This is a genomic window from Mucilaginibacter sp., assembly GCF_041088075.1.
Classification (GTDB): domain Bacteria; phylum Bacteroidota; class Bacteroidia; order Sphingobacteriales; family Sphingobacteriaceae; genus Mucilaginibacter_A.
The window spans coordinates 1-57671 of sequence record NZ_JBGCVY010000033.1 but is presented as its reverse complement, the minus strand read 5'-3'; the positions used below and the strand labels follow the sequence as shown (position 1 = coordinate 57671).

The 57671-nt window shown below is 42.6% G+C and carries 53 protein-coding genes (1 of these 53 running past the window's edge); 26 read left to right on the top strand and 27 right to left on the bottom strand.

Annotation, left to right across the window (positions count from 1 at the left end; all coding sequences use genetic code 11):
- Together V5804_RS07545 and V5804_RS07540 are read right to left on the bottom strand one after the other, a co-directional pair.
- Window positions 1-73 carry the 5' portion of a TonB-dependent receptor gene (locus V5804_RS07545; protein WP_369590771.1) on the bottom strand. The gene continues 2459 nt to the left of window position 1, outside the view, so 73 of the gene's 2532 nt are visible here — the first part of the coding sequence; its start codon is at window positions 71-73; its stop codon lies off the left edge, out of view.
- 155 nt (window positions 74-228) lie between these two features.
- The gene (locus tag V5804_RS07540) at window positions 229-3213 is read right to left on the bottom strand and encodes a leucine--tRNA ligase (RefSeq protein WP_369590770.1); all 2985 of its coding nucleotides are present in this window, start codon (window positions 3211-3213) and stop codon (window positions 229-231) included.
- A 206-nt stretch (window positions 3214-3419) separates the two neighbouring features.
- Here V5804_RS07540 and V5804_RS07535 point away from each other — a divergent pair, with 206 nt between their 5' ends.
- The 4 genes from V5804_RS07535 (at window position 3420) to V5804_RS07520 (ending at window position 8894) form a co-directional block, all read left to right on the top strand.
- Window positions 3420-4115 (top strand): hypothetical protein, encoded by a 696-nt coding sequence (locus V5804_RS07535; protein WP_369590769.1) that lies wholly within the window; start codon window positions 3420-3422, stop codon window positions 4113-4115.
- A gap of 58 nt (window positions 4116-4173) precedes the next feature.
- Window positions 4174-4401, top strand: a complete 228-nt coding sequence (locus tag V5804_RS07530) for a DUF2283 domain-containing protein (RefSeq protein ID WP_369590768.1) — start codon at window positions 4174-4176, stop codon at window positions 4399-4401.
- Window positions 4402-4780: 379 nt separating this feature from the next.
- Window positions 4781-8554, top strand: a complete 3774-nt coding sequence (locus V5804_RS07525) for an SNF2-related protein (RefSeq protein WP_369590767.1) — start codon at window positions 4781-4783, stop codon at window positions 8552-8554.
- A 211-nt stretch (window positions 8555-8765) separates the two neighbouring features.
- Entirely contained in the window at window positions 8766-8894 is a 129-nt protein-coding gene (locus V5804_RS07520) for a hypothetical protein (RefSeq protein ID WP_369590766.1), read from the top strand.
- A 205-nt stretch (window positions 8895-9099) separates the two neighbouring features.
- Here V5804_RS07520 and V5804_RS07515 read toward each other — a convergent pair whose 3' ends face one another.
- Together V5804_RS07515 and V5804_RS07510 are read right to left on the bottom strand one after the other, a co-directional pair.
- The gene (locus V5804_RS07515; protein WP_369590765.1) at window positions 9100-9333 is read right to left on the bottom strand and encodes a hypothetical protein; all 234 of its coding nucleotides are present in this window, start codon (window positions 9331-9333) and stop codon (window positions 9100-9102) included.
- A 131-nt stretch (window positions 9334-9464) separates the two neighbouring features.
- Window positions 9465-9674 carry a hypothetical protein gene (locus V5804_RS07510; RefSeq protein ID WP_369590764.1) on the bottom strand — a complete coding sequence of 70 codons (210 nt, stop codon included), beginning with the start codon at window positions 9672-9674 and terminating at the stop codon, window positions 9465-9467.
- Window positions 9675-9858: 184 nt separating this feature from the next.
- Between V5804_RS07510 and V5804_RS07505 the strand changes: the two genes are divergently transcribed.
- From V5804_RS07505 to V5804_RS07480, 6 genes are all read left to right on the top strand, one after another.
- Window positions 9859-10737, top strand: a complete 879-nt coding sequence (locus tag V5804_RS07505) for a cell division protein FtsX (RefSeq protein ID WP_369590850.1) — start codon at window positions 9859-9861, stop codon at window positions 10735-10737.
- Window positions 10738-10739: 2 nt separating this feature from the next.
- Window positions 10740-10973 carry a DUF3098 domain-containing protein gene (locus V5804_RS07500; RefSeq protein ID WP_369590763.1) on the top strand — a complete coding sequence of 78 codons (234 nt, stop codon included), beginning with the start codon at window positions 10740-10742 and terminating at the stop codon, window positions 10971-10973.
- Window positions 10970-11761: an undecaprenyl-diphosphate phosphatase gene (locus V5804_RS07495; protein WP_369590762.1), complete on the top strand. Its 792-nt coding sequence runs from the start codon at window positions 10970-10972 to the stop codon at window positions 11759-11761. The genes V5804_RS07500 and V5804_RS07495 overlap by 4 nt, the downstream gene beginning before the upstream one ends.
- Before the next feature lie 210 nt (window positions 11762-11971).
- Window positions 11972-12697: a tRNA pseudouridine(55) synthase TruB gene (truB, locus tag V5804_RS07490; protein WP_369590761.1), complete on the top strand. Its 726-nt coding sequence runs from the start codon at window positions 11972-11974 to the stop codon at window positions 12695-12697.
- A gap of 41 nt (window positions 12698-12738) precedes the next feature.
- Entirely contained in the window at window positions 12739-13755 is a 1017-nt protein-coding gene (locus V5804_RS07485) for a bifunctional riboflavin kinase/FAD synthetase (protein WP_369590760.1), read from the top strand.
- Between the two features lie 32 nt (window positions 13756-13787).
- On the top strand, window positions 13788-14843 hold the full coding sequence (locus V5804_RS07480; protein WP_369590759.1) for a DUF2157 domain-containing protein: 1056 nt from the start codon (window positions 13788-13790) through the stop codon (window positions 14841-14843).
- Between the two features lie 475 nt (window positions 14844-15318).
- Here V5804_RS07480 and V5804_RS07475 read toward each other — a convergent pair whose 3' ends face one another.
- Both V5804_RS07475 and V5804_RS07470 read right to left on the bottom strand, forming a co-directional pair.
- The gene (locus V5804_RS07475) at window positions 15319-16023 is read right to left on the bottom strand and encodes a hypothetical protein (RefSeq protein ID WP_369590758.1); all 705 of its coding nucleotides are present in this window, start codon (window positions 16021-16023) and stop codon (window positions 15319-15321) included.
- Window positions 16020-20105 (bottom strand): MBG domain-containing protein, encoded by a 4086-nt coding sequence (locus tag V5804_RS07470; RefSeq protein ID WP_369590757.1) that lies wholly within the window; start codon window positions 20103-20105, stop codon window positions 16020-16022. The genes V5804_RS07475 and V5804_RS07470 overlap by 4 nt, the downstream gene beginning before the upstream one ends.
- A 349-nt stretch (window positions 20106-20454) precedes the next feature.
- Between V5804_RS07470 and V5804_RS07465 the strand changes: the two genes are divergently transcribed.
- Entirely contained in the window at window positions 20455-21318 is an 864-nt protein-coding gene (locus V5804_RS07465; RefSeq protein ID WP_369590756.1) for a family 16 glycosylhydrolase, read from the top strand.
- Window positions 21319-21558: 240 nt separating this feature from the next.
- Here V5804_RS07465 and V5804_RS07460 read toward each other — a convergent pair whose 3' ends face one another.
- The 12 genes from V5804_RS07460 to V5804_RS07405 form a co-directional block, all read right to left on the bottom strand.
- Window positions 21559-23700, bottom strand: a complete 2142-nt coding sequence (locus V5804_RS07460; RefSeq protein WP_369590755.1) for a PAS domain-containing protein — start codon at window positions 23698-23700, stop codon at window positions 21559-21561.
- Between the two features lie 198 nt (window positions 23701-23898).
- Window positions 23899-25410: a malate:quinone oxidoreductase gene (locus tag V5804_RS07455; RefSeq protein ID WP_369590754.1), complete on the bottom strand. Its 1512-nt coding sequence runs from the start codon at window positions 25408-25410 to the stop codon at window positions 23899-23901.
- Between the two features lie 407 nt (window positions 25411-25817).
- Window positions 25818-26474 carry a DedA family protein gene (locus tag V5804_RS07450; protein ID WP_369590753.1) on the bottom strand — a complete coding sequence of 219 codons (657 nt, stop codon included), beginning with the start codon at window positions 26472-26474 and terminating at the stop codon, window positions 25818-25820.
- Between the two features lie 63 nt (window positions 26475-26537).
- A complete protein-coding gene (locus V5804_RS07445; protein ID WP_369590752.1) occupies window positions 26538-27248 on the bottom strand; it encodes a DUF4397 domain-containing protein in 711 nt (236 codons plus the stop codon).
- A gap of 61 nt (window positions 27249-27309) precedes the next feature.
- Window positions 27310-28008: a DUF4397 domain-containing protein gene (locus V5804_RS07440; protein WP_369590751.1), complete on the bottom strand. Its 699-nt coding sequence runs from the start codon at window positions 28006-28008 to the stop codon at window positions 27310-27312.
- Between the two features lie 66 nt (window positions 28009-28074).
- Window positions 28075-29199: a DNA polymerase III subunit beta gene (gene dnaN, locus V5804_RS07435; protein ID WP_369590750.1), complete on the bottom strand. Its 1125-nt coding sequence runs from the start codon at window positions 29197-29199 to the stop codon at window positions 28075-28077.
- Between the two features lie 33 nt (window positions 29200-29232).
- The gene (gene gldG / locus V5804_RS07430) at window positions 29233-30924 is read right to left on the bottom strand and encodes a gliding motility-associated ABC transporter substrate-binding protein GldG (RefSeq protein WP_369590749.1); all 1692 of its coding nucleotides are present in this window, start codon (window positions 30922-30924) and stop codon (window positions 29233-29235) included.
- Window positions 30918-31640 (bottom strand): gliding motility-associated ABC transporter permease subunit GldF, encoded by a 723-nt coding sequence (gldF, locus tag V5804_RS07425; protein WP_369590748.1) that lies wholly within the window; start codon window positions 31638-31640, stop codon window positions 30918-30920. Before gldF ends, gldG begins: the two co-directional genes overlap by 7 nt.
- Before the next feature lie 97 nt (window positions 31641-31737).
- The gene (locus tag V5804_RS07420; protein ID WP_369590747.1) at window positions 31738-32289 is read right to left on the bottom strand and encodes an outer membrane beta-barrel protein; all 552 of its coding nucleotides are present in this window, start codon (window positions 32287-32289) and stop codon (window positions 31738-31740) included.
- A 169-nt stretch (window positions 32290-32458) separates the two neighbouring features.
- Entirely contained in the window at window positions 32459-33166 is a 708-nt protein-coding gene (locus V5804_RS07415; RefSeq protein ID WP_369590746.1) for an ATP-binding cassette domain-containing protein, read from the bottom strand.
- 334 nt (window positions 33167-33500) lie between these two features.
- Complete coding sequence (locus tag V5804_RS07410; protein ID WP_369590745.1) at window positions 33501-33737, bottom strand: DUF433 domain-containing protein; 237 nt, start codon at window positions 33735-33737, stop codon at window positions 33501-33503.
- A 79-nt stretch (window positions 33738-33816) separates the two neighbouring features.
- On the bottom strand, window positions 33817-34539 hold the full coding sequence (locus tag V5804_RS07405; RefSeq protein ID WP_369590744.1) for a hypothetical protein: 723 nt from the start codon (window positions 34537-34539) through the stop codon (window positions 33817-33819).
- A 232-nt stretch (window positions 34540-34771) separates the two neighbouring features.
- On the opposite strand from V5804_RS07405, the gene V5804_RS07400 reads away from it, so the two are divergent.
- Window positions 34772-36244: a glycine--tRNA ligase gene (locus tag V5804_RS07400; RefSeq protein ID WP_369590743.1), complete on the top strand. Its 1473-nt coding sequence runs from the start codon at window positions 34772-34774 to the stop codon at window positions 36242-36244.
- Between the two features lie 72 nt (window positions 36245-36316).
- The gene (locus V5804_RS07395) at window positions 36317-36622 is read left to right on the top strand and encodes a Dabb family protein (RefSeq protein ID WP_369590742.1); all 306 of its coding nucleotides are present in this window, start codon (window positions 36317-36319) and stop codon (window positions 36620-36622) included.
- A gap of 75 nt (window positions 36623-36697) precedes the next feature.
- Here V5804_RS07395 and V5804_RS07390 read toward each other — a convergent pair whose 3' ends face one another.
- Both V5804_RS07390 and V5804_RS07385 read right to left on the bottom strand, forming a co-directional pair.
- Entirely contained in the window at window positions 36698-38026 is a 1329-nt protein-coding gene (locus V5804_RS07390; protein WP_369590741.1) for a M16 family metallopeptidase, read from the bottom strand.
- Window positions 38027-38046: 20 nt separating this feature from the next.
- Window positions 38047-39429 (bottom strand): M16 family metallopeptidase, encoded by a 1383-nt coding sequence (locus V5804_RS07385; protein WP_369590740.1) that lies wholly within the window; start codon window positions 39427-39429, stop codon window positions 38047-38049.
- Between the two features lie 251 nt (window positions 39430-39680).
- Between V5804_RS07385 and V5804_RS07380 the strand changes: the two genes are divergently transcribed.
- From V5804_RS07380 to V5804_RS07355, 6 genes are all read left to right on the top strand, one after another.
- Window positions 39681-39989, top strand: a complete 309-nt coding sequence (locus V5804_RS07380; RefSeq protein WP_369590739.1) for a hypothetical protein — start codon at window positions 39681-39683, stop codon at window positions 39987-39989.
- A gap of 260 nt (window positions 39990-40249) precedes the next feature.
- Window positions 40250-40954, top strand: a complete 705-nt coding sequence (locus V5804_RS07375; RefSeq protein WP_369590738.1) for an exonuclease domain-containing protein — start codon at window positions 40250-40252, stop codon at window positions 40952-40954.
- Window positions 40941-42842 (top strand): DUF294 nucleotidyltransferase-like domain-containing protein, encoded by a 1902-nt coding sequence (locus tag V5804_RS07370; protein ID WP_369590737.1) that lies wholly within the window; start codon window positions 40941-40943, stop codon window positions 42840-42842. Before V5804_RS07375 ends, V5804_RS07370 begins: the two co-directional genes overlap by 14 nt.
- 125 nt (window positions 42843-42967) lie before the next feature.
- A complete protein-coding gene (locus tag V5804_RS07365) occupies window positions 42968-44176 on the top strand; it encodes an MFS transporter (RefSeq protein ID WP_369590736.1) in 1209 nt (402 codons plus the stop codon).
- A 190-nt stretch (window positions 44177-44366) separates the two neighbouring features.
- Window positions 44367-44561: a hypothetical protein gene (locus tag V5804_RS07360; RefSeq protein ID WP_369590735.1), complete on the top strand. Its 195-nt coding sequence runs from the start codon at window positions 44367-44369 to the stop codon at window positions 44559-44561.
- A gap of 20 nt (window positions 44562-44581) precedes the next feature.
- Complete coding sequence (locus tag V5804_RS07355) at window positions 44582-44752, top strand: hypothetical protein (protein WP_369590734.1); 171 nt, start codon at window positions 44582-44584, stop codon at window positions 44750-44752.
- A 242-nt stretch (window positions 44753-44994) separates the two neighbouring features.
- On the opposite strand, the gene V5804_RS07350 is transcribed toward V5804_RS07355, so the two are convergent.
- The 5 genes from V5804_RS07350 to surE all read right to left on the bottom strand — a co-directional run bounded on the left by V5804_RS07350 (window position 44995) and on the right by surE (window position 49834).
- Window positions 44995-46101: a cellulase family glycosylhydrolase gene (locus V5804_RS07350; protein ID WP_369590733.1), complete on the bottom strand. Its 1107-nt coding sequence runs from the start codon at window positions 46099-46101 to the stop codon at window positions 44995-44997.
- 160 nt (window positions 46102-46261) lie between these two features.
- On the bottom strand, window positions 46262-47314 hold the full coding sequence (locus V5804_RS07345; RefSeq protein ID WP_369590732.1) for a family 43 glycosylhydrolase: 1053 nt from the start codon (window positions 47312-47314) through the stop codon (window positions 46262-46264).
- A gap of 310 nt (window positions 47315-47624) precedes the next feature.
- Window positions 47625-48740, bottom strand: a complete 1116-nt coding sequence (gene lpxB, locus V5804_RS07340; protein ID WP_369590731.1) for a lipid-A-disaccharide synthase — start codon at window positions 48738-48740, stop codon at window positions 47625-47627.
- Window positions 48741-48742: 2 nt separating this feature from the next.
- Window positions 48743-49006, bottom strand: a complete 264-nt coding sequence (locus V5804_RS07335; RefSeq protein ID WP_369590730.1) for a hypothetical protein — start codon at window positions 49004-49006, stop codon at window positions 48743-48745.
- Window positions 49007-49057: 51 nt separating this feature from the next.
- Window positions 49058-49834 (bottom strand): 5'/3'-nucleotidase SurE, encoded by a 777-nt coding sequence (gene surE / locus V5804_RS07330; RefSeq protein ID WP_369590729.1) that lies wholly within the window; start codon window positions 49832-49834, stop codon window positions 49058-49060.
- 38 nt (window positions 49835-49872) lie between these two features.
- Here surE and V5804_RS07325 point away from each other — a divergent pair, with 38 nt between their 5' ends.
- Window positions 49873-50430, top strand: a complete 558-nt coding sequence (locus tag V5804_RS07325) for a Uma2 family endonuclease (RefSeq protein ID WP_369590728.1) — start codon at window positions 49873-49875, stop codon at window positions 50428-50430.
- 52 nt (window positions 50431-50482) lie between these two features.
- Here the strand turns inward: V5804_RS07325 and V5804_RS07320 are convergent, their stop codons facing one another.
- Window positions 50483-50665, bottom strand: a complete 183-nt coding sequence (locus V5804_RS07320) for a CsbD family protein (protein WP_369590727.1) — start codon at window positions 50663-50665, stop codon at window positions 50483-50485.
- Window positions 50666-50875: 210 nt separating this feature from the next.
- Between V5804_RS07320 and V5804_RS07315 the strand changes: the two genes are divergently transcribed.
- The 3 genes from V5804_RS07315 (at window position 50876) to V5804_RS07305 (ending at window position 51718) form a co-directional block, all read left to right on the top strand.
- Window positions 50876-51067, top strand: a complete 192-nt coding sequence (locus tag V5804_RS07315) for a hypothetical protein (protein WP_369590726.1) — start codon at window positions 50876-50878, stop codon at window positions 51065-51067.
- Window positions 51068-51430 carry a hypothetical protein gene (locus V5804_RS07310; protein ID WP_369590725.1) on the top strand — a complete coding sequence of 121 codons (363 nt, stop codon included), beginning with the start codon at window positions 51068-51070 and terminating at the stop codon, window positions 51428-51430.
- Between the two features lie 99 nt (window positions 51431-51529).
- Complete coding sequence (locus V5804_RS07305; protein ID WP_369590724.1) at window positions 51530-51718, top strand: hypothetical protein; 189 nt, start codon at window positions 51530-51532, stop codon at window positions 51716-51718.
- 35 nt (window positions 51719-51753) lie between these two features.
- Here the strand turns inward: V5804_RS07305 and recO are convergent, their stop codons facing one another.
- Window positions 51754-52479, bottom strand: coding sequence for a DNA repair protein RecO (gene recO / locus V5804_RS07300; RefSeq protein WP_369590723.1), 726 nt, complete (start codon window positions 52477-52479; stop codon window positions 51754-51756).
- Window positions 52480-52683: 204 nt separating this feature from the next.
- Between recO and ileS the strand changes: the two genes are divergently transcribed.
- The 3 genes from ileS to V5804_RS07285 are packed head-to-tail and all read left to right on the top strand — an operon-like array spanning window position 52684 to window position 57030.
- Window positions 52684-56031 carry an isoleucine--tRNA ligase gene (gene ileS, locus V5804_RS07295; protein WP_369590722.1) on the top strand — a complete coding sequence of 1116 codons (3348 nt, stop codon included), beginning with the start codon at window positions 52684-52686 and terminating at the stop codon, window positions 56029-56031.
- Window positions 56032-56424: a TraR/DksA family transcriptional regulator gene (locus tag V5804_RS07290; RefSeq protein WP_369590721.1), complete on the top strand. Its 393-nt coding sequence runs from the start codon at window positions 56032-56034 to the stop codon at window positions 56422-56424.
- A complete protein-coding gene (locus V5804_RS07285; RefSeq protein ID WP_369590720.1) occupies window positions 56425-57030 on the top strand; it encodes a lipoprotein signal peptidase in 606 nt (201 codons plus the stop codon).
- Window positions 57031-57671: the final 641 nt, after the last annotated feature.

Sequence of the window (57671 nt, the reverse complement as noted above, 5' to 3'; positions counted from 1 at the left end):
CGCCGCCAGGAAACTGCGCCTGCACGGTAAAGCTGAGTATAAAAAAAGCAAAAAGTAGAAGTAAAGATTTCATTCGGATAAGATTTTGGGTTTGGAGGTGCAAAAGTGGGAATTGTTACAGCGTTAATGAAAAAACATATGTAAAAGAAGCATTACTTGGGAAGGTTGTAAGGTAAAAGGTAGGAAGGCGAAAGGCTGAACCTGGCCAACCTTTTACCTTTCACCCCACTAAACCACCATATTTACAATGCGGCCTTTTACGACGATCACTTTTTTAGGTTGTTGTCCGGCCAGGTATTTTTGTACGCTTTCATCGGCCAAAACCATTGCTTCAACTTCTTTTTGGTCTAAATCAAGCGGAATATTCAAGTTGGTTTTTGTTTTTCCGTTGATGGAAATCGGGTACGAAAAAGCATCTTCCACTAAAAACTCCGGGTTAAATTTTGGAAATTCAGCATAAGATAAAATTCCGGCCTCGTTGCCCAGCAGTTTCCACAATTCTTCGCAGATGTGCGGCGCGTAAGGCGACAAGATCACGACCATATCTTGCAGGATGCTTCTTTTAGCACACTTAATTTCGGTTAGCTCATTTACCGCAATCATAAAGCTGGAAACCGAAGTGTTGAACGAAAAACGTTCCACATCATCCTCCACTTTTTTAATGATTTTGTGGAGCGATTTGAGTTCGGCTTTGGTTGGTGCTTCGTTTATCACCCTAAAATTAAAGGCATCATCATGAAACAGTTTCCAAAATTTCCGCAGAAACTTGAAAACGCCTTCAATACCGTTGGTGTTCCAGGGTTTGGATTGTTCCAAGGGACCTAAAAACATTTCGTACATCCGCAAGGTATCCGCCCCGTAACGCTCAATCATTTCATCCGGATTGACTACGTTCCATTTGGATTTAGACATTTTCTCAACCTCGGATTTAGTGTAAAAATCCCTTTGTTGTTGATTAGAACTTGGTTTATATGGTACTAATTCGCTTTCACTACTTTGATCATACCATTGCCCCTTGAAAAGACAAGCATCTTTGGTTATGAAGATTGTATCATTGTAATCCAAATCAAATTGTTCAATGTATTTACTAATATCTAATATAGATTTATTGCATAAACTGATAGGAACATTTGATAATTGCGTTGAATCGCTTTGGAATGTTGCGTCTTCAGAATAGTAAACATTATATGCATTTCCATCTGGCGTTGGTATGTACGAGTATCGATTATTATGTTCATTATGATACCAAATCATTTTTGTTTTACCAATGCTTCTAAATACTTTCTCAGACACTCCCTGAATCATCCCCTGGTTAATCAGCTTTTTAAAAGGCTCCTCCTCCACGACCAAATCCAAATCTTTTAAAAACTTGTTCCAGAAACGGCTGTACAGTAAATGCCCGGTTGCATGTTCGCTGCCGCCGATGTACAAATCCACATCTTTCCAGTAATCTATAGCTTCTCTTGGCGCGAAAACGTTCTCCGCTCTTTCCTCTTTGGTCGCCATATAACGATACCAGTACCAGCTTGAGCCTGCCCAGCCCGGCATGGTGCTTAATTCGTATTCAAATTCGTTTTGGTATTTCCAGTTTTCGGCACGCGCTAATGGTGGTTCGCCGCTTTCTGTTGGTAAATATTTGTCCACTTCGGGCAAAACCAAAGGCAGTTCGCTTTCATCAATCAACTGCGGCAAACCCTCTTTAAAATAAACCGGAACAGGTTCGCCCCAGTAACGCTGTCGGCCAAAAATCGCATCACGCATACGAAAGTTAACTTTGGCTTTTCCGGCACCCATTTCTTCCAACTTGGCAATAACTGTAGCCGTTGCTTCTTTATAATTCATTCCGTTGATAAAACCGGAATTGATGTAATGGCCTTCTTTGGTGGCATCTGCTTCTTTTACCACCTCTTTTTGAGTATCTAAAATGGCCACAATCGGCAAGTTAAAATGTGTGGCAAAACGATGATCGCGCGCATCTCCAGAGGGAACGCCCATTACCGCGCCGGTTCCGTATCCGGCCAAAACATAATCGGCAATCCAAACCGGGATTTTATCATTATTTAAAGGATTGACAACATAACTGCCCGTAAAAGCGCCCGAAACAGTTTTGGTATCGGCCATGCGATCCAGTTCCGATTTTTTTTTTGCCTGATCAATGTAAGCTTCAATAGCTTCGCGCTGATCCGGTGTGGTTAAATCTTTCACCAGTTCGTGTTCCGGTGCCAAAACCACGAAAGTAACGCCGAAAATGGTATCCACGCGCGTGGTAAAAACGGCGATTTTGGCCGGTTCTAACGGGCTATCCTGCGATAATTTAAAATTACCCACAACCGGTTCAACTTCAAATTCAACCATCGCGCCAACACTTTTGCCGATCCAGTTGCGCTGCATTTCTTTCAGCGGTTCCGGCCAGTCAATCATATCCAAACCTTGCAGCAAACGTTCGGCATACGCGGTAATGCGCATGCTCCACTGCATCATTTTTTTCTGCTCCACCGGATAACCACCACGTTCAGAAAATCCGTCTTTTACTTCATCATTGGCCAAAACGGTTCCTAAAGCAGCACACCAGTTAACGGTGCTTTCGCGGAGGTAAGTTAAGCGGTATTTTAGCAGTTGTTCCTGCTTTTCGATGTTGGAAAAAGCAATCCATTCTTCCGCAGAAAAACTCAATACATCTTCATCAGATGCTGCTTTTATCGCATGATTTCCTTCGGCCTCAAACTTTTGGATTAAGGTGGAGATGGGTTCTGCTTTGTCTGTTTCCAAATTGTACCAGGAATTGAACAGTTGCATAAAAATCCATTGCGTCCACTTGTAATAATCCGGCGAACTGGTGCGCACTTCGCGGCTCCAATCAAAAGAAAAACCAATTTGATCCAACTGACGGCGATAAGTGGCAATATTTTGTTCGGTGGTGATAGCCGGATGTTGCCCGGTTTGTATGGCATATTGTTCGGCCGGCAACCCGAAAGAATCGTAGCCCATTGGGTGCAGCACGTTAAAACCTTTTAATCGTTTGTAGCGCGCAAAAATATCCGAAGCAATGTAACCCAGCGGATGGCCGACGTGCAAACCTGCGCCCGAAGGGTACGGAAACATGTCCAACACATAATATTTAGGTTTGGAAGAATGGTTCTCGGCTTTAAAAGTCTGGTTTTCGGCCCAAAACTGTTGCCATTCGCTTTCTATTTTTTTAAACTGATAATCCATTTTCGCTTGTCCGGGAGAATTGAACTGCGAAAATAAAAAAATTGGGTGGTTAAAAATTGATTATTGTTGCGTACCGAAATTATGATGGTAAAAGAAGTATGGAAAATGTATCTTAAACAAGTTTTCTTACTGCTTAAGAAAGGAATAAGGAATCATTTAAAAATGTACAGATGAGTCAGAATTATAGATTAATAAAATAGTTATTGATGAGAGTTAAACATAAAAACCAAATATTCGCAACTATACAAAAAAGCGGATTAGATGTTAAAAATTTTAATTACACTTCAGAACAAACAGCAAGTATTGAAGACGTATATATAGAATATGCAGAAAATGATAAACCTACAGGTTTAAAGTTTAATATTAGAATTTCAGATGATTCTTTTGATCTATTCAATTATCGCACTATTATCTACTCGCCCTCTATGCAATATAGTATATGGTTCCCTCGCATGAACTATGCTTCTATAGATGACATTTGTGATCAATTTAACAACTGGATTAATAGATCTTTAAAAGAATATATTGCTGATAAATTAGAAGTAGACTTATGGGAGGAATATCAAAAAGGAAATACATTACTAAACGTTAATGAGTCAGAAAGCGGAGATAATTCTTTCTTCTCATTAAATGAAAAGCAACAAATTAAGCTATCATTGAACGATTTAAAGCAATTAATACCTAAGCAATTTGATATCAATCCTTTACAATTAGAAAGTATTAATCAAAGATTAGATTACTTAGCAGAAGGTTTAGATCGGTTGAACAAGTTTGATTGGAAATCCGTGTTAGTTAATCAATTTTTAAATATAGGAACAACATTAGCTTTAAATCCTGATCAATTTGTTCATTTACGTGATCTGTTTATTAAACTATTGCATATTATTCCTTTATTGAATTAAAGGTTTTAACAGCTTATTTTACATCCAAAACCAACAAACTTTTAAAACGAAAGATTTTATGGCAGAAGTAATTATTAACGATATTATGCAGGCACTCAAAGCAGTAAGCCACAGCAATGCTGATAATTCGCACATCCGTTTTGATAAAGAAGCCGATGTAATGTACGTCAACTTCGGCCCGCCGGTTCCTGCGGATGATAGTGAACTGGGCGAAGACGATATTTTATACCGATACAAAAACGGAGAAATTATTGGCCTTACCGTAACCCATTTTAGTGAACGGTAATTGTAGCATATAAAATTTATAACACCAATTTTATACCGATAAAAGAAGCATCGAGGAATTCGGAAAAGACCGAAAGTTAGAAAAGCAGGAAGCCCCTTTTAAAATTTGCGCTTAATTTTGGCTAAAGCCTTGGTCTCCTTCTGCCCATTTAACCGTTGGCTAAAGCCAAACGGCAATGAATGGTTTTACGGGCTAAGCCAGTTTAGGGAAGTTAAGGTATTCATTACCGTCCCATTCATGGGACGGTAGCAAAGGGAACAAAAATGGCTTTAGCCAAACCTACAAGATCCAAATTTTTAGGGCATAAAAGAAGCATGACAAACAGGCCGGACAAAATTTAAACAGACGCTAAGTTTTTCACTTCTTTTTATCTTTGCAAATGCAATTTATTGATAAAATCAACCAATATCTCGATAAACAATCCAAAGCACAGTTAGATAAAGGTAGCCGCATCTTTTTGGGCAAACCTATAAAAGTTGAGGAAAGCATTGATAAAGAAAGCTACACGCTCCATGTCCCAAGCGAAAGCAGCCGGTATAGTTATACGGTTGATGTTTATGAAGACAGTAGTTATGCTGATTTGGGCATCGTATGCGAATGTGAGGCTTTTTTTGACTTTGATGATTGCAAACATTGCGTTGCCGCGGCACTTGTAATCCAAAAAAGGTTGTTTGATAAAGGCGAACAAAGCGCAACAACAATCCCGGCAACAAAACAAATCAAGCTCGATGCAGAAGGTTATTTCCATTTTAAAATGGAGTATATCACCAGCTATACTTTGCAAAAATTTTCCGGCAACATCAGCCAAAGCAACCTCAGCAAAATCATCAATAATTTAAAGCCCGGGCCTATAAACCTGCCGCACCAGTGCTTTAGTTATTACGAAAAATCAAAAAATATTTGCGACGTGGATATGGTGTTTGATGGCAGTAACGGCTTTAAAACACGCTGCACCTGCGGCGATAAAAGCTATCCATTATGCAAGCATGTGTTGGGCAGTTTTGCTTATCTGGAATACCATCACGGCCGTTTTTACTTCAGCCGTTTTAAGCTTTTTACCGAAGAAAAAAATAAAATACTGTCTAATTACGGCCTCAGCCTGAACGATCCGGAAGCAAAAGATTTTGAATGGCAGGTTACGCCCTGGGGAGAATTAACGCTGGCCAAAAAACCTGCTTATTTAATCCCGGCCGGCAATACGGCGTTTTTACACGGTATTAAACAAAGCATTTTAGGAAATACGGAAACTTCGTACAATATGCTGAGGCCACAACTGCCTGCCGGTACGATGCTCGATTTTGAAATTGGTTTCCTGTTTAATTTTACATCGGCCAGGCATATTGGTTTTGAACTGGAAACGGTTTTTGTGCGGGACAAGAACGGAAAACAGGACCTGAAAAAATTAGTGCTGCATAACCAAAGCAACCTTCCTTTTCTGCAATCCCTAAGCGACGAAATTTTTTATCAAATCCTGGAATTCAGCGACCAGAAATTAGTGGAATGGATGGCGCAAAAAGGCCATTCGTACTTAAACAGCTATTCAAACCCCTGGAACCAGATCAGCGAAAGCGACAGGGAACAATTAAAAAAACATTACCTGCAACTTTTACAGAACTTATGGCCCAAGCTTTGCGAGGAACCCTTTGTTTACCAGTTGAACGAAGGCCGTTTTAGCAATGCCAACGTTAAACCGGTAAAATTAAGCAAAACCTCGGTCCAATTGTTTTTTGAGGCTACTGCCGATGAACGTTTTATCACCATAAAAATTGATTTTAAACCGGAAGGCGAAGATTTACCGGCAGGTGAAGCAAAAGTTTTAAGAAGCGGGCTTATTTTAGAAGCAGGCGGCACCCTTTACCTGTTGCAAAACCCGGAAGACTTGTTGCTGGCACAAAACTTTAAAGGAGGATTGCTTAAATTTCCGGTTGCCGACAAGCTGGAAGTTGTCCGCAACGTCATACTTCCTTTACAGGCAAAATATCCGGTTACGATTAGCAGTTCACTCAACTACGAAACAGATTCCCTGGATCCGCAGCCGCAATTACTTTTAAGTGAGTTTGAAGATAAGTTTTTGATGCTGAAACCACGCTTTTTGTACAACGATATTTTGATGGATTACGATGACGGTTTGGAGCATATCCAGCAAACCGGGGGCAGCATCAAAATTATCCAAAGAAATAAACCCGAAGAAAAAAAGCTTTACGAATACCTGCGCACCTTGCACCCCAAATTTGCAACGCAGCGCAACAACCTGTATTACTTTTTGCCTTTTGCAGAGGTGATGAAAGGCAACTGGTTTTTAAACATGATCCAGCAGGTGCAGGAAGCGGGTTTTCCTGTTTTTGGGTTACAAGATTTAAAAAACTTCCGCTACAATACCAACACGCCAACTTTTGATATTGAAGCAGGAAGCGGCATTGATTGGTTCGACCTGAAAATAGAAATACATTGGGGCGACCAGCAGGTTCCGCTTGCCGCTGTCCGCAAAGCTATTTTGAACAAGCAGGAAGCAATTTTGCTGGATGACGGTACGCTGGGCATCATCCCAACCGAATGGCTGGAGCAATACGGGCTGTTGCTAAAAGTCGGCAATGAAAAAGAAGGCAGGGTACGCATAAGCAAGCTGCATTACAGTTTGCTGGATGAACTGGGCGACAAGCTAAACAACAAAGACATACAATTAGAAATCGCTGAGAAGAAACAAAAACTGGCCAATTTCAGCGAAATGCAAACGTACCAGCCGCCTTCTGCTGCCATAAATGTGCAACTTCGGCCTTACCAATTGGCCGGTTTCCAATGGATGCAGGCACTGGACGATTTGGGCTGGGGCGGTTGCTTGGCCGATGACATGGGTTTGGGCAAAACGTTGCAGGCCATTACTTTTTTACAGTTTTTAAAGGAGAAAAATCCGGGCAGCACACAACTTATCGTTTGCCCGACTTCGCTTATTTTTAACTGGGAAAACGAACTGGACAAATTTTGTCCGGATTTAAAATACCATACTTATTATGGCAACATGCGCAGTTTCGACGATGCACATTTTGAGCAGTTCGATTTGATTTTAACAAGTTACGGCGTGGTACGGTTGGATGTCGAGCATTTATCCAAGTTCAATTGGCATTATCTAATTTTGGATGAAAGCCAGGCGATTAAAAACCCGGATGCACAGGTTACCAAATCGTTACAACTGCTAAAAGCTAAAAACCGGTTGATATTGAGCGGAACGCCGATACAAAACAACACGTATGATCTGTTTGCCCAGTTCAACTTTATCAACCCCGGTTTTTTAGGCCAGCGCGAATTTTTTAAGCAGGAGTTTGCCAACCCGATTGATAAGTTTGGCGACAAGCAAAAAGCAGAACAATTGCGCCGGATGGTTTATCCTTTTATGCTGCGCCGCACCAAAGAACAGGTAGCCACGGATTTGCCCGATAAAACCGAAATGATTTTGTGGTGCAGCATGGACAAAGCCCAGCGCAGCATTTATGATGAGTATAAAAATTATTACCGCAACCTGCTGCTCAAAAAGATTGATGAGGAAGGCATGGGAAAATCTGGCATTTATGTGCTGGAAGGGTTGCTTCGGCTGCGCCAGATTTGCGACCACCCGGCATTGATAAAAGATGTAGAAACGGTGTCGGAATCTGTAAAAACAGAAGAACTGATGCGCGAAATCCGCGAAAACGCGGGCGGCCATAAACTATTGGTGTTTTCGCAGTTTACAGAAATGCTGCACCTCCTCAACAAAGAACTGGAACAGGCAGCGATAGCGCATTGCTACTTAGATGGCAGTACGCCGCTTGCCAAACGCAAAACCGAAGTCAAGCGTTTTCAGGAAGACGAAAGCATCAAGGTTTTCCTCATCTCGTTAAAAGCAGGCGGCGTTGGCCTCAACCTTACCGCTGCGGATTATGTTTATTTGGTTGACCCTTGGTGGAACCCGGCAGCAGAACAACAAGCGGTAGACCGTACGCACCGCATCGGCCAAACCCAAAAAATATTTGCCTACAAAATGATCTGTAAAGATACTGTAGAAGAAAAAATACTGCAATTGCAACAAAAAAAGAAAACTTTGGCCGATGACTTGATCAACGGAGACAGCAGTTTTATAAAAAAAATAACCAAAGAAGATGTGGCGTTTTTGTTTAGTTAAGAACCTGTTTAAATTTTGTTCAAATACTTCCCATACTTCTTTTATCACCTAAAAATCATTGTATTTTTTTGGTTCCTGTACCGGTATAATATCCAATACAAAATTTATAGGCATAAAAGAAGCATCAACATTTTTTCTTGTATAAATTTAAACAGTTTCTAAAAGACTTAAATGGTTAAAATAAAGAATCGGTTGGTTAAAATTGATTGTTTTGAAGCGCCAATTTTATGCCGGTAAAAGAAGTATGGGCGAAGTTGGAATATTCCGAAAGTTGGAAGCGGATTGGAAATTAAGAGAACACCTGGCTTGGCTTTTGCCGGTTATCCCAAAAAACCAGTAATTCTACAGCAGTTGGTTTTACACGATAAAATAGTGTTACCTGTTTTACAACTACGCATTTATGAACGTCGTTTTCTTTAGAATAAGGAAAAAGTAAAGGATTGCTGCTAATAAGGTTTTTATGGGCCAATGCTCTTCCAAATATTCCAAAATTTGAAAATAACTTGATCTTGCCAAAGGCGACCAGATAATATTGTAAGAAGGCATTACTTATTTAAAAAACGCTTGTTCACTTCAGCCGTAACGTGCTCGTTTGCAATACCTTCTCCACGATCAAGCTGTATTTTTGCCTGATGGATTGCCTCTTTTACTTCTTGCGGAATTTCTTTCCAAAAATCGTTTTCGGATAAACCAAGTAACGAATTTATTTCTCCGAGCAAACTATCATCCTCTGTTTGTATGATCTTTTCTACAATTTTATATTTTGTTTCGATGTTCATGGAATAAAGTTAAACTTGGAATAGGTAAATATAAGTTGTTTGTTGAGAATAACCTGCAGACCTAACGACATTAAAAAAAGTTTACTTTTTCTTATCAACACCAATTTTATGCCGGTAAAAGAAGCATCGCCCTAATCCTCCTTCGGTGCATCTTTAATCGGCTGTACGGGCTGCTCCTCGTTTTGGTAATACTCCGCCGGGTTTTCGGTTTTGGCTTTGGCATCGTCATCGTGGTAAGTTAAATCTTCTTTGCGCAGCTTGCTTTTATGGCCTTCATCTACTTTTTCAAAAGTTTTATCGTCTGAAGGAGAGGGTTTGTTTGGGTCGTTTGCTTTTTCCATGATGCTGTTTTTATCTACCTAAAACTGTTATGGCCGCAAATAGTTCTGCAAAAAATTTGGCCTGAATAATCTGTTAATAATTGTTAAACCTTTGCCCTTGCTTTTCAGTATGATGAAATTAAAATAGATATTGTTTTACCTTTGAACGTGCTTTTTCTATTTTCGCAAAAAGGTTTGGGTTATGTTGGAAGAATTTGAAGCAAGCGCTTCGGCAAAAAAAACAAAAACGATTTACATTTCTACCGTCATCAGCATTGCCATGGTATTGCTAATGGTGGGTTTGCTGGGTTTGATTTTGGTACATGCACGTAAATTATCTAATTACGTAAAGGAAAACATTGTACTAAATGTTTATGTAGATGATGTTGCCAAGGAAACTGATATTTTTCAGTTACAAAAACAGTTAGGTGTAAATCCACAAATAAAACAAACGCAATATGTACCTAAAGAAATTGCTGCCCGTAACCTTCAAAAAGATTTGGGAGAAGATGCAATTAAATTTTTAGGCTATAATGTACTGCCTTCTTCTATTGATATTTACATGAAAGCTGAATATGCAAATAATGCTAACATTACCAAACTTAAAGCACAACTACTTAAAAACCCATTGGTAAAAGAAGTAAGGTATCAAGAATCTATGGTTGATATGATGAACAAAAATATTTACTCCATTAGTATTGTTGTACTATCTTTTGCCGGCATTTTCCTCATCGTTTCCATCGCATTGATCAACAATACCATCAGCCTGGCCATTTATTCGCAACGGTTTTTAATCAAATCCATGCAGTTGGTGGGCGCCACAAAAAGCTTTATCCGCTGGCCTTTTGTCGGCTTTGCTTTGCTGCACGGTTTGCTGGGCGGTTTTATTGCCATTATCCTTTTGGTTGGGTTATTATATTTAGGCTACCGCGAAATCCCGGATTTAGTTCTGCTAAAAAACTACACCGAATTCGGCATCATCTTTTTAGGCATCATTGGCCTGGGCATGTTCATTTCCGGCTTCAGCACTTTCCTGGCCGTCAACAAATTCCTCCGTTTAAAACTTTACGATTTATACCGATAAAAATGGCTCTCAAACACACTGAAAAAGAGGTAAAACCGATACCTTTTGTATTTAACCAAAGCAATTACCGCTGGATGCTCATCAGCATGGCCATCGTGGTTGTTGGTTTTTTACTAATGACAGGCGATACCGATATTTACGATTTCCGCAAAATTGTACTGGCACCGGTTGTGGTGCTGGCTGGCTTTGGCGTAGGTTTTTATGCGATCTTAAAAAAGCCTGAAACCAAAGCATGAACCTGATCCACGTTATCATCCTTGCTATTATTGAAGGCATCACCGAGTTTCTGCCTATCTCCTCAACCGGCCACATGGTTGTTGCCAGTGCCTTTATGGGTATTGGCAAAAATGATTTTGTAAAGCTGTTTGAGGTTTGCATCCAATTGGGCGCGATACTTTCTGTTGTGGTGCTTTACTACAAACGCTTTTTTCGTTCCATAGATTTTTATTTAAAATTAGTTGCAGGCGTTATTCCGGCTGTAATTGTGGGTGTTCTGTTCAAAAAGAAGATTGATGTACTGCTCGAAAGCCCGCTTGTGGTAGCGGCCATGCTGCTGATTGGCGGCGTTGTTTTGCTTTTTGTGGACGATTGGTTTAACAAACCTGTTGTAGATAAAGAAAAGGAAATAGATTACGCCACCGCTTTTAAAATCGGTTTGTTCCAATGCCTGGCCGTAATTCCGGGCGTTTCCCGTTCGGCAGCAACCATTGTTGGCGGGATGAGCCAAAAACTTTCGCGCAAGGCCGCAGCCGAATTTTCTTTTTTCCTGGCCGTTCCAACCATGTTCGGCGCAACCGTAAAAGAACTATGGGATTACCATAAACACCACGCGCAAATGTTCGACGGCGATCAAATCAAGTTTTTACTGATTGGTAACGTTATTGCTTTTATAGTGGCCTTGCTCGCCATCAAAACGTTCATTACTTATTTAGAAAAACACGGCTTTAAAGTATTTGGCTGGTACCGTATTATTGTTGGGATTGTGCTGATCGCTTTATATTTTACCGGACATTTATCTGCCTAAGACTAAAAAACAGGTGGTAAAAGAAGTATCGTTATTTTGAATATCATCATTACAAAACACACCCCTGCCCCTCTTGAGAGGGGAAAGCTACACAAACGACATTTGACATACGATCCTGAATATCAACACCACAAAGATAGCCGCCATACTTCCCCTCTCGAGAGGGGTTAGGGGTGTGTCCTTTTAAAAAACCCAAATACCGATCAAATTTTGCCCGATAAAAACAGCATCTCCAAAAACTTCAACTTCCCCGAAGGAGAACTTCTTTTAATTAACAAGCCTTATCAATGGACGAGTTTTGATGTGGTCGGCAAAATCCGCAACGCTTTTAAACCGTTGAAACTGAAAGTTGGCCACGCCGGAACTTTGGATCCGCTGGCAACCGGTTTGCTGATTATTTGTACCGGAAAACTGACCAAACAAATTGATACTTTTCAGGCTGAAGAAAAAGAATACACCGGAACAATGGTTTTGGGCGCAACCACGCCATCTTATGATTTGGAAACTTCGGTTGGTCAAACTTTTTCTTTAGATGGAATTACAGAAGAACAAATCCAGGCAAATTGTAAAGCTTTTTTAGGCGAGATCAACCAGTTTCCGCCCGCACATTCAGCCATCAAAATAAACGGCGAACGTTTGTACGAAAAAGCGCGCCGCGGCGAAGAAGTAGAACGCCGGACACGGAAAGTAACGATCAACGAATTTGAAATTACACGCATCGAACTGCCGGAAATTGATTTCCGCGTGGTTTGCAGCAAAGGCACTTATATCCGTTCATTGGTGCATGATTTTGGCGCCGCGCTTAACAACGGCGCTTATCTTTCCAAATTAACCCGAACCCGTAGCGGCAACTTTAACTTAACCGATGCATACGAGGTAATGGAACTGGTGAACCATATCCGCTCGCTCAAAACTGAAATTGCCACTGTTGGTTGATACTTCTTTTATCACCCTAAAATTTACCTGATAAAAACAGCATGCAAGTTTACCACAACATCCAGGAATTTAAGCCGCTGCAAAATGCTGTTGTTACCATCGGCACTTTTGATGGCGTACATCTTGGCCATCGTAAAATTATTGCCCGATTGCAGGAAGTGGCCAGGCAGACCGGCGGCGAAACGGTGATCTTAACTTTTTTTCCGCACCCGCGGATGATTTTGCAGCCGGAAGACCAGAACCTGAAATTGATCACTACGATCGAGGAAAAAGCGGAACTGCTGGCCGGTTTGGGCATTGACCATCTCATCATCACGCCTTTCTCCCGCGATTTTTCCAACCTTTCTGCCGAAGAATACATCCGGGAAATACTGGTCAACCGCATTGGCACCAAAAAAATTGTGATTGGCTACGACCACCGTTTTGGCAAAGACCGCAGCGGCGGATTGGAAGAACTGCAACAATTTTCTTCCGTTTACAATTACGAAATTGAAGAAATCCCGGAACAGGATATTAACGAAGTTGCGGTAAGTTCCAGCCGAATACGTAAATCAGTACTAAACGGAGAAATCAGTTTGGCCAACCAATTTTTAGGCTATGCTTTTTTTATCACCGGAAAAGTGATCCGCGGCGACCAGATTGGCCGTACTTTGGGCTATCCAACCGCCAATCTTTTTATCGAAGAAGGTTATAAACTGATTCCTGCCGACGGGATTTATGCGGTAGAAATTAGAGTGGTGGGCGGTGAGCGGAGAGCAGAAAATCTTGAAGGCAACCTTCCCGCTCCCATTTCCCCACTTCCCGCTCTTCGCTCTCCACTCCCCGCTCCTCCGCCGCTTCGCGGCATGGCCTACATCGGCCACCGCCCAACCATCAACGGCATGACGCGGAATATCGAAGTCAATATTTTTGATTTTAACCAGGATATTTACAACCAAACTTTGAAAATGAGTTTCCACAGCTTCATCCGCCACGACATCAAATTTGCCGGGCTAAAAGAACTCACCGAACAATTAGGCCGCGATAAAGAAAGCGTGCTGGCCTACTTTTCTTCGTAAAAAACGTTTATCTTTCCGTTCAAATTTCGGCTTTGGAAAAATTAGACCTCGATAAAAACGAAAGCGAATTTCTGGACGAAACCATCAGTTTTTGGCAAAAACATGGTTTGCTTGATGAAGCCACGGCCAAAAACCTGCAAAACAGTTATTCGGTAAAAGGTTTCGACTGGAAACGGCTGGCGCAATACTCTTTTTGGGTGGCTTTATTTTGCGGGTTAATTGCCATTGCTTCGCTGATTATTGACGATAAAGTATTGAACTGGCTGAAGCAATTGTACAACACGCCGGATATTTTGATCAGTCTGTTTTCCGGTGTTCTGGCTGCTTTTTTATTTTTACGCGGACGAAGGCTCAAAAAAACTTCGCCGCAAAAAGTGTTCAGCAACGAAGCCGTGATTTTTTTGGGGATTTTGTTTACCGCCAACTGCATTGCTTACCTCGGCAAAACGTTTGACAACGGCTCCGGCCATTACTCGCTGCTGTTTTTACTGTCGGTTTTTGTGTATGGTTTTATCGCCTACAAACTCAATTCGCATTTGATCTGGCTTTTCGCGTTGATTTCTTTGGGAAGCTGGTTCGGCACCGAAACCGGTTACCAAACCGATTGGCGACATTACTTTTTGGGCATGAACTATCCGTTGCGTTTTGTGGTTTTTGGGGCGGTTTTGGTTGCATTTTGTTTTGTGCTGCGGAAGAAAAAATGGTTGGAATATTTCCGCGAGTTCACCTACATCGTGGGCATGGCTTACCTTTTTTGCTCGCTGTGGCTGCTTTCCATCTTTGGCAATTTTGGCACGATAAACGATTGGCTGCACGTAAAGCAAATCACGCTTTTTTACTGGGCCTTGATTTCGATTGCGGCTTCCGTCGCTTTTACTTTTTACGGCCTGAAAAAGAAAGACGAAGTTGCCCGCGAGTTCGGCATTACTTTTTTGCTCATCAACATTTACACACGCTACACCGAATATTTGTGGGACAACATCAACAAAACTTTGTTCTTTGCCATTTTGGGGTTATCGTTTTGGCTGATCGGAAGAAAAGCGGAAAAGATTTGGAATTTGGATAGTTTGAAAGCTAAGACGGAATAAGGAAGTTGCCGATACTGTTTTTATGCCTCTTTTTTTGTTGTTGCAATTTTCAACCAAAAATCATTCCGGTAAAACTTCAATTGAAGAATTGGGGTTGATAAAAGATACTTTTCCAAATCAAGGCATCTTGCTTTAAAAATGGTAGAAAATCTTAAATTTCTACCATCGCAACGAAATAGTTAATTACAATGAAGTTGTTTAAACTTATTCTTTTGTGCTTTACAATATGCTTCTTTTACCCTACAAAAATTGGTGCCTGTATCTGCCTGAACAAACCAAAAACCTGGCAATGCCAATTTTTAGGCGGTAAAAGAAGTATCAGCCCAAAAAAAGAGGGCCAAAAAAAAAGTTTAAACAACTTCAATTACAATTTTATGCCGATAAAAGAAGCATTCGAAATTTCATGGGGAAGATTGGAATTTGGATAGGTTGATGAGTTAAAGAAGCCAAAAAAGATTTCAATGCTTCTCAAACCTCAATTCACTTTAAACTGATAAACTTCCGATTCTGATGAATTGCCTTGCGCATCTTTGGTAACCACTTTCCAATAATAAATGGTGTTTGGGGTTACGGCAACAGCGAGGCTTTGATTGTCGGGCTTGGTGCTCCCGGCCAAAGCAAGCGTACTGTTTTTACCGGTGTAAATATCGTAACCGGCAATATCGCCGTCCACATCGCTTCCGTTCCAAGCCAGGGTAACTGTATTTCCCGAAGCATCAACTGCCTGGCCCATAGCCGGGAAAGTAAGGCTTGCCGGAAAAGGCGCATACGAAAGCTGCCCGATGCCGGAATTATAAAATTTCCAGGTATCACTTACGGCAGTAACCGTAGTTTTGGAAGACACCGAAGTTACCGACCACGAAAAAGGCGTTGCCCGCGGAAGGTTTATTTTAACGTCGGATGTTTTACTGGTCGTTTCTGTTATGGCGCCTGTTTTTAAATTTTTAAGCGATAACAAATAACCATCGGCATTGGCGGCATCGGTCCAATCAAAATGAATGGTGCTTTCTGTTGGCGTTGGGTTTTCGCCTGCCGCACAAATTTCGTTTTTAAAAGGAAAGGTTAACAGGGCTTTTGCCGGCGGAAGTGCAGGTTCCTTGCCTTTGATGCAACCCAAAACCAGCGTTGCCAACAACCCAAAAACGATGAAATTAATCTTTTTTAACTGATGCTTGCTCATTTTTTGATGATCTTAATACGCGTTTCAGAATGGTCTAACACCAATTTTAATACATAATTGCCTGGCAAAAGTCCGGGTACATCAAAAGCACAATTTCCCTGGTTTACACCTGTTTTTCCCCGATAAACCATTTTGCCCTGCATGTTATAAACTTCGGCCGTTGCAGCTATGGATTTGTTGTTGCCGATGTTTAAAGATAAAGTTTGTTCAACCGGGTTCGGATAAACGATGATTCCGGCTGGCAGTTCAATCGTTTTAACATAAACCCCCTGGCAAATACTGCTGGTGCTTACCTGTAAACTATTTTTTCCGGCCGCAAGCGGAAGGGAAACAGAACTTTGCGTAGTGGTGTAAGTTGCACCGTTCAAACTGATGTTATACGAACTGGCACCTGCCAAACTCAAACTTAACGAACTTAATGTTGGGTTGACGACAGCGGAAACTGCCAGGTCTTGAGGTTGCGTTACGGTAACATTAAAACATTGGCTGTAATTTGGATAACCTGCAATGGTGATACAAACCGGGTAAATACCGGCAGGCAGGTTTTTAACCGATAACTGGTTGGTAAAAGGATAAGCAGTGCTTGTTCCCGCCACCACGATGGTTGCGGTATAATTTTGGTTGCTGGCGGCCGTAATTTTGATTTCCCCGTTTCTGCTGTTTTTACAGCTTTCGCCGGTCGCGCTAACTGTAAAATTCTTTGCCGGAAGCGAAAAAACAACTGCTAAAGTTTGGCTGACCGGCGTGGCAGCAAGGTAATTGGTATTTCCGCTTTGTGTGGCCGTGATGGTTGCTGTTCCGGGCGCAACCACGTGCAATTGTCCGTTTATGATTGTTACAACCGCCGGGTTACTACTGGCAAAACTAAGCGGCAAACCCGAAGATGCTGTTGCAGTGGGCGTAAAATCCGGGTTGCCAAAAGCCTTGGCGGCCAAAGTGCCAAAAGTTATGGTTTGGGCAGCTTGTGTTACCGTTAAAGTTCCGGGGATATACGTAATGGCGTAGTTATCACTTGCAGCGCCGCTGATGGCAATTGGGTAAGTACCTGCGGCAGATGCGGTGGTTGCGGTGGTACTTGCCTGGGGCAAAGCGTTTAAATTTGTTTGGGTTTCGGCATTCACAAAACCGGTGTAAGTAATGGTCAAAGCCGGGTTAGCCGTTCCGAAAGTGCGGGTTTTGTCATCAGCTTTTATGGTCAATGCTGTTTTTAGCACCGTTAAATTTTGTGTTGCATTTGTTGCTGCATAGTTCGTATTTCCGGCCTGCGAAGCGCTAATGGTAGTTGTACCAGCCGTTAGAACATGAACTTTGCCTTCCGCAGTTACGGTTGCAACTGCGGTATTGCTGCTGGCATAAGTAAATGGCAGGCTGGAAGATGAGGTTGCATTCAAACTAAAATCGGCATCGCCATAATAAGTTTTGGCCGGAAGTGAAGCAAAGGTAACGGCCTGATTTGCTTGTTTTACCGTTAACATTTGTGCAACAGGAGTAGCTGCCGTGTAGTTATTGTCGCCGGTTTGCTGTGCCGTTAGGGTTACCGTTCCTGCCGAAAGAAGATGAACATTTCCGTTAGCATCAACACTTGCAACCGAAGGATCGCTGCTGGAATAAGTAACGGCAAGGCCGGAAGAAGCCGTAGCACCAAGTGCAAAATCGGTATCGCCATAAGTTTTAGCGGGAAGCGCGGCAAAAGTGATGGTTTGGGCAGCCTGGGCGCGGTTTACGGTCAGCGTATAGGTTTGGGTGGTAATACCGTCCTGGGCGGTAACAACGGTGGCAATGGTATTATTGCCAACAGTTAACGGGATTGCAGCCGATGCGCTTCCTGATGTTACGGCTACACCGTTTACTTTTACGCTTGCGGTGGCATCTGCCAAAGTTGGTGTCAGGGTGATGCTGGTGGTCGTATTTAAAACTGAAGTTGTAAAAGAAGCAGTACCCGCTGCAAACGCCGGAGCTAAGGTGCCCGAACTTAAAGCAAGATTGGAAAGCTGGGCATTACTGGACATTGGGTTACCAAAAGATTTAACATAGATGCCGTTTAAATCATAAGCCACATAAACTTTATTGTTATTGACCGCCAATGCAGTACTAACACTATTTATTCCTCCGAAAGAAAGGCCAGGCGTTCCTAAAGTAATCCAGTTGTTGCCATCAAATTGCTTCACAGTAATTTTATTGCTAAAAGAAGCATCAGCATAACTTACATAAGGCGTGTTGCCATTAAACGCAAAATTTACATAATTGGCACCGCCTGTTGACAAACCTGCCGCACCTACGTTGACCCAATTACTGCCATCAAATTTTTTAACTGTTAATTTATTGCTTGCATTTGAATCACTATAAGCGGCATAAAAGGTCGTACCGTCAAATGCAAGAGAAAGGTAAGTGGTGGCACCTGCGGAAAAGCTGGGTGTCCCTACCATCGTCCAGGTGCTTCCGTTAAATTTCATTACGGTTAATTTACCGCCATTGCTGTTATCAGCGTAGGCCACATAAGGAACGGCACCAATAATCCCGAAGGCAAGCGAATTAACTGCGCCTCCCGAAAACCCTGCTGCACCTACGGTTTGCCAAGTGCTGCCATCAAATTTCTTGACGGTAACTTTGCCGGCGTTACCGTAATCACCGTAAGCTACATAAGGCGTAGCGCCGCTAAAAGCGAGGGAAACGTAGGAAGCCGTACCGGATGAAAAACTAGACGTACCAACAGGAATCCAATTACTTCCGTCAAATTTCATGACAGTCGCTTTGCCACTGTTTGCGTTATCACCATAGGATAAGTATGGCGTATTTCCGTTAAAAACCAACGAATTATTAAGGGTTTCGCCTGCCGAAAACCCTGCTGTACCTACTGTTGTCCAGGTGCTTCCGTCATATTTTTTAACAATTGCTTTATTGCTATTGCTGGCATCAGAATAAGCCAGATAAGGTATATTGTTGCTAAAAGCAAGGGAAGTAAAATTAGCTGTCCCGTTAGATACACTTCCTGACGAACCGGCCACCACCCAGTTACTGCCATCAAATAGCATGGCCGTACCTTTTTTAGTATTTAAATTTTCAAAGGCAACATAAGGCGTTCCTCCGCTTAAAGCAATTGAAGTATTGTCAGCAGGCCCTACCGAAAAACCTTCGACACCTACCGTTACCCAACTTTGTCCGTTATACTTTTTTACGGTTGCTTTGCCGCCTAAACCGCCATCTTCGTAAGCTACATAAGGTGTTCCGTTTGAGGCAATGGAGATATAAGCGGCCGTATTAGTGGAAATATTTGTATTGCCCATTTGCACCCAATTGCTGCCATCAAATCTTTTTACTGAGAGTTTATAAGTATTGTTAGCATCGGTGTAAGCCACAAAAGGTGTACCTCCGTAAAAAACAAAAGCAAAAAAACTTACCTGCACCGCCAAAGTGGCCGGTGTGCCTACGGTTACCCAAGTACTGCCCACAAACTTTTTAACAGTAGCTTTATTACCGTTATTATAATCTAAATAAGCGACGTAAGGAATATTATTACTATCAAACGACATGACCGTACCTGATGCTGATGTTGCAAAACCCGATGCACCTATCATTACCCAACTACTGCCATCAAACCGCTGCATGGTACCGCCACAGGTAACGTAAGGTGTATTACCACTAAAAGAAAGCGAAACATCGCCAACACTGTTTGTTGAAAAACCGACTGCGCCTACCGTTACCCAACTATTGCCATCAAACTTCATAACTGTACCTTTACCGTTATTGCTGGCATCAGAAAATGACACATAAGGGGTAACACCATCAATAGCGAGCGAGGGCAAACCAGTAGTACCGCCCGAAAATCCCGCTGCCCCTACCGTTGACCAATTATTTCCGTCAAACTTTTTGACCGTGAGTTTGCCCGAGTTATTGGCATCTGAAGAAACAATGTAAGGGACCCCATCCGGTGAAGTAACAATATTATTGTATTTGATCAGGCCCGAAAAGGCTTCGTTGTTATCGTCCGGCCCAACCGGCTTCCAGGATTGTGCTTGTACAGCCACCTTAACAAGCAACAAAAACACAAAAACAACAAGGAGTTTAGGTAAAGTTTTATCCATAATAGCAAAGCTTGATCCAAAAATTATTTAGGTTTTACAGGTTTTAAAAAACAAAGGAAACAGCTATCGCGAAATGCTTGGTTGGCTATAAAGAAAAATAATTTTACTCACTTTTCTAAAAAAACAGGGCAAACAAGGTTTCGGTTATAAATATTAATCTACAGCTAATATTACTGTTGTAAACATAGTTAATAAAATAATAAAACCTAATTTAATATCAAGATTTCCAAGATCTTGTTTAGAAATAAAATTTAGATAAAATTCATTAATAAAAAACAGCGATACCGGTGATGCTTCTTTTATGCACATTAATTATACTTGTGTTTCCAGACCAACCCATCAAACCAAAATGAAAATATATACCTTATTTTTAATAACCTGTTTGGCCATTGCAAACGCAGCGGCACAAACCAAACCGGCCAAAACAGATACTTTGTTTTTTGAAGATTTTAATGGCAAAACCCTCAACCGCAGCCGCTGGAACGTGGAAGTAACCGGAACCACGGTAAACAATGAGCAACAGGCTTATGTAGATGCCGCGTCAACGCTTTACTTGGTGCACAACAAAAAGGCGGAAGGCGCCAGAAAAGGTGCGTTGGTGATAAAACCGCTATACCAGCCCGGTTACACCAGCAAAGAACAGAAACATTATGATTTTTTGTCCGGACGGATCAATACCCGGGCCAAGTTTGAATTTACTTACGGCACCGCTTCTGTCCGCATGAAAATGTCATCTGGTGCAGGTTTATGGCCGGCTTTTTGGGCTTTGGGCGAAGGAAAATGGCCCGATTGCGGCGAAATTGACATCATGGAAACCGTCGGCGATTCTTCCTGGGTGAGCCACGCGCTGCACGGCCCGGGCTATTTCGGCAACACACCATTTGCTTACCGTGCTTTTTTTGATAAAGGGACAGATGTTTCCCAATGGCACGTTTATGCGGTTGACTGGACACCCAACTCACTTACTTTTAAGGTAGATGGTAAAGTTACGTACACGGTAACCAAAGAAATGGTAGAAAAACATGGCCGCTGGGCTTTTGACAACCCGAAGTTCATCATCGTCAATTTTGCTTTGGGCGGCGGTTATCCAAATGGTGTCAATAAAATCACTTCCCCATACTTTGGCCTTTCGCAGCATAGCGTTGACCTGATTAAAGCCCGAAAAGCAAAAACCCTGGTAGATTGGGTTTTGGTAACGAAAAGCAAACCCTGAAAAGCCGGTCCTGAAAATATACCGGTAAAAGAAGCATCGAACCAAAACTTGCCGATGCTTCTTTTACCCTATAAATTTTGGTGCCAAATGAAAGCGCTTTTTAAATTTAGACAAGAAAAAACACTGATGCTTCTTTTATGCCTATAAAATTGGTGTTGGATATTGCCTGGCGCAGAAACCACAAAGAAAGCAATGATTTTTAGGTGCTAAAAGAAGCATTGGAAACAAGCCGGACAAAACTTAAACAAGCCCTTTATCCGCCAGCGGCAGGCTAAAATAAAAGGCAGAACCTTTTCCCACTTCGCTTTCTACCCAAATTTTGCCGCCATGGCGATGGATAATTTCCGAGCATAAATATAATCCGATCCCAAAACCCGATATGGTTTGCGTATGTGTTCCTTCTACCCGGTAATAACGGGTAAAAAGTTGTTGGATATCTTTCTGGCTGATGCCCATGCCTTCGTCTTTAACGCTTACCTGTGTCTGGCCGTCAAAAGAAATGCAGGCTATATTGATCGTGCTTCCCGGGGCAGAATATTTGACCGCATTGCTGATGAAATTGTTGATCACCTGGCCGATCTTGTCCCTGTCGGCAATTACAAAAGTTGGTTCTACCGGGGCAAATATAATCTGGTGGGAAGAAATCATGGTCGCGGTTTCTGTCTCTGTTTCTTTGACCAGGCCTGCCATGTCAAAACGCTGTTTGTCAATATAAATCTTGCCCGATTCTAAACGCGACACGTTTAAAAACCCGTTGATGATGGTGGTCATTTTTTTAACCTGGGTTACGGATTTATCCAAAGCAGTTAGGATAAACGCGTCTTGAGTTTTCCTGAGTTTGCCTTGCAATACCTGCAAATAGGCATAAATGGTAGTTACCGGGGTTTTCAGTTCGTGGCTCACGATACCTATAAAATCGTTTTTGCGCTGTTCGTCCAGTTTTTGTTCGGTAACATCAATAGACGAGCCGGTATAACCGGCAAAAGTTCCGTTGGGATGGAAACGCGGCGAACCTTTGGACAGCAACCAGCGATAATCTTCTGTTGCACTCAAAATTCGGAACTCACTGGTAAAAGGCCGCTTTTCATTAAAAGCCGATAAATATATGTTTAAAACATGCTCCTTATCCTCCGGATGTATCAAATCTGCCCATCCATATTCCAACATATATTTTGCCGGCCTGCCGGTCATGTCAATCCAGGCTTTGTTAAAATAAGTGGCGTTGCTGGTTTCATCGCTCGTGGCAATTAAAACATGGCTGCTTTCGGCCATCGTTCTAAACCGTTCTTCGCTTTCTACAATGGCCTGGTGCGCCCTGACCTGTCCGGTAACTTCCACAGCCGCTTGTAAAATCCCCGTGATTGTTCCGCCTTCGTAAAGTGCCCGGTAGTTTAAGTTGAAGTAGCAAATTTCGTCTTTGCCGTTTCTTTCCAAAGTAACCTGCACCGCGTCGGTACTAAAAGGTTCTCCAGTCTCGTACACATGGTACAAATTATCAATTACCGGCTGGCCTTTTAATTCCGGCAAAGCTTTAAAAAGCGGTTCCCCAATAATAGACGTACTTTTGCCAAGTACCTGCAGCATAGCTTCGTTTACCATCTCAAATACCATATCCTGCCCTTTCAGCACCAGGATAGGCAAAGGCGCATACTCAATCAGCGAGCGAAACCTTTGTTCGCTTTCGTACAAATTGGTGTTCAGGTTGTACAAATCCTCCTGTATGGCCAAAAGTTCTTCATTAGTTGCCGCCAGTTCTTCGTTTGATGCCGCCAGTTCTTCAATGGTGGATGCCAGTTCTGCCGTACGGTCGCCTACCTGTGCCTCCAGGTTTTGGTTGGAAAATTTCAAGGCGTCCACCGTTCTGTTCAGTTCCTGGTTGGCAGATACAATTTCCCGGTTTGCGTCGTCCAATTGATCGTTCAACCGGTGCAACTGCCCCGAACTTTCTGCCAATGCTTCTTTTGTCAGTACTTTTTCGGTAACGTCATTGGCCAGTTGGATGATGTATTGGATTTCTCCCGCTTCATCCAAAACCGGTGTATGGCTCGGGTCCCAGTAACGCTGGATAAACTGGCCGGGGTTGTTTTCGTCCGGCACATCGTACCGCTGTATTTGCATAAAATGCGGTTTCTTGGTCTGCAACACCTTTTGCAAAGAAGCATTGATGTTTTGCATGCCGTCTGCATCCGGCAAATTGGGGTTATCCGGAAAAGCTTCAAAAATATGTTTGCCAACAATTTTTTCCCTACTGGTTTTTATGGCTGCCAAGTAAGTATTGCTGGCCGTCAAAATGTATAAATCCGGCGAAAGGATGAGGTACATGTTGGGCACCGTTTCCAGTGCTTTAAGCGTTTCGGCAGAAGGAAGTGCGGGTTGAAGCATCAGAAATTATTTTAAACGGTAGCTTTGATCGTAAAGTTAGCGGTTTCGGCTATTTTAAACAGAAGCCGGCAATTAGCAATAAGTTTATAATGGAGGGAATTGTTAGGATCGAAGCCAAAAAAATTACCCATAAAAGAAGCATAACAGCTTGATATTGCTGTCATGCTTCTTTTATGCCTATAAAATTGGTGCGCCAGGTTAAACCGTTTCCGGCACAACCAAACCTAAAACTTTGCTGGTTTCTTCGCGGATTTTTCCGGCCAGTTCGGGTTCTTTGCCCAACTTTTTTCCGTAAGATGGCATCATTTCCTTCATTTTGCTTTGCCAGGCTGCCGATTGCATTTGTGTTTTAAAACATCTTCCAATCAAATCAACCATAATTGAAACAGCCGTTGATGCGCCCGGCGACGCGCCCAGCAAAGCGGCAATGCTGCCATCGGCCGCGCTTACCACTTCGGTGCCAAATTCTAAAACGCCTCCTTTTACCGGGTCTTTTTTGATCACTTGCACACGCTGGCCTGCCGTTTCCAGTTCCCAGTCTTCCATCCGGGCAGTTGGCAAATATTCTTTCAACGCATTCAAACGGTCTTCCGGCGATTGGCGCACTTGGTCAATCAAATATTTTGTAAGCGGGATATTTTTAATCCCGGCAGACATCATTGGAAAAATATTGTCTGGTTTGATGGACAAAGGCAAATCCATATAAGAACCGTTTTTGAGGAATTTGGTGGAGAAACCGGCATACGGGCCAAACAACAATTCGCGTTTGCCTTCAATCATCCGCGTGTCCAAATGCGGAACAGACATGGGCGGAGAACCAACCGCAGCTTTGCCGTAAACCTTGGCCTGATGGCGTTTGATGACTGCCGGGTTGATGCAACGCAGCCATTGCCCGCTCACCGGGAAACCGCCAAAACCTTTTCCTTCTTTGATGTTTGATTTTTCCAGCAAAGGCAAAGAACCGCCGCCAGCACCGATAAACACAAATTTAGCCGTCAGTTTTCGGTTTTCGCCAGTGCCCAGGTTTTTTACTTTCACCGTCCACAAAGCGTCTTTGTTTTGTTCCAGGTCGCGTATTTCGTGGCCGTATTCCAAATCAACACCGTCCGTGGTATTTAATTTGGCAAACATCGCTTTGGTCAAAGCACCGAAATTAACATCCGTGCCCAGTTCCATCCGCGTGGCGGCCACTTTTTCGTTCGGGTCGCGGCCGTCCATCACCAGCGGCATCCATTCGGCCAATTGTTTTTTGTCTTCTGAATACACCATCTCTTTAAACAGATGGTGTTTTTTCAAGGCTTCGTACCGTTTACGCAGGTATTCTACGTTTTTTTCGCCCCAAACAAAGCTCATGTGCGGGATGCTTTTGATAAAATTTGGCGCATCCGACAGAAATTGCTGCTGCAGCAAAAAGCTCCAAAACTGTTTGGACTCTTCAAAAGATTCGGCAATTTTTACCGCTTTTACCGTTTCGATTGATCCGTCGGGCAATTCCGGCGTGTAGTTGAGTTCGCAAAAAGCCGAGTGGCCGGTACCGGCATTGTTCCAGGCATCCGAACTTTCGGCGGCGGCACCGTCCAAACGTTCAAATATTTTGATGGTTAGGTTTGGCTCCAGTTCTTTCAGCATTACGCCAAGCGTTGCGCTCATGATACCGGCACCGATTAAAATGACATCTGTATTTTCAGAAATATTTCCTGATTGATCCATAGTATTTTTTGAAAAATAACGAAGAAAAACAAAGATACGTGCAAATTTGAAAAGCAAAGTTTGGAAAGTTAAGCCAATCGAATTTGATTTGCAAATGACAAGCTGGTTTACCTGCTTTTTAAATGGGTAACAACAAAATTTTGGTTTTGATTGATGCTGTTTTTATACCCTAAATTTCATTGTACAAGTCGGGGTTTGACTGTCATTTCGACCGAAGGGAGAAATCTTTTCAAAACGGCAAATTAGCCAATGCTTCTTTTATCGGGTAAAAATTAGTTTCGTTGCTGTCATTTCGACCGCAGGGAGAAATCTTATTTCAACCATAAAAGCTTACTTAAACTGCTTTGAAGAGGATTCCTCCCTACGGTCGAAATGACAGCAATGCTTCTTTTACCGCCTAAAAATCATTAACTGTTTTTGGCTGCGCCCGAAGTCCGGCTTTTGATCGCTGTAAAAATAGGCGGGATTATAGAAACCAAAATGATCAGCACCACAACAATGGTAAAATTTCTTTTTACCACCGGAATCCCGCCAAAGAAATAACCGAGAAACAGAAACAAAGCAATCCAGGAAGCACCGCCAATTACATTGTACAATGTGTATTTGCCCAACGGCATTTTGCCAACGCCTGCCACAAAAGGCGCAACCGTCCTGAAAATCGGTAAAAAACGGCTAAAAATCACCGCTTTGCCACCGTGCGTATCAAAAAAGGCTTTGGTTTTGAGGTAATAATCCAGCTTCAATATCTTGTTTTCGGGCTTAAAAACCTTTACCCCAAAATATTTCCCCAGCTCGTAATTCGTCGTATTTCCAGCCACGGCTGCAGCAATCAAGATCAGCAATAATAAGAAAATATTCAAGCCCGAATTGCCATGGGCAACCAGCGCACCGGCAGCAAAAAGCAAGGAATCGCCGGGCAAAAAAGGCGTAACCACAAAACCTGTTTCGGCAAAAATGATAAAGAAAAGGATCAAATAAGTCCAGCCCTGGTACTGTTGGGTAATATCAATCAGGTGTTTATCAATGTGAAGGATGAAATCAATCAGGTTTTTAATCAGTTCCAAAGTGCGCGATTTTGTATTTTCAAAAGTAAAAATATACTGGATAAAAGAAGTATTGTTGCAAATTTACTTTGTTGCCGGTGGCAAATTGTTGAGCAAACTTAGCGCAAAAGCTGAAGTTGTGTTGGTATTGCCGCTGGTGCCGCTGGCGTAAAGTGTATAAATTTTGCCGTCGGCCAGCATTTGGTTGGACAAAGTACCCAAACTGCTGCTGCGTACGCCGGACGTGAAAGCCCGGAATTCGTAAATCCCGACCGGCACTTCGATAAACGAACCAACTTTGGTGTATTTGATTTTGGTAAAAGCATCGGTGCCGTTTAGCTGGATATCCAGCATCGGGCTGCTGCCGGAAGCATTGACAAACCTGATCCTTGCCCTGCCGGTAGCCGGAAGCTTACTTAAAGTATCATCAATAAAAATGGTTTTGATGGTGTCTGCTCTTGAAGAAAAAAACAAGGTGTAGCTTTGGTTATTTTCTAAAAGTACGTTTACCGTATCTGTTGCCAGCGCAGTTGGCGTAGCGGTTGGCACGATAGCAACGTTTTTTGTGCCTGGCACCGTGCTGATGTAACCGCTGGCATTGGGGAAAGCAATGGTTGATGTGTTGATTTTGGTTCCGTTTAGCCTGCAATCAAAAGATAAACTGGCCGGAATGGCATTGACAATTTGCAAACGGGAATAATTGGTTGGGCTGACTGCCGTATTGCTGCAGGAAAAAACAAAAAGGCAAAATACGATGAACATCAGGCCTTTCAACAAAACTTTTAAATCACACATGCTGCAAAATTACGTTTTAATACGATGCAACGTTGTACTTCCGCGGTTTAGTATGCTTCTTTTACCGGGCAAAAGTTTGCGTGGACAAAGCTAAAGAACCAGTTCCGTTTACCGTTCCGGCACTCCAAATGGTGTAGATTTTACTGTTATCAACCCGAACATTCGGGATGTTGAGCATTGTTTTATTGGTGCCGTGTTCGCGCAAAACCAAGTTGTACGTTCCTGCTTTCAGTTCGGTGTAGTTGCCAATCATGCCAAAACTTACGCTTGAGGCAATTACCGGCCCGTTTACAATGGCCAAATCTGCGGCAGACAGGCCGGAAGACATATTGGCAAATTTGATTTTGGCGTTTCCAAAAGAGGGCATGCTCAAATCATCTTCTGCAATGGCCGTGGTGGCAACGCCGTTTGCATCAAACACAAAAAAAGTATAGCTCGAATCGCGGACTACTTTTATGGTGTTGGTTGCTAAAAGTGCATTGGTGAGGTTGGCTTTGATTTGGATATTTCGCGTGCCGGAAGTAACCGTTCGATAACCGGTAGTGGTTCCGAAAGCCAGCGGAATAACATTGAGTTTGTTTCCCGTCCAGTAAAAATCAATGGCTGGGGCGGTTTTTGTGCTGTTAATTACGATCAAATGCGCATTACCAAGATCGGTGTCGGTTGAGGTGTCTTCCTTGGTGCAAGAAGAAAAGGCCAGCATAAATACACTGATCAAAACGAAGGCAGTTGCTTTAAGATACGGTTTTGGAGGTTTCATAAACTAAAGTTTGGCCTTGTTCAATACGGCAAGGCCAAGCTTTAGTTACATCAGGTTTTCAACACTTTATGCGTAGCTATTCAGCATTACCGGCATCACCAGCATCAAAACGTCTTCGTTTTCGTCTCCGCCTTGCGGCAACAATAAACCGGCACGGTTTGGGGTCGACATTTCTAAAGAAACTTCTTCGCAGTTTAAATTCTTCAGCATTTCGATCAAAAAACGGGCGTTAAAACCGATTTCTAAATCTTCGCCTTCGTACTGGCAGGTTAGTTTTTCGTGTGCTTCGTTGGAGAAATCCAAGTCTTCCGAAGAAATATTCAACTCGTTTCCTTCCACTTTCAGCCTCACCTGATGCGTGGTTTTGTTGGCATAAATGGCCACACGGCTTAACGAACCGAGAAAAGACAAACGGTCAATGGTTAATTTATTGGGATTGTTGGTTGGGATAACGGCATCATAATCCGGGTAACGCTCGTCAATTAAACGGCAAACCAAATTGATGTTGCCAAATTTAAAGAAAGCGCTCGTGCTGTTGTATTCTACCGAAACAGCTACATCTTCTGACGGCAGCGACGATTTCAACAAATTCAATGCTTTTTTTGGCATGATAAAAGAAGTACTCGTTGCCGAGTGCGCATCTTTCCTGCGGTAACGGACTAATTTATGCGCGTCCGTGGCCACAAAAGTAAAATGCTCCGGCGTAAGCTGACAGTAAACGCCCGTCATGGCCGGCCGCAATTCATCGTTACTTACCGCAAAAATGGTTTTGTTGATGGCTTCTGCCAAAACCGATGCTGGCAAACTAACCGAAGATGCGTTTTCAACAACCGGGATTTTCGGGAAATCTTCGCCGTTTTCGCCGCTTAATTTATAACTGCCGTCGCCTGCTTTAATTTCTACCGCAAACGTTTTTTCATCTACCGAAAACGTAACGGGTTGCTCTGGCAGCGATTTCAACGTGTCCAGCAAAATACGCGACGGAATGCAAATCCTGCCGTTTTCGTTGGTTTCCACGGTTAAAGAAGTGGTCATGCTGGTTTGCAGATCGGTGGCCGAAATGGTTAAATTTCCGTCTTTGATCTGGAACAAAAAGTTTTCTAATATCGGCAAAACCGTACTGCTGCTCAGCGCGCCGCTTACGGCCTGCAACTGTTTTAGCAAGGTTGAAGTAGAAACAATAAATCTCATATAAATCTAAATCTTGTACCAAAAGTAGAAAATTTAAGCCGCATACTTTCTCCTGCGGAAATATTGTTGAAAAATACCGAATAAAAGAAGTATGCCAAGCGGCAGCGCATTGTTGAGGATTTGCCAGTACAATTTCCGGGATTTAATTTGCGCGCGGTTTAACAATCGGATCTTGATTTCTTTATTCCTAAGGTTGATCAGGCCGGAATCGTCCGTCATGTAATCGGCAATATTTAGCAAGAAGTTTTTGTTGCCATAAGTTTGCTGTGTGTAACGGTCAAAACCTAAAGGAAACGGAGAGCCATCAGCCTCGTTGATCTGGTTTTTCAAAATATCGCCATCGCTGATGACGATCATTTTGGTCGGTTTGCTTTGCTGCAATACATCAATTTTTTCTGTAAACCCTTGAGGAATTGGGCGATTTTTAAAATCAGATTTAAAGCTTCCTTCCAGCAAAACGCCAACTGTTTTTGGCGGACTTTGAAACGTTTTCGGATCCACATCCTGCTCCAGCATTTGCAGCGAAAGCAGGTGCGGCGTGTTCAGTTTTTCGTTGTACGGAGAAGAAGCCAGCAACACCGTTTTTTTAACGCCGGGAACGGCAATCGTATCAATGGTGCTGATGAATTCTGTCCGGATTCCGTCTAAATTTTTAACCAAAGGATGTTTGGAAAGCGGCATCAAAATCGGGTAAAACAGCCAGGGCAGCATTTGGATTTGACCTTGACCGGACACGTTTCCAACATTTACCGGAATTTGAGCACAACTTACATCAGCAACCAAATCAAAATTCAGGCGGATGCCGTAACTGAAAAGCTGGTCGTCTAAATTTAATTGTTTGTTAAAAGCCAATTGCTCGCCGCCGTGTCCGCGCATACTGTCCAATTCAGCCGTAACCGGATCAATCGTCCATAAAATCCTTCCGCCGCGCATTAGGAATTGGTCAATCTTAAACTTTTCCAGTTCGGTAAATGGCTGGTCAGGTTTTGGAACGATGAGCAACTTCAACTTTTCCATGCCCGAAAAAGGAATGGTTTTTAAATTAACTCGGCCAACTTCAAAACCATCGGCCAAAGAACGCATGGCATCGTTCAGTTGCAGATCGCTCAGTTCGTGGTGGCCTTCGGTAAAACCGATGCGCGGTTTGCCGCCGCTGGTTACTTTTTTTATGGCCGAAGAAAAAGCATATTCTAAGTTTTGGATGGAATTGTTCAGCACTTCTTCTGGCGATAAACCGATGCGCGTTTGCAGCAGTTTCACCGGAATTTGCCTTCCGCCGCTTTTTACAACCGCCGCCGGAAATATAATTTTTTGCGTTAAACCGCTTTCTGTTTTTACGCTGAGGTTGGTTGGCTCGATGCCCTGGTTTTGCAAATCCTGCAAAATCTGCGTTTGCTGTTCGGTAGTTGCACCAGCCAGCGGATCCACAAAATTCACTTTTAAACGGTTGTGGCCGAAAGCGTTGTAATCGTCCAGCAAATCTCGCGTGGCACGTTGCAGCCGTTTAAACCCCGAGGGGAAATCGCCCTGCAAAAAAACGGTAACCTCGACCGGTTTTTGCAAACTGTCCATGATGTTGCGCGTGATGGGCGAAAGTGTAAAGCGTTTCTCGGAAGTAAAATCAAAACGCGTAAAAAACCGATCCGAAAAAATGTTTAATAAAAGAAGCATCACCAGCACCGCGCCAACTTGCAGCAAATCCTTTTTCTTGCGGAAACTTACCATTTTCTTCCCCCCAAAACGGTTTTAGTGAGCAGTAAAAACAGGCCGATCATGCTTAAAAAGTAAACCAGATCGCGCGTATCCAAAACACCGCGGCTGATGGCTTGGTAATGTTCGTTGATACCAAAGTTCTGGATTTCGGCATTTTGAAAAGACAGCAAACCGCTAAGCGAATCAAAACCGCTGAACAAAAAAAAGCACATAAAAACAGCAATGGCAAAAGCAATAATTTGGTTTTTGGTGATGGAAGAAGCGAAAATGCCAATCGAAACAAAAGTTGCGCCAAGCAAAAACAAACCGATGTACGAACCGATAACGGCGCCGGTATCCAAATTTCCAACCGGATTTCCTAACTCGGAAACGGAATAAACATAAACCAAAGTCGGGACCAGTGCCAGCAAAACCAGCAGCAAACAGGCCAGGTATTTGCCCAATACAATTTGCCAATCGGTAATCGGGCGCGTGGCCAACAATTCAAAAGTCCCTTCTTTTCTTTCTTCGGCCAAAGAACGCATGGTGATGGCCGGAATCAAGAACATAAAAAAATACGGCGTGGTGTTAAAAAGACTGCCCAGATCGGCGTAGCCATAATCTAAAATGCTGCTGTCGGGAAAAATCCACAAAAACAAACCCAGCACCAACAAAAACAAACCGATGGTAATATAGGCAACCAGCGAGCTGAGGTAAGCGGTAATTTCTTTTTGAAGGATTGTAAGCACCAGACTTTTGCGTGAAAGCCAAAATTATACAAAAACCGGCAAAGCAAAAAGGTTCTGCACGCCAGCACAGAACCTTTTTTTAAGTGGTAAAAGAAGCTTAAAACTTGTAAGCCACGCGTAAACCCAGTTGGTTGATCCTGTAATTTTGCGACCAGCTTTCATAACGCAAGCCAACATCAATGGCGTTAGGGCCGATTAACGGGATAGAAACACCGATGCCCGGCGCGTAAGCAAAAGAAGTTCCGTTGCCGCGGTTGGTGCCGATAGCTGCGCCAATTTCGCCTTCACCATAAAAAACAGGGCTGAAGTAATATTTTCCGCCTACTTTTAAAGGCACATATCCGGCCGGTGTGGTTGATAAACCAAAGGCGCGCTGATAATTGCGGACATCATTTTTAAAATACAAACTGGTGTAGCCAGCCGTAGCCGTAATGGCAAACTGCGGCGTGGCAGGAATTTCGATCTTGCCGGAACCGCCAAACCCTAAACCATACAGGTTTTTCGCATCGCCGGTTGGCGCGCCCAATTCTAAACCAACGCTAAATTTTGTGGGCAATGCAGCTTTTTTTCTTTTGGTTGTGGTACGCTGTGCAGAAACGGCAGAAGCTGTTACGGCAACAATGGTGAACATTAAAAATAATTTTTTCATTTTCATAAAATTGGATTTTAAACCGAAAACAAACCCAAAAAGCATGCTTCTTTTATGCCTTCTTTTTCGATACTGTTTTTACCCGGTTAAATTTAATACGGATTACAAAATGGATTGGATGCTTTTTTTGTTTGCCAAAAATTTGTTTCCGGCCTTTAAATACTAATTGTCAGTTGGTTAATTTGATGAATATTTTTTCCAGCGATTGGTTTTGGTGCTGCCGGTACAAATTAACAAGCGCATCGTCGGCCACAATTTTTCCTTTATTGATGATGATGACCTGATCGCAAATAGCTTCCACTTCCTGCATGATGTGCGTGGAAAGAATGACGGTTTTGTTTTTTCCCAACTCTTTGATCAAATTGCGGATGCCTATTAATTGGTTTGGATCCAGGCCGGAAGTTGGTTCGTCCAAAATCAAAACCTGCGGGTTGTGCAAAATGGCCTGCGCCAAACCAACGCGTTGTTTATAGCCTTTGCTTAGCTGTCCAATTTTTTTATGCTGTTCGGGGCCTAAACCGGTTTCCTCGATCACTTCGGCAACCCGTTTTTCAGGCTGATAAATTTTATGAATGGAAGCCACAAAATGCAATGCTTCTTTTACATACAAATCCTGGTACAAAGCGTTGCTTTCGGGCAGATAACCGATTTGCTGCCGCACTTGCAATGCTTCTTTTACCGTATCAAAACCATTGACCATTGCCGTTCCGGAGGTTTGCGGGATAAAGCAAGTCAGAATTTTCATCGTGGTGGATTTGCCCGCGCCGTTCGGACCGAGAAAACCCAGCACTTTTCCCGGTTCTGCGGAAAAGGAAATGGCATCAACCGCTTTTTGCGTGCCGTAGATTTTGGATAGGTTTTGGACGTGGATGCTCATAAATGGCTTTTAGATTTAAGCTATCGGTTGTCATTTCGACGATAGGAGAAATCTTCTTCAAATTTAAAAAGGAATTTTGTGTTTGATTAAAAGCCTGTTTAAATTTTGTTAAACTTATTTGCCATGCTTCTTTTACCACCTAAAAATCATTGTCTTTTTGTATGAGTAAAATATCCGGGCACACCAAATTTATAGGCATAAAAGAAGCATTGTAAAATTTTATGATATAAATATCTAAGATTTTTTCCAATTACCAATCCTTTAACCTTCACCGTTCCTTTGAGGAAGCAATCGCATATTAAATTTGAAAATTGGGCATCAACTAAAAACTTTATTAAAGAACAGCCGAGTAAGATTTTATGCGTAGTAAATTAGCGGCAAACGCTAAACAAGCTAAAATATCATCATATTCCAAATCTTCGTAATCTTCCAAAATTTCTTGGTAAGTCATATCAGCAGAAAGCAAATCTAAAATTACTTCTACCATGTATCTTTTGTTACGGATTGTTGGTTTACCATGGCAGATTTCCGGGTTGATGGTAATTCTGCTTAAAAGCTCCTTTTCGTTCATGGCTTTACGGATTTTGGTAATAAACAAAACTACACATTGTTCCACACTAAATCTTAGTTCCAAATTATTAGCACAAGCATTACTGCACTTCTGATAACCTTTCAAAAACCTGTTTGCTTTTTTTTCTTTGTCCGAACAAACCTAAAGCAAGCATGGCAACAGAGAAAAAGAACAGAACATCCTTTTTAAGAACCATAGGATGAGTTAAACGATATGCCAAATCAAAAACCACCAACAGAATCGGTAGCCAAAATAAATATATTCCTGATTTTGAAGCAAAAAATCCAGGTAAAAGAACGATTTTATTTTCCTCGTTTGTTTGCTGTCCATTGTACTTACTAATGTGCTGAGAAATTAAAACTACTATGGATTCTTCATCTACCGCATCATATAAATTCCAGGAATCAATAATTTCAAACTTAAAATTACGGTCGCTTTTGCAATGTATTTTCACTACAAAGCCTTTTCCCGAAAGTGCTTTAAAAGGTCGTACCTGGTAGCTCGCTATTTCATCCCAATTGATAGTGGTATTATTTTCCTCATCAATTTCCTGAACTTCAAAACCGAGTTTATTTACTACAAAAGTTGCGTTTCTGGTACACATCTTTTTTATAAACCAAAAGCAGATAAACGGAACCGCGAAAAAACTAATTGCACCAAAAACACATGATGCATATGTTCCGTGAAAAATATAAGGGAAAATCATCGCAATTGGCCCGGAAACACAAACAGCCAAAATATACAGAAGAACTCCTTTTGGTGTGTTAAAAAGAGTAACTGGTTTTGCAATTTCGTTTTCCATACCGATACTAATCTTTGTTCTTTAACAAATCTACAATTCTTAGAGCCTGTTTAAATTTTTGTTCAATATATTTCTATGCTTCTTTCATCACCTAAAAAATGGCAGGCAGTACGTTTTTGATTTTTTTAAATTGATACAGTCGCCAATTTTTATAGGGTAAAAGAAGCATTGGCTCTTTTTAATATAAATTTAAACAGGCTCTTAATTCCTAAAAATTATCTTTGCCCCCGTTATGAGCAAAAACAACGACGAGCTTTTTAAAAACGTGATCGCCCATGCCAAAGAGTATGGCTTTGTTTTCCAGTCCAGCGAAATTTACGACGGGTTGAGTGCAGTTTATGATTACGGCCAATACGGCGCGGAACTGAAAAACAACATCAAAACTTACTGGTGGAAAGCGATGGTGCAGTTGAACGAAAATATTGTGGGCATTGATTCTGCTATTTTTATGCACCCCAAAATTTGGGAAGCCAGCGGACACGTTGCCGGTTTTAACGATCCGATGATTGACAATAAGGATTCTAAAAAACGTTACCGGGCGGATCAGTTATTGGAAGATAAGATTGCGAAATACGATAAAGAAGGCAAAACCGATAAGGCCGAAGCGTTGCAGTTGGCCATGGACGACGCTTTAAAAGCCGAAGATTTTTCGCGGTTAAAAGAATTGATTGAAGAACATGAAATTGCTGATCCGGTTTCCGGAACCAGAAACTGGACTGAAGTTCGTCAGTTCAATCTGATGTTTTCGACACAATTTGGCGCAATGGCAGAAGGCTCGGACGAAGTTTATTTACGGCCGGAAACGGCGCAAGGGATTTTCGTGAACTTTCTAAACGTGCAGAAATCTGGCCGGATGAAAATCCCGTTTGGAATTGCGCAGATTGGTAAAGCGTTCCGGAACGAAGTGATTGCCCGTCAGTTTATTTTGCGGATGCGTGAATTTGAGCAAATGGAAATGCAATTCTTTATCAAACCGGGAACCGAACCGGAATGGTTTGCGCATTGGAAAGCGGCGCGTTTAAAATGGCATTTGGCTTTAGGCACTTCGCCCGAAAAATACCGTTTCCACGACCACACCAAACTGGCACATTACGCCAACGCCGCTACGGATATTGAGTTTGAGTTTCCGTTTGGGTTTAAAGAAGTGGAAGGAATACACAGCCGCACTGATTTTGATTTGTCTCAGCATGAAAAATTTTCGGGCAAAAAGTTGCGTTTTTTCGATCCGCAGGAAACCGACAAAGAGAAACAAAGCTATGTGCCGTATGTGATTGAAACTTCCATCGGTTTGGACCGCATGTTTTTGCTCACGCTCATCAACGCTTACGAAGAACAGGATTTAAGCGAAGGCGATAAAAAAGACAGTCGCGTAGTATTGAAGTTTCCTCCTGCCCTCGCTCCTATCAAGGCAACTATTCTTCCCTTGACCAAAAAAGATGGTTTGCCGGAAAAAGCACGCGACATTATGGACAAGCTGAAACTGGATTTCAATTTGCAGTATGATGAAAAAGACTCCATTGGGAAACGTTACCGCCGCCAGGATGCGATTGGCACGCCGTTTTGTATCACGGTAGATCATCAAACTTTGGAAGACAATTCCGTTACCATCCGCCACCGCGATACGATGGTGCAGGAACGTGTAAATGCAGATGACCTGGAAAAAATAATTGGCGATTTGGTAAGCTGGAAAAAGGTGTTGGCGTAGGTTCACCAATTTTATATCGATAAAAGAAGCATCACCATAATAAAGTTGAACTTGTAATATAATTTATAAACCATGTTTACACACCACGTTTTTTTCTGGCTTAAAAACAAAACCAGCGATTCAGACAAAAAAGATTTGCTACAAGGTTTACAAACTTTAGCTGCCATTCAACCTAAAATAAGTATCCATATCGGTGTTCCGGCTACAACCAACCGGCCGGTAATTGATACTTCTTATGATTTTTCTTTGCTGCTGATTTTTAACAATTTACAAGAACAGGAAAGCTATCAGGTTGATTCCGTTCATGAAGCTTTCGTTAAAAACTGCGCACACCTTTGGGAAAAAGTCGTAATTTATGATTCTGTGGATGCTGAATAAGCAATACTTCTTTTACCATATAAAAAACGCGCTCCCGAAAATTAGGAACGCGTTTTTTATGCGATAAAAGAAGCATCAATGGTTAACCGGGTTGTCCGGCCGTTTGATGGTTCCGTTGATATACAAAATCTGGTCAACCTTTTTCGGGTCGCCCTGGTAAACCCAACTGATGTTGCCCACGTAACGGCGGAAAGCGGTGTTCACTTCGTCCGGCGTTAGTTTTTTTACGTCATCGGCCAAAGTTAAAGAGCGTTTCCAGTTATCGTGCAAAACCTCGTTGGCAGCGATGGACGATGCCTGCGCACTGTTGGTTTCCTGTTTGTAGTAAAAGCTGGTGAGGAAGGTGGTTTTCATATCTTTTACTTCATCCGCATTAAAACCTTCTTTTTTGATCCGTTCTATTAATTGATCTAATACTTTAATGTAAGCATCAGGCTGCGTAGTTGAAACCACAAAACGGGCAGAAGACGTGGCGCCGCCACTAAAATAAGCGCCCGGCGCATACGATAAACCGTTGTTGGTGCGCACATCCAGAAAATGTTTGTCGTAAAAAATCCGCATCGCAACCTGGAAAGCATTAAAATCAGGCGTTCCGGGTTGTGGCCCGCTGGTGATGCCTTCGATATAATTCGTGGCCAGTTCTTTCGGCGTAACGGTAAACGTGTTTTTATAAATACGGAACGATGATTTTTTAAGGGTAAAAGGAGCACCGGGCTTTACGCCGGCCAGCATCGCTTTTACTTTGTTCTCGATTTCGGCTTTGTCCAGATCGGCAACCACCACAATCACCATCCGGCTTCGCGTTAAAATAGATTGATAATAAGCTTTGGTAGCAGCAGCGGTAAAACTTTGCAAAGATTCCACCGTGCCCATCGGGTCTTTGGCGTAATCGCGGCCGGCAAAAGCAACCTGCTCGGCAAATTTATTGATCGCCGCATCCGGCTGCGAGTTTTGCGCTTTCAGGTTGTTAATGGCATCCTGTTTTACGCGGGCGAATTCCTTTTCGTCAAAACGCGGCTGGGTCAAAGCATCTACATAAAGCGGCCAAACGGTGTTGAAATCGCTTTTGATGCAGTTCATCCTAAACACGGCGTAATCCTTGCCGGTGTAGCCGTAAACCTGCGCGCTTACTTTGTCCAGCTTGTTTTTGAAGCTGTTTTTATCATCGTTTTTTGTGCCGCATTCCGTCAAGGCCGACATGGCCAACGATTCAATCCCGGTTTTATCTGCCGGATAATTTTGAACGCCGCCTTTCAAAACGGTTTGCACTTCTACAATTTCGTTTCCGCTGGGCTGTACAATTACTTTTACGCCGTCAACCATCATTTCGTAGGCTGGTTTTTGGGCTTGTGCCGATGTAAATAACCAACCGGTTAAAAACAGCACGATTAGGTTTTTTTTCATTAGAGTGATGTTTTTCAAGGTTATTTAGGTGCAACAAAAAAGGATGAAACATTGGCCTGCTTGTTTAAGGCAGCATTTAAAACGATACCTGCCACAACCGGCTTTTTAACTACGTAAGTGTTCAAAAATCTTTTAATATCCGCCCGGGTTACTTTCTGGTAATTTTTATCCTGGTCGGTTGCGTAATCCAGCGAAGTGCTGCACCAGTTGTAACTTAACTGGCTGGGCAAACTGGACGGTTTTTCTTTCCGGCGGACATCATTGCGCAGTAAAATCGCTTTCGCGTCTTCCAATTGCTTGTCGGTATAATAATCTGGGCTGGCAAAAAGGGCAATTTGCCGGTTCACCTCATCAAAACATTCTTTTAATTTGGTTGGATTGGGCACGATGTCCATTTCTATCGGTCCGGTATAGCGTGCAGTGGAATAATTCAACCCTGCATTGGTAGCCAAGCCTTTATCCACCAAAGCCTGTTGCAGTTTGGATGAATTTAAACCAACAATGGTCGAAAAAACATCGGCAGCCAAAGTAGCGGCAGAATCCGTTCCGGCAGAAGGGCCTTGCCACGAAAACATCATATAAGGCGTTTCGGCGATGGAAGATTCTTTTACAAAAAAAGCAGGTTTGCTTAGCGGTTTAAACGGCGGGATCGGGTATTTTTTCTGGGGATCTTCTGCTGCCGGTGTCCAGCTTCCAAAAATAGTTTCGGCCATTTTAAAAGCATCGTCGTGGTTTACATCACCGCAAATGGTTAGCAAACTATTGTTTGGCACATAATATTTATCCTTGATAATCATCATTTTGGCTGGCGTTGCCGTGTTGATGATCTCGTGGATGCCGATCGGGTTTTTCCTGGTGATCTGGTCTCCCCACAAATACTTTTGCGATTCGAACCACAACTGGAAACCCGGATCGCTCTCGGCCCGCTGAAACTCGCCGTCAACAACCGGCCGTTCCTTTTTCATGTCTTCTTCGCGATAAATCGGAAAACGGATGGCCGCGTTCATAAATTTCAGCCCGGCGTTCAGGCTGTCTTTATCAAACGTAAAAAAATAATTTACGCGTTCTACGTCGGTCGTTCCGTTCCAGATTGCGCCCAGTTCCTGCGTGCGTTTCAAAAATTTTTCCTGCGTTGGGTAATCTTTGTTCGCCTTAAAAAACATGTGCTCAAACAAGTGCGAAAGCCCGCTGTATTCCGGCCCTTCGGTGTAAGCTCCGTTTTTCACGGCAATCTCGATAGTGGTTAGCGGCACTTTTCGGTTTTCAATCACCACAACCTGCAAACCGTTGGGCAATTTTTTCCAGTAATAATTTTCGGGCAAATGCGGGTCGCCGGCAAGGCATACTGTTTTTAGCAGGCAAAAAAGCAGCAAGCCCAATAATTGTAAAAATTTAGCTTTCATGTAACTCGGTTTTAGGAACGGAAAGTATTAATTTTTTTTCGGAAACCAACAGGCCAATTTCAATAAAAGCAAGGTTTCCATCTATCAACTATAAACTTGTTAATCCATACCAACTTTTACTGTTTTTATGCCGGTAAAAACAGCAAGTTTTTTAACGTAAAGTAATTTGAAAACCAGCTTTATTTTTTTGAAAAGCCAACGTAACTAACTGAAAATGTACACGTATAACCCTTCACCAAATAACAAAACCAATGAAAAGATTTAGCTATTTCTACCTGATTGCCATCTTAGTAATTGCTGCCACTTATGCTTATTTACTTTTAACCTATTTTTGGATTATGACAGCCTTTATCCTTGCTTCAAGCTTGTTTAGTTTTATGGTTTTTTTAGTGAAAACCCGTGTTACAAACCCGGTTACGGATGAACTGTACCAAGAACAACCGATTGATTTTTACAAAACCGAAACCAGGACAAGCTATTACTTAAACACCGAAAAAAACTATCACGATACGGATCAGTCTTTTTTTAACGATCAGCCAAAACAGGCAAACGCCAGCTAAACAAAGCATCGCAAAAACGATCCGGTAAAATAACAAACCGATACTGTTTTTATCCTGCAAATTTTATTGCCAGGAGCAATTTCAAGCCGATCAAAAGCAGCTTTTTGCAGAAGTTTTTTCTGCAAAAAGCTGCTTTTGTATTTTGCCGGGGTTCAGCCGTAAATGCGCATACTGTTTTTACCGGTATATTTTCTATTTGGATAAATCCTCGTAATTTTAAAACGCCAATTAGAATTACCTGATGAGATTGATTTTTTGTTGTGACAGATAACCTGCTTTTTATTGATACCGAAGCTTCCGGCCTGCCTAAAAAATGGAACGCCCCTTATTCTAAAGTCAACAACTGGCCGTTTTCTGTCCAGGTTTCGTGGCTGGTTTATAACCCTCAAGGCAATTTGATCAAGCAGGAAGACCATTACATCAAAGACGACGATTTTAAAATCACGCCTGACGCCCTAAAAATCCATGGCATTACACGTGAGTTTTTGAACGAACACGGCCAGCCGCGCCACCAGGTGATGCAGTTGCTGGCGCAGGATATTTTAAACTATCAGCCTTTGCTTGTCGGCCATTTTATGGAGCTGGATTACCACGTCATCAGTGCCGATTTCTTTCGTTCGGGCGTAGAAAACCCTGCCGTTAATGCCAAAATGTTTTGCACCATGCTGGCAACGAAGCAATTGGCGCGCAGCCCGCAAAGCAAATATTTGCGTTTGGGCGATCTGTACGAATGGTTGTTTAACCAGCCTTTGCTGCACCAGCACAATGCTTTGGTAGATGCCAAAGCCACTTCTGAATGTTTTTTTGAACTGAACAAAAGAGGCGAAATAGACGACGAATACATTTTAAAACAGCAATCGCTGAAACATTACGAGCCGCCTATCAACCGTTTTATTGGCTGGGCTTTGGTGATTTTGATCGTTTTAATACTCATCATTTTAATTACCTACCGTGGAACCACTTGAATTTCTGCAAAAAACCGCGCCTTTTAATGTGTTGCCTGCCGAAACTTTGGCCAGTACCGCGCAGCAACTGCAAAAGGTAACTTACGACAAAGAAACGGTGGTTTACCAGCAGGAAATTACCAAAATGAAAGGTGTGGATTTGATTGTTGCCGGCGAATACGAATCCTTTTTTTACGATAACACCCACAACCGGCGGCTGGTTGAGAACCACCGGGAAGGTTTTTGTTTTGGCGGCCAGTCCATCCTGCTCAACCGAAACCGCTCTTTACGGACGGTAATTGCAAAAGAAGGAACGGTGGTTTATTTCCTTCCGCGTAAAACCTTTAAATCGCTTTGCCTGGCTTTTGATGATTTTTTCCAATTCTTCACCATTGATTTTGGCCGAAGGATGATGAACGAAGAGTTTGCCAACTTTTTTAAAAACCCGGCTGCTTTTGCCGAAACGCATATCGCTTCCGATCAACTCTATTCCAAAAAAATCATTGATATCGAGCAACGCGCCATCGTTTCCTGCCCCGCCGATACACCGGCTTATCTGGCAGCGGCGCAAATGGCACAGGCAAAAGTGAGTTGTCTTTTTGTTACCGATCAGGAAAAGATTGTTGGTTATGTTACCGATATCACCATCCGCGACAATGTGGTGGCCAAACAGGTTGATGCCGCAACGCCAATCCGGGAAGTAATGGACAACCCAATCCTGTCCATCAATGCACATGCTTTTGTTTATGAAGCTATTTTGATGATGTTCCGTACCCAAACGCGTTATTTGCTGACGGAGGAAAACGGAAAATACATCGGTTTTTTAAGCCGGAACAAACTACTGAGCGACCAGGCGCAATCGCCGCTGGTTTTTATCCAGTCGGTAAAATCTGCCGTATCGGTTAAGGAGTTAAAACAAAAATGGCAGCGCGTGCCGATGTTTGTGATGCAACTGCTGGATCGCGGTGTAAACGCAGAAATTGTAAACCAGGTCATCACCACCATTGCAGATACGATTGCGCTGAAAGTGATCGAATCGGTCATATCCGAATTGGGCGAACCGCCGGCAAAATTTGTTTTTATGGCTTTGGGAAGCGAAGGCCGAAAAGAACAAACCTTAAAAACCGACCAGGACAATGCGATTGTGTACGAAGACAAAGCCAACGAGCACCGCGAACTGGTGCGCGAATATTTTTTAACATTTGCCGATATTGTTTCGGAACGTTTAAACAGCATCGGTTTTAGTTTTTGCACCGGCGGTTTTATGGCGAAAAACCCGAAATGGACGCATTCTTTATCGCATTGGAAACGGAATTACACCGAGTGGATGGAAGAATCCGTGCCGGAAACGATCATCAATTTTTCTACTTTTTTTGATTGCCGTTTTATTTACGGTGATATCACGATTATGAACGATCTGAAATCGTTTTTAGATGAAGCTTTGAAAAAACCGATGGAAAAAGTTTTCTTCCATATGGCCAACAACGCTTTGCAGTACGAACCGCCGCTTACTTTTTTCCGAAACATCCGGACGATAACACGCGATAATTTGGAAGTTTTTGACATTAAAAAAGCGATGACACCGATTGTTGACCTGGTTCGCATCTATGCTTTAAAAAACCGCATTTTCGATGTCAACACCGGTGAACGTTTAAAAGCCTTGCACGAAAAAGGTGTTTTCACAGCAACCGAATTGAACGAGCTGCTGCAATCCTACTATTTTTTGATGAGCATGCGCTTGAAAAACCAGGCCAACCAAATCATCCACCAAAAATCAGAACCCAACAATTATATCCAAATCAGCAATTTAACCACGATTGAAGAAGCCACTTTAAAAGAGATTTTCAAGATCATTAAGAATTTCCAATTGGGTATCCGGGTTCGGTTTACCAATCGGTTGTTGGGGTAAAACTGCTGCTGTTATTCAACTTCAACCAAAAGCCAATACTTCTTTTACCGGCATAAAATTGGTGAGCCTTTTTCGCTGCAACAGCTTTCCCAAAAAACTTCAAGGCGGATAATTGTTAACCTGCCATGAACTCTTCTAACATTGCCCAAGCAAATACCGGCATCAGCAAACTGACTTTATGGGTGATGACGATTGCGACGGGTTTGGTTGTGGCCAACATTTATTATGCGCAACCGCTGCTGGAAGATATTGCAAAAACTTACCATGTGAGCAATGGCGCCGCCGGCAACATTGCCACGCTTACGCAAATGGGCTACGCTTTTGGTATGTTGTTTTTGATTCCTTTGGGCGATATGCTGAAACGGAAAAGGCTGATCATGGTAGATTTTGGCCTGATCGTTTTGGCTTTGCTGCTGGCGGCTTTTGCACCAACTTTCCCAATAATGCTGCTGGCCAGTTTTTTGATCGGCTTTACTTCTATCGTGCCGCAACTGATTATCCCAATGGCGGTTCATCTTTCCAAACCTGAAGAAAGGGGAAAAACGGTAGGTTTTGTAATGAGCGGTTTGCTGATCGGTATTTTACTTTCGCGCACCATCAGCGGTTTTGTGGGCGAACGTTTTGGCTGGCATGTCATGTTTATGATTGCCGCCGTGCTGATGCTTCTTTTATGGGCCATAATTTACTTTTTGTTCCCGGAGATTGAGCCGCAATACAATGGAAACTACGGCGGTTTGATGCGCTCATTGATCACTTTAATCCAAACCGAACCGTTATTGCGGCTGGCCGCTTTGCGTGGCGCGCTGTGTTATGCCTGCTTTGGCGCATTCTGGACAACTTTGATCTTCCTGCTGCGCGAACCACAATTTAATTTAGGCAGTGAGGCAGCAGGTTTATTTGGTTTGGTGGGTGCTTTTGGTGCTTTGGGCGCGGCTTTGATGGGAAGGATCAGCGATAAAACAAACCCTTACACCGTTACCACTTTTTCGATTTTGCTGGTCATTGTTTCGTTTGTGGTGTTCTTTTTTTCGGGAAGCAGTCTAGCCGGTTTAATCATTGGTGTGATCTTGCTTGATTTGGGCGTACAAGCAACGCACATTTCTAACCAGACAACGATTTTTTCCCTTTCCCAGGAAGCCCGAAACCGGTTGAACACGGTTTACATGGTTACTTACTTTTTGGGCGGCGCAACGGGCACATTTTTGGCCAGCCGTGTTTGGAACACTTGGCATTGGCAAGGCGTAACGGTTATCGGCATTGTTTTGTCTGTTGCTGCCGAACTTGTACACCTCTCCTACCGTAAAACTGTACGGTTAAACCTAAAATTGGATTGAATTCTGAACAGCTTTTAAAACTTGCTTACTGCTGTTTTTAATAGAAATACTGTTTTAGCGTTTGCAGATGACTTGTTTACCGGTTAGTTTTCAATAGTCTATATTTAAAGCAATTAAAGTTTTAAAATTTAAGCAACAAGCAAATGCCTGGCATAATCTTGGAAAGACGTTCAACAAGAATAACGGAAATATGACTACTGAAAACAGCATTCCCGATGAAAGTTCTGAAGAAAAAGACTGGGCCGATCCGTTAAACCCGGAAAAACCAGCCGATAGCAGAGACGAAGAACAATTTACGAGACAGGTTACCGAAGCAAAACGGAGAAAAAACAATTTAACTGAAAAAGACCATATTGATAAACCAAAAAAATCAACCAAAAAATAAAGCATTAAAATATTTTAAACATGAAAACAAATACCGACTCCGTTAATAAAATGATCAAAAGTTTTGACAAAGAACTAAGAAACCTTTTGATGACCGATTTAAAAGTAATGCGCGTAGCCAGCAAAGCCATCGCAAAAAAGATAAACCGCATAAGCACGAACGAAGGAGAACAACAATTGTCCATCGCCTAAAAATAGAGCTACTACAAAAAAAGCTGTACTTATTAATTTAAGTGCGGCTTTTTTTTTGGATTTGGTTTTTTAGCCCAATAATCAGGGCCTTTTGAATCTGTATAAAAAAAACAACGATGCTTCTTTTACCCTATAAAAATTGGCGCTGGTATCAATTTTCATAAACCAAAAACCAATGTTCACCAATTTTTATGCGGTAAAAGAAGCATGGGAAATAAATAAAACAAAACTTAAACAAGCCCTTAATTGATACCGTTCAGCTTCTTGATCAGATCCACTTCATCCTGTTTGTACGGCGTTCCGTCTCCCCTAAAAATATCATGGAACCATTCTATCGGTTCTCCGCCGTTTGGCATTGGCGTGCTCCAGGCGTAAATCGTGTTGGTTTTGCCGGATACAAAGCCCCAATTTATTGCGCCAACATTTTCGGCTTTTAGCATCGGCATAATGTTACTAAAACGGCTGTTGAGTGTACGGGCCATATATTCTGTACAAATGAGCGGCCTGCCATAAGTTTTCAATTGTTGGATAATCTTCAAATGCTGCGCCGGTTCTTCGTAATCATGGTAAGTGATGATGTCCGAATGCGAGGTTTGAAACTGGTTTAGTTTATCAAAATTCCAGGCCCAAACACCTGCCGTTATTGGCTGGTCGGGATTTACTTCTCTTGCCCACACAAAAACCTGGCTAAGCAGCGGAAGCGAAGTTTCGCCTTTGTTGGAATTTCCCGGCTCGTTGTACAAATCCCACATCAAAATCCGGTTGTCATGCGCAAAAGAAGTAAGCATAGCTTTTACATATTTTTCCAATCCGGGGAAATTGCTGCTGTCTGCCGATGCAGGCTGGCCGGGGTCTTGCAGCCAGCCCGAATTATGGATGCCTGTTTTCGGTGCCGGTTGTTTGCCAATTTGTGGCGTTGTGTTCCAGCAATCATCAAAAAAAACAAAAACAGGCTGAATGTGGTGCTGTGCCGAAATTGTCAGAAACTGATTTACCCGTTTTTTAAAGCCTTCCGGGTCTTGCTTCCAGGCCAGGCTGTGCAAAAAAACCCGCATAGTATTAAAGCCAATCCCTTCTGCCCAGCCTAATTCTTTGTCAATGGTTTTTGGGTCGAAGGTATCGGCCTGCCACATTTCCAATTGGTTAACTGCCGTTGCAGGGATATAGTCCGCGCCGGAAAGCCACTTATGGTTTGCGTACCAAGTGTTTGCTTTTTCTTTCGTCCAAACACTTGCCGTTACAGTGCTGTTGCCTTTGTCAACAACAACATCTGTTTTTTTACCACACGAAACAGTAAGCAGGACAACGAAAAGCAATCCTGACAAATAACAGTTGACCAACTTCATCATCTTGAAATGCTTGATTTTTACCTGGTAAAAGAAGTATGATAAGTTTTGATTCTGGTAGAAGGCTGATAACCTGTAGCTTTCGGATAAACAAATATAAACACTATTTCAAATCCAATACTGTTTTTATCACCTCTTTTTTGGTTTGATTTTAACAGCCGGTTTACGGGTTTTGGTTTTTGTCTGAAGGAATGGTAATCGGCACACCTGCTTTTACCGGCTCGCCAAAATTTGGCGTGCCATCTTCGTTCCAGGTAAATTTTTGCGCACGGGGCGACCGTTCCCGCCCGCAGCCTTGTCCCGGTTGCGAGTTGGCGTGGTATAAAATCCAGTCTTCCGTTCCGTCCGGCGATTTAAAAAACGAATTGTGGCCGGGCGCATAAACCCCGTTTTCCGGAGATTGCTTAAAAACCGGTTGTGCAGATTTTGTCCACGAAGAGGCACGGCGCAAATTACTGTTTGCCGAAGCCGTTAGCATGCCCAAAGCATAAAAATCTGTCCAGCAGCCGCTTGCCGAGTAAACCACAAAAATTTTGTTTCCATGTTGCAAAAATTGCGGGCCTTCGTTCACGTCCACATGCGCCGGGTTGTTGGCATCGTGCAAGTCGCCATTCCGCTCCCACGGATAGGTTGGTGTCGAGATCAAAGTACGTTTTCCCTTTATCGTCCAGGGGTTTTTCATTTTGGCGATGTAGATATTCTGGCGGCCGTTCACATCGCCTGCCCAGCCTGCCCAAACCATGTACAACTTGCCTTTCTGCTCAAAAACATCACTGTCTATGGCCCATTTATCGGCCGAACGTGCGGCTACTTTCCCTTTAAAAACCCATTCGCCTGCAAACGGGTCGGCAGAAGCATTTTCCAAAACATACGTGCGGTGGTGGTTATTGTCGCCGTCGTCCGCAGCAAAATAAGCATACCATTTGCCTTTGATAAAATGAAATTCGGGTGCCCAAACCTCTCTGGAATAAGCAGTTCCGGCAGGCGGTGTCCAAATCACTTTGTGTTCGGCGTTTTTCAGGTCGGCCAGGTTTTTGGTTTTCCACAACATCAAATTATCGCCTAAAGTATTGGTGTAATAATAAAAACCGTCTTTGTAAAAGCTGTACGGATCGGCACCGGAAGGCAGCAACGGATTGGTAAAAGTTTGGTTTTGGGCAAAAGAAAGCCTCGCCAAAAAAAGCAAAGCCAAAACAAGAAGGAGATTTTTTTTCATAACGGGATCAAGTTGAAATCAGCAATACATAATTTTAGGTGGTAAAAGAAGCATTAAACTTATTTAAACTTTTGTTTTTGTAAGAATAAGACTATTTACAATGACAATCAACTCATCCCCCTAACCCCCTTCAAAGGGGGAAGCCTATCGCCTACCTTTCTAAAGTTTAGAAATTCGGAGATGGAAAGATATGCGCCCTGGCCCTTTTCCCCCTTTGAAGGGGGTTAGGGGGATGACTTTGTTTTTTGCCCGATAAAAGAAGTAGCCAGAAATAAGTTTAAACACAAATTCATTGGTAACAATACTTCTTTTAGCACCCTTTTCTTAAATACCCGATCATCAGTTCAGCCGTTTTTGCCGATGCGCCTGGTTCGCCCATTTTTTCGTCCAGCAAGTTGTAATTATCCAGCATGGTTTGGCGATAAGTCTGGTCATTCAATAACCGGTTTAACTCCGCGCTGATTTTTTCCAGTGTGCAATCCTGCTGGATCAGTTCTTTCACAATCTCCCGGTCCATAATTAAATTTACCAGCGAAATAAAACGGATTTTGATCAGTAACCGCGCAATCGCAATCGTGATAAAATTCCCTTTGTAAAGCACCACTTGCGGCACATGGAACAAAGCCGTTTCCAAAGTTGCCGTGCCCGAAGCAACCAAAGCGGCGTGTGCATGTTCCAGCAAATCATACGTTTGGTTGAAGATGACCGGCACCAATTTTTGGCCGGTAAAAGAAGCATAATGGTTTTGGTTGAATGAAGGCGCACCGGCGATGACAAACTGATAATCCGGAAACTGATCCGCAATGGCCAGCATTTCGGGCAAAATCCCTTTCAGTTCCTGCTTGCGGCTGCCGGGCAAAAGCGCCACAATTGGCTTTTGGCCGAGGTTATTTTGGGCGAGGAACGACTCATTTTTTTGGTGGCTAAAAACAGCATCCAGCAGCGGGTTGCCGATGTAATCCACTTTCATGTCCCACGATTGGTAAAAATCAACTTCAAAAGGCAAAATACAAAACATTTTATCAACCACCTTTTTGATATTCAAAACCCGTTTCTGGTTCCAGGCCCAAACTTTTGGCGAAATATAGTAAAAAACCTTAAAGCCATTTTCCTTACAAAAAGTCGCAATTTTTAGGTTGAAGCCCGGAAAATCAACCGGGATAACCACATCCGGTTTCCAAGCTGCAATATCTTCTTTGCAGCTTTTCATGTTTTTCAGGATTTTGCGGAGGTTGAGCGCGACTTCCACAAAACCCATATAAGCCATTTCGGCATAATGTTTTACCAGCGTCCCGCCTTCGGCCTGCATCAAATCCCCGCCAAAATACCGGAACTTTGCCTGCGGATCTCTTTCTTTTAAAGCCGCCATCAAATTCGCGCCATGCAAATCTCCCGAAGCTTCGCCCGCAATTAAATAATATTTCATCGTTAATGAAGCTTGATTTTGAACACAAAAGTTAAGATTACGACCGTAAAAGTAACGATGAGCAAACCAATTCCGGCCTTTTCGGCATTGGCTTTATAAATTTGTTTGAGCAGAATTAAGTTGATGGCGACCGCGATGAGGTACGGAACTCCGGGTTTGTCCGCAATAATTTCCCGCCGGAAAAACACTTCCGAAAAAACCCAGGCCAATAAAGGCAATATCAGCCCAAGCAACATCCCAACGACCACATTATTTTTTACCTGCATCAACCAAAATTACAAGAAAAATCAATGAAGTTGAAGGAGTTGGGTTAACATTTATTCCTGAAAATTCCAGTTGTTTAAAAGGCCGATGACGTGGTGCGCCGTCATATCAAACTGAACGGGAACGACCGAAACATACTGATGTTCCAACGCCCAAACATCGGTATCTTCTCCGTGGTCGTTTACCTGGAAAACACCGGTGAGCCAGTAATATTTGCGTTTGTGCGGGTCTAAACGCTCGTCAAATTCTTCGGCCCATTTGGCGTTTGCCTGCCGACAAATTTTAATGCCTTTAAGTTCTTTGGTATTGGGGAAATTGACGTTGAGCAGCGTAGCTTGCGGCAAACCATGGTTCAAAACCTGCTCCGCAATTTGTTTGATGTACTTTTTTGCGGGAGAAAAATCAGCTTCCAACGTAAAATCGTCCAACGAAAAACCGATGGAAGGAATGCTTTCGATGGCGCCTTCTACCGCTGCCGACATCGTTCCGGAATACAACACATTGATGGAATTATTCAAGCCGTGGTTGATGCCGGAAACACACAAATCCGGTTTTTTACCTTTAAAAACCACGTTTACGGCCAGCTTCACACAATCAACCGGCGTGCCGGAGCATTTGTACATTTCCACGCCTTCGTACAAATCCACTTTATCCAAGCGTAAGGGTTTGCCGATGGTGATGGCGTGCCCCATCCCGGATTGCGGGCTGTCTGGCGCAACCACCACCACGTTGCCAAGTTCCTGCATCACTTCGATCAATGCTTTTATTCCTGGCGCGGTAATGCCATCGTCGTTCACCACTAAAATTGTCGGTTTTGCTGCTGCTGCCATGCCGCGAAATTATAAATAAGATTTTTTATATTTGATAGATGCAGACTACCGAAACGAAAAACAAATACACGGTTAAGGATTACATGCTTTTGGAAGAAGGTGCGCCCTTTCAGTTGATAAATTATGATTTGATTATGTCTCCTTCGCCTAACCCTTATCACCAAAGCATATCCTTTGAACTGTCCACCTTATTAAACAATTATTTAAAAGCAACAAAAAATAAAGGTTACGCCTCGGCTGCGCCCCTTGATATTTATTTTAATGATGGAAATGTTCTTCAGCCAGACCTGATTTATTTTTCTAAGGAAAAAAAAACAGTAATTGTTAAAGATAAAATTGAAGGAACCCCAGATTTAGTAATAGAAATTCTTTCGCCTTCCAACGCTTATTATGATTTACGCCAGAAAAAAGATTTGTACGAAAAGTACGGCGTTCGGGAATACATCATCATAGACCCAATACAGCAAATGGTCGAGGTGCATGTTTTAAAGGAAGAAATATTTGTGTTGGATCAAAAAGTAAAGCAACCGGGTGTTTTTCATTCCACCATTTTACAAGGTTTTACGGTTAATCTTCAAGAACTTTTTGAGCAATAAAAAAGGAAACCTGCAATCAAGCTTCCTTAAATTTTATACGGTAAAAACAGTATTACAAGCTTTCCAGCCAGCTTACCACTTGGTCGCGGGTTTTGCCGGTTTTGGTTTGCAGCTTGCCCAACAGTTCGTCGTCTTTACCTTCTTCGTGTTTCAAATCATCGTCAGTCAAATCGCCGTAAGCTTGTTTTACTTTGCCTTTTAACTGGTTCCAGTTGCCTTTTAAATCGAGTCCCATAATCGTAATTGTTTAAGTATCGTGATAATAAAAGGGGGTAACACGAAAAATGGTTTTTGGTTTTTGAGACTTAAAAAGAGGCGGTAAAAGAAGCATCAGGTTGAAAAGAATAACGAGCACGCTTTGGTTTTTTATTAATAATTTTCATCCTTTATTTGTGTTTGGATTATCCAGCTTTAGTATCTTTGTTATAACCTAATAGAAAATTAAATGAACAACACTTATTTATATATTGCAATTGTTGTAGCTGTTATAAGTTTAATTGCCTGTATCCGCGTAATCGTATTGTACTTTTGGCAAATTAAACATTCTGATACCATCACTTTTGTTAAAGGCGACCGCAGCGTTACTGTTTCTAAAAACTACACACGCGAAGACAGCGAAAAGCTGATGCAGTTGTAAATGCAGGCAGTTTCTAAACCGGATATTTCTGTAAAAAACGCAACCACTACTTTAACAATAGGTTTAACTACCTTCTTCGAAGTTCTTGCCGGTTTAATAGAAAACAACACGCTTCGTGTGACTATCATCTCCTTAATCCCAATTGTTGTTTTCGGGATTATTTATTTGGGCAACCAATTGGTAAAAGAAATCAATTACAAAAGAGGTGTAAAATATTACACCAAATTGATTGCCCGCAGAAAAAAGGATTTATTAGAAACTGTTGACCTGTTAGAAATTGAACATCTAAAAACACAGATCAGGGAACACGAAAACACGTTGGACAAACTTGGGGAAGACCATTATAAAATTTTGACTGAATAATTGTTCATTCAGTTACCGGTTTTGCAATGGCACCAATAATACGCGAAACGGCACCGTTATATCAAAACATCAGGCTGCTGCTTAGCGTACAAAGCCAACATGGAAAACAAATTAAACCAGCTTGGCACTCATTGCCCAGGCTGCAACTTCTTTATTTACACGCCCTTAGAACAAATTTTATTTGCAACCGAATTGAAGTGCAAAGCCTGTTCATTAACATTTACACCGGATAAAACAAGTTGCGAACAACTATTAAAGCAGTTGCAGGAAACGGATTTTGTGTTTTAATGTTGCCAATAGTTAAGCTGAAGTAACTGCTTTTTTTAGCCCAGCACTTCTTCCAGCACTTCGTGCGAATGGATTTGGCCGAAACTATCAATGTGAAGTGCGTAATATTCAATCAATCGGTCCAGCAAATATTTTCGGATATCGTTGGGCAAACGGATTTTAGGCAAATCTTCAAAATTTCGGCCGATCAATAAATTAAAATATTGTGTGTAAGGCGGCGCGAGGTACAAGTTGTGTTCCGGTTTTGATTTCACGAACAAGCCATCTTTCAAATCAAAATAAGCGGCTGTTCCGGCTTCGTTTCGTTCGGGATGAAAACCGAGATACCGACTTAACTGCACTAAAAACAGCAAATGGAAATTGGCCAGTCCGTGCTCCTGGTGGTCCAGCCATTCAATTGAATAAAAAATAAAATTGAACAGGTTTTCGTCTGAAGATTCCTGCCGCACGGCTTTGTAAAGCACCTCGTTCAAAAAAATAACGAGCGAACTTTTAACAATATCATAAGGAATGGTGGTTAAAATCGGTGCGTTTTTCAATTCGGAAACACGCTGAATATTGCCGTTCAGTTTATGGTAAACCACCATTTCGAGCAGATGCAGCGGCTGCAGCATGTTCCGGCTAATCTTTGCCCTCGGTTTTTTAACGCCGTTGATTAGGTAAGCCTGCAACCCGAATTTCTCCGTAAAAATTTGCACCACCACGCTGCTTTCGCTGTAATCGGTCGTTTTAAATACAATGCCGCGCGTTTTGTGTAACATCCTGCTAAACTAAAACATTCTGGTTGATCGGCAGAAAAACGAATGCTTCTTTTATCGGCATAAAAACAGTGAGCAACACCAAATTTATGCCGATAAAAGAAGCATTGGCCATGCAATTCCGGCCGATTTGTTTTACATAATCCAATTAAAAATCTCGGTAAAAAGCGTATTTTTGCACCTCAAAAATCTAAGGTAAACGCATTGATGTACAAGGAATATAAGCAGCTTAACCTGCCGGAGCTTGGAAACGAAGTCCTGGAATTTTGGAAGCAGAACAACATCTTCGAAAAAAGTATCAGCAGTCGTCCGGCCAGCAAACCTTACACTTTTTATGAAGGCCCGCCTTCGGCCAACGGAATGCCCGGAATCCACCACGTGATGGCACGTTCCATCAAAGATATTTTTTGCCGCTACAAAACGTTAAAAGGTTTCCAGGTAAAACGCAAAGGCGGCTGGGACACGCACGGTTTGCCGATAGAATTGGCGGTTGAAAAAGCGTTGGGCATCACCAAAGACGACATCGGCAAAAAGATTTCAATTGAAGATTACAACGCCGAGTGCCGCAAAGAAGTAATGCGTTACACCGATGTTTGGAACGACCTGACCGAAAAAATGGGTTATTGGGTTGACCTCGAAGATCCGTACATCACGTACAAAAACGAATACATTGAAACCCTTTGGTGGATTTTAAAGGAGTTTTATAAGAAGGGATTTCTGTACAAAGGTTACACTGTGCAGCCTTATTCGCCTGCGGCAGGCACTGGTTTAAGTTCGCACGAATTGAATCAGCCGGGCACTTATCGCAACGTAAAAGATACTTCGATTACGGCGGAGTTTCATCTGATTCCAAACCAAATCCATCCGTTAATTCCGGTTTTGTTTGAGGAAGAAACAGAAGATACGGCCATTTTAGCCTGGACGACCACTCCCTGGACTTTGCCTTCCAATTGTGCATTGGCCGTTGGCGATAACATCAATTACGTCAAAATAAAAACCTTTAATCCTTACACTTACGCTCCCGTTAGCGTTGTTTTGGCCAAGGATTTAATCAATCAATACTTCAAAAAAGAAGGCGAGCATGCTTCTTTTACTGATTATAATTCGGGAGATAAAATCATTCCCTGGGAAATTGCGGCTGAATTTAAAGGTGCAGAATTGGTTGGTTTGCGCTATCACCAACTGATGCCTTATGTTTCCAACGAAGACTTGGAGCAAAACGCTTTCCGCGTTATTTCCGGTGATTTTGTTACCACGGACGACGGAACCGGCATTGTGCACACCGCTTCTATTTTTGGTGCGGATGACTTTCGGGTTGCGCGTGCAAATGGTGTTCCTTCGGTTTTGGTGAAAGATGAAAACGGCAAAGAAGTTCCGTTAGTGAACAAACAAGGCCGCTTTGTTGCCGAAGTAACCGATTTTGCCGGAAAGTTCGTCAAAGAAGAATATTACAGCGAGGCCGAACGCGCTAATCCGGATTTTAAAGCGACTGATGTTTTAATCGCCATCAAATTAAAAGAAGACAACAAAGCGTTCGACGTAAAAAAATACGAGCATAGTTATCCGCATTGCTGGCGCACCGATAAACCAATTTTGTATTATCCGTTAGATAGCTGGTTTATCAAAACCACAGCGGTTAAAGAGCGGATGGTGGAACTGAACAAAACCATCAACTGGAAACCGGAATCAACCGGAACCGGACGTTTTGGCAACTGGCTGGAAAATTTGGTGGATTGGAACCTTTCCCGTTCGCGTTATTGGGGAACGCCGTTGCCGATTTGGCGGACAGAAGATGGTTTGGAAGAACTTTGCATCGGTTCGATAGAAGAACTGAAAAGTGAAATCCAAAAATCCATTGATGCTTCTTTTATGCCACTAAATTTTGTGTTGACAGATTTGCACCGTCCGTTTGTGGATGATGTAATCCTGGTTTCTTCCACCGGAAAAAAAATGTTCCGCGAACCGGATTTAATTGATGTTTGGTTTGATTCCGGCGCGATGCCTTATGCGCAACATCATTTTCCATTTGAAAATAAAGCAGCTTTTGAAAACGCTTTTCCGGCAGATTTTATCGCCGAAGGTGTTGACCAAACCCGCGGCTGGTTTTTTACGCTGCACGCCATCGCCGTGATGCTGATGGATTCCGTAGCTTATAAAAACGTGGTTTCCAATGGTTTGGTGTTGGATAAAAACGGCAACAAAATGAGCAAGCGTTTGGGCAACGCTGTTGATCCATTTAAAACTCTGGAGCAATACGGCCCGGATGCCACGCGTTGGTACATGATCAGCAATGCCTCGCCCTGGGACAATTTAAAGTTCAATTTAGAAGGTTTGGACGAAGTGCGCCGCAAGTTTTTCGGTACGCTTTACAACACCTATTCGTTCTTCGCTTTGTACGCCAACATTGATCAGTTTAAGTATGAAGAAGCCGACATCGAAAGACAAAACCGGCCCGAAATTGACCGCTGGATTTTATCGTTATTAAACACGTTAAGCCAGGAAGTGGATGCTTTTTACGCTGATTTTGAGCCGACAAAAGCAGCACGCGCCATCCAGGATTTTGTGGATGCGCACCTCAGCAACTGGTACGTTCGCCTCAGCCGACGCCGTTTTTGGAAAGGCGATTACAGCGAAGACAAACTTTCGGCTTACCAAACTTTATACACTTGTTTGGTTACGATTGCCAAGTTAATGTCGCCGATTGCACCGTTTTTTGCCGAGCGTTTGTTTCAAGATTTAAACTCAATCACCCAAAAAGAAAACGTAGAATCGGTGCATCTGGCGGATTTTCCGGCTTATCACTTGGATTTGGTGGACAAAGAACTGGAAGAACGGATGCAGTTGGCGCAGGATATTTCTTCGTTAACGTTGTCGCTTCGGAAAAAAGTTGGAATAAACGTCCGCCAGCCGTTGAGCAAAATTTTACTGCCGATTTTAAACCCGCATTTCCAGCAGCAGGTGGAGCAGGTGAAGGAGCTGATCTTGTCTGAAACCAACATCAAAAATATTGAGTACATTACGGACAATGCTTCTTTTATCAGCAAAAAAATCAAACCGAATTTTAAAGCTTTGGGCAAAAAAGTTGGGAAAGATATGAAACAAGTTGCGGAAGCCATTGCCCGATTTAGCCCTGAACAAATTGCCGAACTGGAACAAAACGGACAAATCCTGATCCCTCAAACCTCACACCTCCTAACTTCATCGGATGTAGAAATTACGGCCGAAGATGTTCCGGGATGGCAAGTTGCAAGTTTAGGAAAGCTTACGGTTGCGCTGGATGTGGCTTTAACCGACGAATTGAAGCAGGAAGGCATTGCCCGCGAACTGATAAACCGCATCCAAAACCTGCGCAAAAGCAGCGGTTTCGAGGTAACTGATAAAATTAATGTTAAGTTAAATGGCGGTGTGGCCATTGCAGAAGCGGTAAGCAACAATTTATCCTATATTTGCGCCGAAATTCTGGCCGTTGATTTGATATTGGATACGCAGCTTAACAAAGGCGAAAAAGCAACGATAAACGACGAAGAAATATTGATCGAAATAACCAAAGTATAGATGAAGAACGAACAAGCGTACGAAAAAAACAGATATTCTGATACTGAACTAAAAGAATTTAAAGACCTTATTTTAGAAAAACTCCGCGTAGCAAAACAAGAACTCAACGCACTTACTTCTTCTTTAAGCAGTCCGAACTCGCATGGCACTGACGATACTTCCGGGACTTATAAAACTTTGGAAGACGGATCGGCCACGATGGAAAAAGAGCAGATCAACCAGTTGGCCGCACGCCAGAAAAAGTTTATCGAACAATTGGAAGCTGCTTTGGGCCGCATCGAAAACCGCACTTACGGCCTTTGCCGCGAAACCGGAAAACTGATCCCGAAAGAGCGTTTGCGCGCCGTGCCGCATACCACTTTGAGCATGGAAGCCAAAATGAAACAGTATTAAATGAAATCTACCTACACCAAGCCATTTTTAATTGCTGCGTTTATTGTGCTGGCCGACCAGATTTTGAAAACCTGGGTACGCACGCACATGGTTTTGGGCGAAGAAATTAAGCTGCTGGGCAACCGCGGCTTTTTGCATTACACCGAAAACAACGGGATGGCTTTTGGCTGGGAACTGGGCGGCGAAGCGGGCAAACTGGCTTTAACGCTTTTCCGGATTTTGGCCGTTTCGGGTATTGCGTACGGCTTGGTTTATTTGATTAGGCATAAATTTCACCGCGGACTGATCCTCACCATTGCGCTTATTTTTGCAGGCGCTTTGGGCAATATCATTGATTCGGCTTTTTACGGTTTAATTTATCATTACGCACCAATATTTCAAGGCCGTGTGGTGGATATGTTTTATTTCCCGCTGCTTACCGGCGTTTTCCCGTCGTGGGTGCCGGTTTGGGGCGGAGAAGAATACATCTTTTTCCGTCCGGTTTTTAACATTGCCGATGCCGCAATTTCGGTTGGCGTGGTGCTGATTCTATTGAACCAAAAGAAGTATTTTAAAGAAGATATCAAAGAAGAACCGCAACCGAACAGTGAAATTGTAGAGGAATGATGTTGTCATTCTGAACTTGTTTCAGAATCCCTCAAAATAGATTTAGAAGCCGGAATAACTTACTGCCTTTTTGTGTTTTTCTGATATTTCTTCATGCTTCTTTTATCGGCATAAAAATGGTGTCATTTCGACCCGAAGGGAGAAATCTTCTTCAAAGCGATAATTTAGTTTTTTCCTTGTCCGTTCTTTTTGCTTGATCAAAAAGAACCAAAAAATCAAGAATGCCGGATCGCCTCCGGGCGGCATTCAACCCCACGCTCCTAGGCGGCTACCTGCAAACGGCCCTGACAATTCAATAAAAACAGGAACTTCCTTTTATTCACCTAATTTATACCGATAAAAGAAGCATCTGAAAAAATATCATTTTAAAAGCGTAAGATAACGACCAAACATTCCGAAGCGGCAGGTATGCGCCAAGGTGCGGAAAGGCCGGACAAAACGCCCGGAGGGATCGGGTTTGTCTTGAATTTTTGGTTCTTTTTGTTCAAGCAAAAAGAACGTTATATAAAGTTCAATATATTTTTACAAATAGATAAAAAAGTTGTAGTTTGGCTGTATGGGCAAAGTGGCATTGACAGTGAAGAACTATACATCGGAAGAACTGAGGTCTTTGTTGCGTAAAGACGAGAAGTTCGGGCAAG

Excerpts from the sequence above, each read along its gene's own strand:
- V5804_RS07540 (WP_369590770.1), bottom strand. The coding sequence starts at position 3,213 with ATGGATTATCAGTTTAAAAAAATAGAAAGCGAATGGCAACAGTTTTGG.
- V5804_RS07535 (WP_369590769.1), top strand. The coding sequence starts at position 3,420 with ATGAGAGTTAAACATAAAAACCAAATATTCGCAACTATACAAAAAAGC.
- V5804_RS07530 (WP_369590768.1), top strand. The coding sequence starts at position 4,174 with ATGGCAGAAGTAATTATTAACGATATTATGCAGGCACTCAAAGCAGTA.
- V5804_RS07525 (WP_369590767.1), top strand. The coding sequence starts at position 4,781 with ATGCAATTTATTGATAAAATCAACCAATATCTCGATAAACAATCCAAA.
- V5804_RS07515 (WP_369590765.1), bottom strand. The coding sequence starts at position 9,333 with ATGAACATCGAAACAAAATATAAAATTGTAGAAAAGATCATACAAACA.
- V5804_RS07510 (WP_369590764.1), bottom strand. The coding sequence starts at position 9,674 with ATGGAAAAAGCAAACGACCCAAACAAACCCTCTCCTTCAGACGATAAA.
- V5804_RS07500 (WP_369590763.1), top strand. The coding sequence starts at position 10,740 with ATGGCTCTCAAACACACTGAAAAAGAGGTAAAACCGATACCTTTTGTA.
- V5804_RS07495 (WP_369590762.1), top strand. The coding sequence starts at position 10,970 with ATGAACCTGATCCACGTTATCATCCTTGCTATTATTGAAGGCATCACC.
- V5804_RS07485 (WP_369590760.1), top strand. The coding sequence starts at position 12,739 with ATGCAAGTTTACCACAACATCCAGGAATTTAAGCCGCTGCAAAATGCT.
- V5804_RS07475 (WP_369590758.1), bottom strand. The coding sequence starts at position 16,023 with ATGAGCAAGCATCAGTTAAAAAAGATTAATTTCATCGTTTTTGGGTTG.
- V5804_RS07470 (WP_369590757.1), bottom strand. The coding sequence starts at position 20,105 with ATGGATAAAACTTTACCTAAACTCCTTGTTGTTTTTGTGTTTTTGTTG.
- V5804_RS07465 (WP_369590756.1), top strand. The coding sequence starts at position 20,455 with ATGAAAATATATACCTTATTTTTAATAACCTGTTTGGCCATTGCAAAC.
- V5804_RS07460 (WP_369590755.1), bottom strand. The coding sequence starts at position 23,700 with ATGCTTCAACCCGCACTTCCTTCTGCCGAAACGCTTAAAGCACTGGAA.
- V5804_RS07455 (WP_369590754.1), bottom strand. The coding sequence starts at position 25,410 with ATGGATCAATCAGGAAATATTTCTGAAAATACAGATGTCATTTTAATC.
- V5804_RS07445 (WP_369590752.1), bottom strand. The coding sequence starts at position 27,248 with ATGTGTGATTTAAAAGTTTTGTTGAAAGGCCTGATGTTCATCGTATTT.
- V5804_RS07440 (WP_369590751.1), bottom strand. The coding sequence starts at position 28,008 with ATGAAACCTCCAAAACCGTATCTTAAAGCAACTGCCTTCGTTTTGATC.
- dnaN (WP_369590750.1), bottom strand. The coding sequence starts at position 29,199 with ATGAGATTTATTGTTTCTACTTCAACCTTGCTAAAACAGTTGCAGGCC.
- gldG (WP_369590749.1), bottom strand. The coding sequence starts at position 30,924 with ATGGTAAGTTTCCGCAAGAAAAAGGATTTGCTGCAAGTTGGCGCGGTG.
- V5804_RS07420 (WP_369590747.1), bottom strand. The coding sequence starts at position 32,289 with ATGAAAAAATTATTTTTAATGTTCACCATTGTTGCCGTAACAGCTTCT.
- V5804_RS07415 (WP_369590746.1), bottom strand. The coding sequence starts at position 33,166 with ATGAGCATCCACGTCCAAAACCTATCCAAAATCTACGGCACGCAAAAA.
- V5804_RS07410 (WP_369590745.1), bottom strand. The coding sequence starts at position 33,737 with ATGAACGAAAAGGAGCTTTTAAGCAGAATTACCATCAACCCGGAAATC.
- V5804_RS07405 (WP_369590744.1), bottom strand. The coding sequence starts at position 34,539 with ATGGAAAACGAAATTGCAAAACCAGTTACTCTTTTTAACACACCAAAA.
- V5804_RS07400 (WP_369590743.1), top strand. The coding sequence starts at position 34,772 with ATGAGCAAAAACAACGACGAGCTTTTTAAAAACGTGATCGCCCATGCC.
- V5804_RS07395 (WP_369590742.1), top strand. The coding sequence starts at position 36,317 with ATGTTTACACACCACGTTTTTTTCTGGCTTAAAAACAAAACCAGCGAT.
- V5804_RS07390 (WP_369590741.1), bottom strand. The coding sequence starts at position 38,026 with ATGAAAAAAAACCTAATCGTGCTGTTTTTAACCGGTTGGTTATTTACA.
- V5804_RS07385 (WP_369590740.1), bottom strand. The coding sequence starts at position 39,429 with ATGAAAGCTAAATTTTTACAATTATTGGGCTTGCTGCTTTTTTGCCTG.
- V5804_RS07380 (WP_369590739.1), top strand. The coding sequence starts at position 39,681 with ATGAAAAGATTTAGCTATTTCTACCTGATTGCCATCTTAGTAATTGCT.
- V5804_RS07365 (WP_369590736.1), top strand. The coding sequence starts at position 42,968 with ATGAACTCTTCTAACATTGCCCAAGCAAATACCGGCATCAGCAAACTG.
- V5804_RS07360 (WP_369590735.1), top strand. The coding sequence starts at position 44,367 with ATGACTACTGAAAACAGCATTCCCGATGAAAGTTCTGAAGAAAAAGAC.
- V5804_RS07355 (WP_369590734.1), top strand. The coding sequence starts at position 44,582 with ATGAAAACAAATACCGACTCCGTTAATAAAATGATCAAAAGTTTTGAC.
- V5804_RS07350 (WP_369590733.1), bottom strand. The coding sequence starts at position 46,101 with ATGATGAAGTTGGTCAACTGTTATTTGTCAGGATTGCTTTTCGTTGTC.
- V5804_RS07345 (WP_369590732.1), bottom strand. The coding sequence starts at position 47,314 with ATGAAAAAAAATCTCCTTCTTGTTTTGGCTTTGCTTTTTTTGGCGAGG.
- lpxB (WP_369590731.1), bottom strand. The coding sequence starts at position 48,740 with ATGAAATATTATTTAATTGCGGGCGAAGCTTCGGGAGATTTGCATGGC.
- V5804_RS07335 (WP_369590730.1), bottom strand. The coding sequence starts at position 49,006 with ATGCAGGTAAAAAATAATGTGGTCGTTGGGATGTTGCTTGGGCTGATA.
- surE (WP_369590729.1), bottom strand. The coding sequence starts at position 49,834 with ATGGCAGCAGCAGCAAAACCGACAATTTTAGTGGTGAACGACGATGGC.
- V5804_RS07325 (WP_369590728.1), top strand. The coding sequence starts at position 49,873 with ATGCAGACTACCGAAACGAAAAACAAATACACGGTTAAGGATTACATG.
- V5804_RS07320 (WP_369590727.1), bottom strand. The coding sequence starts at position 50,665 with ATGGGACTCGATTTAAAAGGCAACTGGAACCAGTTAAAAGGCAAAGTA.
- V5804_RS07315 (WP_369590726.1), top strand. The coding sequence starts at position 50,876 with ATGAACAACACTTATTTATATATTGCAATTGTTGTAGCTGTTATAAGT.
- V5804_RS07310 (WP_369590725.1), top strand. The coding sequence starts at position 51,068 with ATGCAGGCAGTTTCTAAACCGGATATTTCTGTAAAAAACGCAACCACT.
- V5804_RS07305 (WP_369590724.1), top strand. The coding sequence starts at position 51,530 with ATGGAAAACAAATTAAACCAGCTTGGCACTCATTGCCCAGGCTGCAAC.
- recO (WP_369590723.1), bottom strand. The coding sequence starts at position 52,479 with ATGTTACACAAAACGCGCGGCATTGTATTTAAAACGACCGATTACAGC.
- ileS (WP_369590722.1), top strand. The coding sequence starts at position 52,684 with ATGTACAAGGAATATAAGCAGCTTAACCTGCCGGAGCTTGGAAACGAA.
- V5804_RS07290 (WP_369590721.1), top strand. The coding sequence starts at position 56,032 with ATGAAGAACGAACAAGCGTACGAAAAAAACAGATATTCTGATACTGAA.
- V5804_RS07285 (WP_369590720.1), top strand. The coding sequence starts at position 56,425 with ATGAAATCTACCTACACCAAGCCATTTTTAATTGCTGCGTTTATTGTG.